Annotated in this window: 43 protein-coding genes and 1 tRNA gene (2 of these 44 cut by a window edge); 32 read left to right on the top strand and 12 right to left on the bottom strand. The window is 61.2% G+C overall.

The annotated features are described in order from the left end of the window. The 4 genes from secD to queA form a co-directional block, all read right to left on the bottom strand. A protein-coding gene (gene secD / locus AAEZ08_RS13960; RefSeq protein ID WP_102820212.1) for a protein translocase subunit SecD crosses the window boundary here: on the bottom strand, positions 1–986 show its 5' portion. It extends 883 nt beyond the left edge of the window; 986 of the gene's 1,869 nt are visible here — the first part of the coding sequence; its start codon is at positions 984–986; its stop codon lies off the left edge, out of view. 64 nt (positions 987–1,050) lie between these two features. Further along, positions 1,051–1,380: a preprotein translocase subunit YajC gene (gene yajC / locus AAEZ08_RS13955; RefSeq protein WP_003284677.1), complete on the bottom strand. Its 330-nt coding sequence runs from the start codon at positions 1,378–1,380 to the stop codon at positions 1,051–1,053. 42 nt (positions 1,381–1,422) lie between these two features. Beyond that, entirely contained in the window at positions 1,423–2,538 is a 1,116-nt protein-coding gene (tgt, locus tag AAEZ08_RS13950) for a tRNA guanosine(34) transglycosylase Tgt (RefSeq protein ID WP_500124593.1), read from the bottom strand. A gap of 14 nt (positions 2,539–2,552) precedes the next feature. Continuing rightward, the gene (queA, locus tag AAEZ08_RS13945; protein WP_102820213.1) at positions 2,553–3,602 is read right to left on the bottom strand and encodes a tRNA preQ1(34) S-adenosylmethionine ribosyltransferase-isomerase QueA; all 1,050 of its coding nucleotides are present in this window, start codon (positions 3,600–3,602) and stop codon (positions 2,553–2,555) included. A 113-nt stretch (positions 3,603–3,715) separates the two neighbouring features. Here queA and AAEZ08_RS13940 point away from each other — a divergent pair. The 3 genes from AAEZ08_RS13940 to AAEZ08_RS13930 all read left to right on the top strand — a co-directional run bounded on the left by AAEZ08_RS13940 (position 3,716) and on the right by AAEZ08_RS13930 (position 5,093). Continuing rightward, positions 3,716–3,802, top strand: a tRNA-Leu gene (locus AAEZ08_RS13940). A gap of 483 nt (positions 3,803–4,285) precedes the next feature. Then, positions 4,286–4,498 carry a cold-shock protein gene (locus AAEZ08_RS13935; RefSeq protein WP_003284681.1) on the top strand — a complete coding sequence of 71 codons (213 nt, stop codon included), beginning with the start codon at positions 4,286–4,288 and terminating at the stop codon, positions 4,496–4,498. Between the two features lie 97 nt (positions 4,499–4,595). Continuing rightward, a complete protein-coding gene (locus AAEZ08_RS13930; protein WP_102820214.1) occupies positions 4,596–5,093 on the top strand; it encodes an RDD family protein in 498 nt (165 codons plus the stop codon). A gap of 71 nt (positions 5,094–5,164) precedes the next feature. On the opposite strand, the gene lptG is transcribed toward AAEZ08_RS13930, so the two are convergent. Together lptG and lptF are read right to left on the bottom strand one after the other, a co-directional pair. Then, positions 5,165–6,226, bottom strand: a complete 1,062-nt coding sequence (lptG, locus tag AAEZ08_RS13925) for an LPS export ABC transporter permease LptG (protein ID WP_500124565.1) — start codon at positions 6,224–6,226, stop codon at positions 5,165–5,167. Next, positions 6,219–7,340: an LPS export ABC transporter permease LptF gene (gene lptF, locus AAEZ08_RS13920; protein ID WP_181067159.1), complete on the bottom strand. Its 1,122-nt coding sequence runs from the start codon at positions 7,338–7,340 to the stop codon at positions 6,219–6,221. Before lptF ends, lptG begins: the two co-directional genes overlap by 8 nt. 268 nt (positions 7,341–7,608) lie before the next feature. On the opposite strand from lptF, the gene AAEZ08_RS13915 reads away from it, so the two are divergent. The 19 genes from AAEZ08_RS13915 to rlmF all read left to right on the top strand — a co-directional run bounded on the left by AAEZ08_RS13915 (position 7,609) and on the right by rlmF (position 39,263). Then, positions 7,609–9,096 (top strand): leucyl aminopeptidase, encoded by a 1,488-nt coding sequence (locus AAEZ08_RS13915; protein WP_500124564.1) that lies wholly within the window; start codon positions 7,609–7,611, stop codon positions 9,094–9,096. Between the two features lie 75 nt (positions 9,097–9,171). Then, the gene (locus AAEZ08_RS13910; RefSeq protein ID WP_058065250.1) at positions 9,172–9,591 is read left to right on the top strand and encodes a DNA polymerase III subunit chi; all 420 of its coding nucleotides are present in this window, start codon (positions 9,172–9,174) and stop codon (positions 9,589–9,591) included. A gap of 72 nt (positions 9,592–9,663) precedes the next feature. Further along, positions 9,664–10,044, top strand: a complete 381-nt coding sequence (locus AAEZ08_RS13905; RefSeq protein WP_058065249.1) for a hypothetical protein — start codon at positions 9,664–9,666, stop codon at positions 10,042–10,044. Positions 10,045–10,160: 116 nt separating this feature from the next. Continuing rightward, positions 10,161–12,995, top strand: coding sequence for a valine--tRNA ligase (locus AAEZ08_RS13900; RefSeq protein ID WP_500124563.1), 2,835 nt, complete (start codon positions 10,161–10,163; stop codon positions 12,993–12,995). Between the two features lie 53 nt (positions 12,996–13,048). Beyond that, a complete protein-coding gene (locus AAEZ08_RS13895) occupies positions 13,049–14,485 on the top strand; it encodes a DUF3375 domain-containing protein (RefSeq protein ID WP_500124562.1) in 1,437 nt (478 codons plus the stop codon). 7 nt (positions 14,486–14,492) lie between these two features. Continuing rightward, complete coding sequence (locus AAEZ08_RS13890) at positions 14,493–15,098, top strand: DUF4194 domain-containing protein (RefSeq protein WP_500124561.1); 606 nt, start codon at positions 14,493–14,495, stop codon at positions 15,096–15,098. Beyond that, positions 15,095–18,478, top strand: a complete 3,384-nt coding sequence (locus tag AAEZ08_RS13885) for an ATP-binding protein (protein ID WP_500124560.1) — start codon at positions 15,095–15,097, stop codon at positions 18,476–18,478. Before AAEZ08_RS13890 ends, AAEZ08_RS13885 begins: the two co-directional genes overlap by 4 nt. 105 nt (positions 18,479–18,583) lie before the next feature. Beyond that, positions 18,584–21,454, top strand: a complete 2,871-nt coding sequence (locus tag AAEZ08_RS13880; protein ID WP_500124559.1) for an SNF2-related protein — start codon at positions 18,584–18,586, stop codon at positions 21,452–21,454. A 106-nt stretch (positions 21,455–21,560) separates the two neighbouring features. After that, complete coding sequence (locus AAEZ08_RS13875; RefSeq protein WP_500124558.1) at positions 21,561–23,324, top strand: AIPR family protein; 1,764 nt, start codon at positions 21,561–21,563, stop codon at positions 23,322–23,324. After that, a complete protein-coding gene (locus AAEZ08_RS13870) occupies positions 23,321–25,024 on the top strand; it encodes a site-specific DNA-methyltransferase (RefSeq protein WP_500124557.1) in 1,704 nt (567 codons plus the stop codon). The genes AAEZ08_RS13875 and AAEZ08_RS13870 overlap by 4 nt, the downstream gene beginning before the upstream one ends. Then, a complete protein-coding gene (locus AAEZ08_RS13865; protein ID WP_500124556.1) occupies positions 25,021–27,825 on the top strand; it encodes a TrlF family AAA-like ATPase in 2,805 nt (934 codons plus the stop codon). Before AAEZ08_RS13870 ends, AAEZ08_RS13865 begins: the two co-directional genes overlap by 4 nt. Next, on the top strand, positions 27,822–29,072 hold the full coding sequence (locus AAEZ08_RS13860) for an ATP-binding protein (protein ID WP_500124555.1): 1,251 nt from the start codon (positions 27,822–27,824) through the stop codon (positions 29,070–29,072). Before AAEZ08_RS13865 ends, AAEZ08_RS13860 begins: the two co-directional genes overlap by 4 nt. Beyond that, a complete protein-coding gene (locus AAEZ08_RS13855; protein ID WP_500124554.1) occupies positions 29,069–31,792 on the top strand; it encodes a DEAD/DEAH box helicase family protein in 2,724 nt (907 codons plus the stop codon). Before AAEZ08_RS13860 ends, AAEZ08_RS13855 begins: the two co-directional genes overlap by 4 nt. Positions 31,793–31,797: 5 nt before the next feature. Beyond that, complete coding sequence (locus AAEZ08_RS13850; RefSeq protein WP_500124553.1) at positions 31,798–32,994, top strand: DUF3322 domain-containing protein; 1,197 nt, start codon at positions 31,798–31,800, stop codon at positions 32,992–32,994. 345 nt (positions 32,995–33,339) lie between these two features. Next, entirely contained in the window at positions 33,340–34,722 is a 1,383-nt protein-coding gene (gene nhaD, locus AAEZ08_RS13845; RefSeq protein WP_500124552.1) for a sodium:proton antiporter NhaD, read from the top strand. Positions 34,723–34,785: 63 nt separating this feature from the next. After that, positions 34,786–35,082: a winged helix-turn-helix domain-containing protein gene (locus tag AAEZ08_RS13840; protein ID WP_483031792.1), complete on the top strand. Its 297-nt coding sequence runs from the start codon at positions 34,786–34,788 to the stop codon at positions 35,080–35,082. A gap of 6 nt (positions 35,083–35,088) precedes the next feature. Further along, positions 35,089–36,915 carry an SLC13 family permease gene (locus AAEZ08_RS13835; RefSeq protein ID WP_483031791.1) on the top strand — a complete coding sequence of 609 codons (1,827 nt, stop codon included), beginning with the start codon at positions 35,089–35,091 and terminating at the stop codon, positions 36,913–36,915. A 111-nt stretch (positions 36,916–37,026) separates the two neighbouring features. Further along, positions 37,027–38,196, top strand: coding sequence for a YbfB/YjiJ family MFS transporter (locus AAEZ08_RS13830; protein ID WP_058065244.1), 1,170 nt, complete (start codon positions 37,027–37,029; stop codon positions 38,194–38,196). Between the two features lie 71 nt (positions 38,197–38,267). Further along, positions 38,268–39,263, top strand: a complete 996-nt coding sequence (gene rlmF / locus AAEZ08_RS13825) for a 23S rRNA (adenine(1618)-N(6))-methyltransferase RlmF (protein WP_058065243.1) — start codon at positions 38,268–38,270, stop codon at positions 39,261–39,263. 33 nt (positions 39,264–39,296) lie between these two features. Here rlmF and AAEZ08_RS13820 read toward each other — a convergent pair whose 3' ends face one another. From AAEZ08_RS13820 to AAEZ08_RS13810, 3 genes are all read right to left on the bottom strand, one after another. Then, positions 39,297–39,488 (bottom strand): hypothetical protein, encoded by a 192-nt coding sequence (locus tag AAEZ08_RS13820; protein ID WP_003284698.1) that lies wholly within the window; start codon positions 39,486–39,488, stop codon positions 39,297–39,299. Positions 39,489–39,919: 431 nt separating this feature from the next. Next, positions 39,920–41,131 carry an MFS transporter gene (locus tag AAEZ08_RS13815; RefSeq protein ID WP_181067151.1) on the bottom strand — a complete coding sequence of 404 codons (1,212 nt, stop codon included), beginning with the start codon at positions 41,129–41,131 and terminating at the stop codon, positions 39,920–39,922. A 114-nt stretch (positions 41,132–41,245) separates the two neighbouring features. Beyond that, a complete protein-coding gene (locus AAEZ08_RS13810) occupies positions 41,246–42,142 on the bottom strand; it encodes a UbiA family prenyltransferase (RefSeq protein ID WP_500124551.1) in 897 nt (298 codons plus the stop codon). A gap of 205 nt (positions 42,143–42,347) precedes the next feature. On the opposite strand from AAEZ08_RS13810, the gene yejK reads away from it, so the two are divergent. From yejK to AAEZ08_RS13795, 3 genes are read left to right on the top strand one after another with little or no spacing between them, the layout of a single operon-like run. Beyond that, positions 42,348–43,355, top strand: a complete 1,008-nt coding sequence (gene yejK / locus AAEZ08_RS13805) for a nucleoid-associated protein YejK (protein WP_003284701.1) — start codon at positions 42,348–42,350, stop codon at positions 43,353–43,355. A gap of 7 nt (positions 43,356–43,362) precedes the next feature. Beyond that, the gene (locus tag AAEZ08_RS13800) at positions 43,363–44,181 is read left to right on the top strand and encodes a polyphosphate kinase 2 family protein (protein WP_003284702.1); all 819 of its coding nucleotides are present in this window, start codon (positions 43,363–43,365) and stop codon (positions 44,179–44,181) included. Further along, positions 44,178–45,023, top strand: coding sequence for a DUF4344 domain-containing metallopeptidase (locus tag AAEZ08_RS13795; RefSeq protein WP_003284704.1), 846 nt, complete (start codon positions 44,178–44,180; stop codon positions 45,021–45,023). The genes AAEZ08_RS13800 and AAEZ08_RS13795 overlap by 4 nt, the downstream gene beginning before the upstream one ends. 9 nt (positions 45,024–45,032) lie before the next feature. On the opposite strand, the gene AAEZ08_RS13790 is transcribed toward AAEZ08_RS13795, so the two are convergent. Continuing rightward, positions 45,033–45,971, bottom strand: coding sequence for a glutathione S-transferase family protein (locus AAEZ08_RS13790; RefSeq protein ID WP_500124550.1), 939 nt, complete (start codon positions 45,969–45,971; stop codon positions 45,033–45,035). A gap of 105 nt (positions 45,972–46,076) precedes the next feature. Then, complete coding sequence (locus tag AAEZ08_RS13785) at positions 46,077–46,352, bottom strand: GIY-YIG nuclease family protein (RefSeq protein WP_058065238.1); 276 nt, start codon at positions 46,350–46,352, stop codon at positions 46,077–46,079. A gap of 161 nt (positions 46,353–46,513) precedes the next feature. Between AAEZ08_RS13785 and mltF the strand changes: the two genes are divergently transcribed. Continuing rightward, positions 46,514–47,974 (top strand): membrane-bound lytic murein transglycosylase MltF, encoded by a 1,461-nt coding sequence (mltF, locus tag AAEZ08_RS13780; RefSeq protein ID WP_058065237.1) that lies wholly within the window; start codon positions 46,514–46,516, stop codon positions 47,972–47,974. Between the two features lie 30 nt (positions 47,975–48,004). Here the strand turns inward: mltF and AAEZ08_RS13775 are convergent, their stop codons facing one another. Continuing rightward, entirely contained in the window at positions 48,005–50,722 is a 2,718-nt protein-coding gene (locus tag AAEZ08_RS13775) for an HAD-IC family P-type ATPase (protein WP_500124549.1), read from the bottom strand. Between the two features lie 206 nt (positions 50,723–50,928). On the opposite strand from AAEZ08_RS13775, the gene AAEZ08_RS13770 reads away from it, so the two are divergent. The 6 genes from AAEZ08_RS13770 to xdhB form a co-directional block, all read left to right on the top strand. Further along, positions 50,929–51,609 carry an SDR family oxidoreductase gene (locus AAEZ08_RS13770; protein ID WP_437417982.1) on the top strand — a complete coding sequence of 227 codons (681 nt, stop codon included), beginning with the start codon at positions 50,929–50,931 and terminating at the stop codon, positions 51,607–51,609. 198 nt (positions 51,610–51,807) lie between these two features. Further along, positions 51,808–53,163 carry an 8-oxoguanine deaminase gene (locus AAEZ08_RS13765; protein WP_500124548.1) on the top strand — a complete coding sequence of 452 codons (1,356 nt, stop codon included), beginning with the start codon at positions 51,808–51,810 and terminating at the stop codon, positions 53,161–53,163. A 203-nt stretch (positions 53,164–53,366) separates the two neighbouring features. Next, the gene (locus AAEZ08_RS13760; protein WP_104096998.1) at positions 53,367–54,458 is read left to right on the top strand and encodes a BMP family ABC transporter substrate-binding protein; all 1,092 of its coding nucleotides are present in this window, start codon (positions 53,367–53,369) and stop codon (positions 54,456–54,458) included. 138 nt (positions 54,459–54,596) lie between these two features. Beyond that, the gene (locus tag AAEZ08_RS13755; protein WP_461701147.1) at positions 54,597–55,571 is read left to right on the top strand and encodes a 2-oxoglutarate and iron-dependent oxygenase domain-containing protein; all 975 of its coding nucleotides are present in this window, start codon (positions 54,597–54,599) and stop codon (positions 55,569–55,571) included. A 161-nt stretch (positions 55,572–55,732) separates the two neighbouring features. Beyond that, entirely contained in the window at positions 55,733–57,184 is a 1,452-nt protein-coding gene (gene xdhA, locus AAEZ08_RS13750; RefSeq protein WP_500124547.1) for a xanthine dehydrogenase small subunit, read from the top strand. Then, positions 57,177–57,671 carry the start of a xanthine dehydrogenase molybdopterin binding subunit gene (gene xdhB / locus AAEZ08_RS13745; RefSeq protein WP_500124546.1) on the top strand. Its footprint extends 1,902 nt past the window's final position, so the window shows 495 of its 2,397 coding nt (coding positions 1–495); its start codon is at positions 57,177–57,179; its stop codon lies beyond the right edge, outside the window. Before xdhA ends, xdhB begins: the two co-directional genes overlap by 8 nt.

Genomic DNA, 57,671 nt, shown 5'->3' with positions numbered 1-57,671 from the left:
TGCGCGTCGGTCACCTGATCGCCGGTGATGATCAGCGTACGCTCCAGCTGGACCGGCGGCCGCCCTTCCTCACGGAAACCGAAGGTTTCTGTTGAAGCACGCGAGGCATCGGACTCTGCCGCGAGACGGAACTCCAAGTTGGCGGTCTTGCCAAGAATGCGCTTGGCTTCGGCAGTATCCTGCACGCCGGGCAGCTCCACCACGATCCGGTTGGCACCCTGACGCTGCACCAGCGGTTCAGCTACACCCAACTCATTGACGCGATTACGCACCGTCGTCAGGTTCTGCTTGATCGAGTATTCGCGAATTTCAGCCAATTTAGCTTCGGTCAGCGTCAGGCGCAGCACGAACTGACCGTTACGCTCGCTGGTGGTCAATTCGAAATCGGTGAAGTTTTTGCGAATGACCGACTGAGCAGTGCTTAGGGTTTCCTGATCGGCAAAGCCCAGCTGCACGGCATCCTTCAGGTTCGGCAGGCTGCGGTAGCGCACGCGCTCCTTGCGCAGCAGGCTCTTGACCTCGCCTTCGGAGACATTCAAACGTGTTTCGATTGCCTTCTCCATGTCGACTTCCAACAGGAAGTGGACGCCACCGGAGAGGTCCAGACCAAGCTTCATGGGGCTGGCGCCGAGATTACGCAACCAGTCGGGAGTAGTCGGAGCCAGATTGAGCGCTACGACATACGCGTCGCCAAGCGCACGCCGGACGATATCTTTTGCCGGCAACTGATCATCCTGACGCTCGAGACGCACCAGGCCACCGCGGCCCTGCTCGTCCAGAGAAGCAGACTTGACCGCGATACCGCCATCCACCAGCGCTTTGCTGATGCGTTCGAGGTCCGCAGCACCGATTTCCTGGGCCGTGCTAGCGCCGGTCACCTGGATCGCCGGATCGTCCGGATAGAGGTTGGGAGCCGAATAAACAAAGGCAATCGCAAGCACTGCCAGAATCAGCAGGTATTTCCAGAGAGGGAATCTATTGAGCATGACGCAGCCCGTTTAATGAACGCGGGGCGCCTTGCGCGCCCCGTCGGTGTTGAATGAAGTCAGCTCAGATGGCTTTCAGTGTGCCCTTGGGCAACGTAGCGGCAATTGCCACTTTCTGAAACTTCAGCTCAACGTTGTCGGAAACTTCGATAACAACGAAGTCATCAGCGACTTTGGTGACCTTGCCAGCGATGCCGCCTGAGGTAACGACTTCATCGCCCTTCTGCAGGCCGCCGATCAGGTTCTTGTGCTCTTTCGCACGCTTGGACTGGGGGCGCCAGATCATCAGATAGAAAATGACCAGAAAACCGACCAGAAAGACCCACTCAAAACCAGTACCGGCAGGACCAGCAGCAGCCTCCTGGGCATAGGCGGCGGGAATCAGAAAGCTCATGTAGCACTCCTGTTGCAGAAAGGATTGTTTTGCTCTGGCACGTCACGCAAGCGGCGGGGTTGGCAGACCGCGCTTGGCATAAAAGGCGTCGACAAAGGACGCCAATGTACCTTGTTGGATGGCGTCGCGTAAACCAGCCATCACCCGCTGGTAATGCCGCAGGTTATGTATGGTATTCAACATGCTACCCAGCATTTCGCCGCATTTATCCAGATGGTGGAGATAGGCGCGAGAGAAGTGTTTGCAGGTGTAACAGTCACAACTAGGATCAAGCGGAGAGTCGTCATGCTTGTGCACTGCATTGCGAATCTTCACCACTCCAGTATCGGTAAACAGGTGCCCATTGCGCGCATTTCGCGTTGGCATCACGCAGTCGAACATATCGACGCCACGCCGCACGCCCTCGACCAGATCCTCCGGCTTGCCGACCCCCATCAGATACCGAGGCTTCTCAGCAGGCATTTGCTGCGGCAGAAAATCCAGCACGCGGATCATTTCCTCTTTGGGCTCACCTACCGACAAACCGCCGATCGCCAACCCGTCAAAACCGATCTCACAGAGGCCCTCGAGCGAACGCATGCGCAGCGATTCGTGCATGCCCCCCTGAACAATTCCGAATAACGCTGCCGGGCTGTCGCCATGGGCGGCTTTCGAGCGTTTCGCCCAGTGCAGCGACAGCTCCATCGAGCGCCGCGCCACCTCTTCATCGGCAGGATAAGGCGTGCACTCATCGAAGATCATCACAATGTCGGAACCTAGGTCGCGCTGGACCTGCATCGACTCTTCCGGCCCCATGAATACCTTGGCACCATCTACCGGAGAGGCGAAGTAGACGCCCTCCTCCTTGATCTTGCGCATCGCGCCCAGGCTAAACACCTGGAAGCCACCCGAATCCGTGAGAATTGGCCCCTGCCACTGCATGAAGTCATGCAAATCGCCGTGGCGCTTGATCACCTCTGTTCCTGGGCGCAACCACAGATGAAAGGTGTTGCCGAGAATGATCTGCGCACCAATGGCCTCCACATCGCGCGGCAACATGCCCTTGACGGTACCGTAGGTACCCACCGGCATGAACGCTGGGGTCTCGACAGTGCCACGCGGAAAGGTCAGACGCCCGCGGCGGGCCTTGCCATCAGTGGCAAGCAGCTCGAAAGACATATGGCAGGAGCGAGTCATTGTTTTTCCTCGGGGCCGCGCGGCGCGGGGTTGCGGGTGATGAACATGGCATCGCCGTAACTAAAAAAGCGATAGCGCTGCGATACGGCCTCGGCGTAAGCCGCCATGGTTTCTGGGTAACCGGCAAAGGCCGACACCAGCATCAGCAGCGTGGATTCAGGCAGATGGAAATTAGTGACCAGAGCGTCCACCACATGAAAGGTCTTGCCCGGGTATATAAAAATGTCGGTATCGCCACTGAACGGCTTGAGCTGACCATCACGCGCCGCCGTCTCCAGTGAGCGCACGCTGGTGGTGCCTACGGCAATAACGCGGCCACCACGTGCGCGACAAGCAGTCACCGCGTCGACAACACCCTGATCCACCTCCAGCCACTCACGATGCATGTGATGCTCTTCGATACGCTCGACGCGTACTGGCTGGAAAGTACCGGCGCCGACATGAAGAGTGACGTAAGCCGTTTCCACCCTCGCTTCGCGCAGCGCCTCCAGCATAGCCTTATCGAAGTGCAGTCCCGCCGTAGGTGCCGCCACGGCGCCCGCGCGCTGAGCATATACGGTCTGGTAACGCTCACGATCGGCAGCATCGTCAGGTCTGTCTATATAAGGAGGCAATGGCATATGCCCGATACGCTCGAGCAGCGGAAGTACATCCTCATCGAACTCGAGCTCGAACAGCGCATCATGTCGAGCGACCATTTCGGCCTCACCACCGCCATCCAGCAGAATCTTCGAGCCGCTCCTGGGCGACTTGCTCGAGCGGATATGCGCCAGAACACTGCGAGACCCAAGCACGCGCTCGACAAGAATTTCCAGCTTGCCACCGGTTGCCTTCTGGCCAAATAGCCGGGCTGGAATGACGCGAGTATTGTTGAAGACCATTAGATCGCCAGGGCGAACGTACTCCAACAGATTGGCAAAGTTGCGGTGCGCGAGCCTGCCGGTTTCGCCATCAAGCACCAGCAAACGGCTTGCGCGCCGCTCCTCAAGGGGATGTCGTGCGATCAAAGCGTCGGGAAGCTGGAAGGAAAAGTCGGCGACTTGCATGGATCCGAAATCAGGGCGCGGAAAGGGCGCAAATCTTATCCGAAAGACGTCGATCTGGCCACGCCAAACGATTGACCGCCGAGCATTGCATCCCTATACTGCGCCGCCACTGTGCCTCGATGGCGGAATCGGTAGACGCAGCGGATTCAAAATCCGCCGTTGGTAACAACGTGAGAGTTCGAGTCTCTCTCGAGGCACCATCAGTGAATCGCTATAACGCAGCTGGCCTGCGCGCTCAGAGTCCAGAGCTGGACCAGCAGCAAAGTAGCGAAGCTTCAAACAGCGTAACGCTGTGCGCACCCACCGAAAAACGTGGAGCTGCAGCACAGACAGCAAGACATCTGCTTTCACCGCTCCCCCGCTGACTGCCATCCGATATGTGCAGCTGCGTTGTGGCATTGACGGCTCCGCGCTGCGGACTAAAGCCAGTCAGACCACTTCAAAAATCGCCGAAACGGCGTCGCCTGGACAGGCAAATTCTATGGCTCCGAGGGGTTGGCATTCCCTGGCGAGTTATCGTAGAGTGTGCCCACTGTGTTTGCATGGGTCGCTGTTGAATCGTGACCTGGTGCAGTAGATCTTCAGATCCGCTACTCCGCTCGACTCTCTTACTCCTTGCAACCAGTTACAGCTTCCTGCAATGCAGGGGCAATTCTACTTTTGAGTTTCAAGGATACAAAGACATGTCGAATCGTCAGAACGGTACCGTCAAGTGGTTTAACGACGAAAAAGGTTTTGGTTTCATCACTCCTGAGAGCGGTCCGGATCTGTTCGTGCACTTCCGCGCGATCGAAGGTAACGGCTTCAAGAGCCTGAAAGAAGGCCAGAAAGTTAGCTTCGTTGCAGTGCAAGGTCAAAAGGGCATGCAGGCTGACCAGGTTCAAATCCAGGAATAAGCCCCGCTCCGAGAAGCCCCTGATGGCAACATCAGGGGCTTTTTTATGCGCGTAATTCCGTAGAATGCGCCACCCCGCACAACGATCGAGACATGCAATGCGCAGACACCTGCTGAGCCCGCAGGGCCAATTTCCCGCCGCCGGGCTGATTCGCCGACTTGCGGCCATGTTCTACGACAGCCTGCTATGCATCGCCCTGATGATGGTGGTGACACTGCTCTACCAACAGGTGCTGCTGCGCCTGCTATACGGCAGCGGCCAGCTGCAATTACTCGCCGAAGCAGGCCGCCTGGACATCGACCCGCTGCTCTCGACCTTGCTGCTGTTCAGCGTTTTCGGCTTTTTCGCGAAATTCTGGACCCACACCGGCCAGACACTAGGAATGCAGGTATGGGGCATTCGCATCCAGAATGCCGATGGGACAGCCATCGACCTATGGCAAGCGCTGCTGCGCTTCCTGATCGCACTCGTATCCTTGATCTGCCTTGGCCTGGGCTATTGGTGGATCCTAGTGGACAAGCAAAAACGCACATGGCACGACATCTATTCTGAAAGCCAAGCCATCCAGCTACCGAAAAACATCCACAAGAAATAACGCAGAAATCGCCAGCGCCGAGCAACTGCCAGCGCCGCCGCTCATTACGCCCGCAACCAAGGCCCGCTGCGTCACCCCGCTCGACGCAGCAGCCAGACACCGATCAACGCACATACCGCAGCCGGCAGCACTACAGCCAACAACGGCGAGAAACCAAATACCTGGCTTGCCGGACCCAGCAGGTCCTGGATGATGCGGAACACGAAGCCAACTACCACTCCAGTGAAGATGCGCTGCCCAAGCGTGACCGAACGCAGCGGCCCGAAGATGAATGAGATTGCCAGCAGAACCAGCGCTACAGTAACCGCCGGCTGCAGAACCTTGTTCCAGAATGCCAGCCAATAGCGCCCGTTATTCAACCCCTGCTCGTCCAGATAATGGATATAACGCCATAGACCGGTGATCGATAGCGACTCCGGCTCCATTACTACCGTTCCAAGCAGCTGCGGCGTCAATTGAACATCCCAGCGCTCCTCCGCAGCACGCAGTACCTCGGTGTGGTCGCCACGAAAATGCGTGGTCGATATGTTCTGCAGTTGCCAGTAATCACCCTGGTAGCTGGCGCGACGGGCAAAGCTGGAGGAGAGCAAGCGCCGCTCTTCATCGAAGCGATAACGCGTCACACCGACCAACACCCCTCCCGGCTGTACCGCATTGACGTGCACGAACTCGTTTTCCTGCCGGTGCCACAGACCGCGCTTGCTGCTTTGCGCCTCGCCCGCACCCTGTGCCAATGAACGTCGGGCCTGAGCGAGATCTTCGCTCCAAGGCGCCACGTATTCGCCGATCAGAATGCCCGCGACAAGCAGCACCAACATGGGCTTCATCACGGCCAGCACGATTCGGCCCAGGGAGACCCCAGCTGCGCGCATGATGGTCAACTCGCTGCTGCTGGCCAGCGTACCAAGGCCGATCAGACAACCTATCAACGCAGCCATGGGGAGCATTTCGTACAGCCGGCGCGGCGATGTCAGCAGGACATATTGCAGGACGTCGCCCAGACCATAACTGCCCTCGACATCACCCAGCTCGTCGATGAAAGCAAACAGCAGGGCCAACCCGACAATAATGCCGAGCACGCTGAGGATGGCGAGAAAGACCTGAACGCCAATGTATCGATCGAGCTTAACCACGAGCCACCTCCGGCTGCGAGCGAGGCTTCTTCATTCGCAACCTGATCGGCTCCCAGAAGAGCATCAGCAAGCCGATACAGAGGAATAGCCCGTGCACCCACCAAAGCCCTAAGGTCAACGGAATGCGTCCCTTGTCCATGGCACCACGAACCGCGATCAGCATGGCGAGGTACGTCATATAAAGCAGAATTGCCGGCAGCAGCTTGAGAAAGCGCCCCTGCCGCGGATTCACCTTCGCTAGCGGCACAGCAAGCACCGTAACGACGAAAACCAGCAGCGGTAACGAGAGCCGCCACTGCAGCTCGGTCTGGTGGCGAACATTATCGCTACCCATCAACTCTCGGGTTGGCAGCGCCTCACGCTCGCTCAGCTCCATGCTGACTTCCGGCTTGGGAAGCAACACCCCATAGGTGTCGTATTGAATCGCCCGGTAATCCGCCTGGCCAGGATTGCCATCGTAGCGATAGCCATTTTCCAGTATCAGGTAACGGCTGCCGTCAGGCTGAATCTCCTGACGACCACTTTCAGCTACCAATACCGACAAGCCACTCTCCTTGCCAGTCTGACGCGAGACGTTGGTTTCGGAAATGAATACACCGCCCAGCTCGCTGCGATCTCCCGACAGTTCACGGGTGTAAGTCACCCGTGAGCCCCCACGCAGAGTCTGGAAACGGCCCGGCACCAGGGTATCGAATTCGGTCAGTGAGTCTTGCTGATTGAGGATGCGGTCCACCTCGGCGATTCCCTGTGGGGCGAGCCCGAGGCTCAGCCAGCCAACGACGGCTGCGACCAGTGCTGCAGGCGCCAAACTGTATACCAGCAGACGACGCTGGCTCATGCCGGTCGCCGACAGCACGGTCATCTCGCTTTCCAGATAGAGGCGCCCGTAGGCCAACAGAATGCCGAGAAACAAGCCGAGCGGCAGGATCAACTGTAGGAAACCTGGCAGACGGAAACCCATGATCAGCAGCAGCACACCTGGGTCGAGCACACCCTGCGCGGCCTGGGCCAGATATTTGATGAAACGGCCGCTCATGATGATCACCAACAGTACGGCGCTGACGGCGCTCATGGTGACAAGCAGCTCTCGGGACAGGTAACGAAAGACGATCAAACCAGACACTCCAGGGTTGTCAGGCTCTGGCGGCAACGCTCAAACTAGCCGCCAGTTGCCGGCCCGCCGTAGCAGACCGTTGGAAATAGGTAATGACGCACCGGCCGGACGCGAATGTTCGCGCCGGAGCAATCGATGGAAAGCACAGTCGATTGCAACGTTTCTAGCCTAGCGCAGTCGTTAGCAACGACCGAGCAGGCCTCGCACCGGAAAAATAAGCCCGGCATTATCCTGCAAACCCGACTCTTTGTCTTGGGGACACCACGTCATGGAATTTGTTGTCAAAAGCGCCAAAGCCTCCACCCAGAAGACCGCCACCCTGATTCTTCCACTGGCTGAGGGCTGCATCCTCGGCAGCGTTGCCGAGAGCGTCGACGCCGCCAGCGGCGGCGCGCTCAGTACCGTGCTTAAGCGTGGTGACATTCAAGGCAAGTCGGGACAGACACTGCTACTGCACAGCCTGCCCGGGCTCAAGGCCGAACGCGTACTACTGGTCGGCATCGGCAAGGCGGACGACCTAGACAGTCGTCAATGGCGCAAGGTGGTCAATGCCGCACTGGCTGTGATCAAGAACCTCGGCGGCGGCGACGCGTCTTTTGCCATGCAGGACGTGCAGGTCAAGGGCCGCGACAGCTACGCACGCACTCGCCTGCTGGTGGAGATCGTCGCCGACGGCCAGTACGTGTTCGACAGCTTCAAGAGCAAGAAAGCCGAACCGCGTGCGCTGCAGAAGATCATCCTGCTCTGCGACAAGGCCGAACAGCCAGGCATCGAGCGGGCTGCACGCGAAGCCTCAGCGATCGCCACGGGCATGGCCTTCACTCGCGACCTTGGCAATCTGCCACCGAACGTTTGCCACCCAAACTATCTGGCCGACCAGGCCAAGCAGCTGGGCAAGGCCTACAAGGGCCTGAAGGTCGAGGTGCTCGACGAGAAGAAACTGCGTGATCTGGGCGCTGGCGCTTTTCTCGCTGTATCTCAGGGCAGCGATCAGCCGGGCTGCATCATCGTCATGCAATACAACGGCGGCAAGAAGGGTGAAAAGCCGTATGCCCTGGTAGGCAAAGGCATCACCTTCGACACCGGGGGCATCAGCCTAAAGCCCGGCCAGGGCATGGACGAGATGAAGTACGACATGGGCGGTGCCGCCAGCGTGTTCGGCACTCTCAAGGCCGTCCTCGAGCTGCAGCTGCCGATCAATCTGATCTGCCTGCTGGCTTGCGCCGAAAACATGCCTAGCGGAGGCGCTACCCGCCCAGGGGACATCGTCACCACAATGAGCGGTCAGACCGTGGAAATCCTCAACACCGACGCCGAAGGCCGTCTCGTGCTGTGCGACACGCTGACCTATGCCGAACGCTTCGAGCCCCGCGCAGTGATCGACGTGGCAACTCTGACCGGGGCCTGCATAGTCGCCTTGGGCAGCAATACCTCGGGGCTGCTGGGCAACAACGACGAGCTCATCCAGCAGCTGCTGCAGGCCGGCGAGAGCGCTGCCGACCGCGCTTGGCAACTACCGTTGTTCGACGAATATCAGGAGCAGCTGGACAGCCCCTTCGCGGATATTGCCAACATCGGTGGGCCCAAAGCCGGCACCATCACCGCGGCCTGCTTCCTCTCGCGCTTCACCAAGAAGTACGCCTGGGCGCATCTGGATATCGCTGGTACCGCCTGGACCAGTGGCGGCAAGGAGAAAGGCGCTACCGGCCGCCCAGTGCCGCTCCTGACCCAATACCTGCTGGACCGGACCAACTGAGATGCGTGCGGTCGCCTCGCATGCACCCCGCGACCGGAGCAGCGTAAGGCTGCGCGGCCGTCGTGAGGCGCGCCTATGAAGCGCATCGAGTTCTACGTACTTCCGGATGCCAACCCGCTCGGCCGTCTACGGGCGGCCTGCCAGCTGGCCGCCAAAGGCTGGCAGCACGGCATGCAGGTATTCATCCGCTGCGTCGATGAAACGCAATCGAACCAGCTCGACGAACTGCTCTGGAGTTTTCGCGCCGAGCGTTTCGTTCCCCATGAGCAGCACGCCGACAACCCGCAGGCACCGGTGGTTATAGGACTTGAGCAGCCCCCCCAGACCACGCAGGGCCTGTTGATCAACCTGGCGCCGACGCTTTGCGCTCACATCGACCAGTTCAGTCGGGTCATCGAGATCGTCAATCAGGAGCCGCAACTATTAACCGCCTGCCGGGAGAATTTCCGCCTGTATCGACGCCAAGGCTATGATCCGCAAAGGGTCGAGCTCTAGGACCTTTTTCTTTTCGATAGCTAGGGACAAACCCTGCGGCCGCCTGGATGCGCAAGCCCCCGGAATTCTGAGATGACACCGAAAGCCCCGAACAAACCCACCGAGCTGCTGAGCGACCTCGAGTCCATTCGCGCACTGCTCGGCGACGACTTTCCCGACACTCCGCCAGCCAGCAACGCGCTTGACCCGGACAGCATTCCATTGCTCTCCGACATCGTAGAACAGCAGCCTGTCGAGAAGCTCGACACCGACAACGATGATGGACCGCGCGAACCCGCCGTACGTGCAGCCTTTCGCACTCTGGCCGAACGACATATGGATCACGAGCTGCGCACCGCAGCCAACTTGATCCTGCAGGAAGTAATCGACGATTTCGTGCCGCAAATTGAAGCGGAGCTAAAGCGACGTCTGGAAAGCCGGATCGAACGCCTGGTTCGCACGCCGCGGCCCTGACCAGATACTCCTGCCGGCGCTTATCCGCAGTTAATCCACACAGCCGCAAAACCTTGCGGCTGTTTGCCTTTATACTTGCCCGTTTTTCCGACCAGCCGTTTTAAGGGTCCCGCCGCATGGACAAGACCTACCAGCCGCACGCCATCGAGACTTCCTGGTACCAGACCTGGGAATCGAACAACTATTTCGCCCCGCAAGGTTCCGGCGAGCCCTACACCATCATGATTCCGCCGCCGAACGTTACCGGCAGCCTGCACATGGGTCACGGCTTCAACAACGCCATCATGGATGCGCTGATTCGCTGGCGCCGCATGCAGGGCCGCAACACCCTATGGCAACCAGGCACCGACCATGCGGGTATCGCCACGCAGATGGTGGTTGAGCGCCAACTGGCCGCTCAGGGCGCCAGCCGTCACGATCTGGGGCGTGAGAAGTTTCTCGACAAGGTCTGGCAGTGGAAGGAAGAATCCGGCGGCACCATCACCCGGCAGATCCGTCGCCTGGGCTCCTCGGTGGACTGGTCGCGCGAACGCTTCACCATGGACGACGGCCTGTCCGAAGCGGTCAAGGAAGCCTTCGTACGGTTGCATGAAGACGGCCTGATCTACCGCGGCAAGCGTCTGGTCAACTGGGATACCAAATTGCACACCGCCATTTCCGACCTGGAAGTGGAGAACCACGACGAAAAGGGTCACCTCTGGCACCTGCGCTACCCGCTGGCCGATGGATGCAAGACCGCAGATGGCCTGGATTACCTGGTCGTCGCCACTACCCGCCCGGAAACCATGCTCGGTGACGCCGCTATCGCGGTGCACCCGGAAGACGAGCGCTACAAGAGCCTGATCGGCCGCCACGTCATGCTGCCGCTGGTCAACCGCCTGATCCCCATCGTTGCCGACGACTACGTCGACCTCGAGTTCGGCACCGGCTGCGTGAAGATCACCCCGGCGCACGACTTCAACGACTATGAAGTCGGCAAGCGTCATCACCTGCCGCTGATCAACATCTTCGACCAGAACGCCTGCATCCTGGCCCGTGCCCAGGTGTTCAACATCGATGGTTCGGTTAACGACAAAATCGACGCCAGCCTGCCGGACGGCTACGCGCATATGGACCGCTTCGATGCGCGCAAAGCCATCGTTGCCGAATTCGAAGCCATGAGCCTGCTCGAAAAGATCGACGACCATGCATTGAAGGTTCCGCGCGGCGATCGCTCCGGCACCATCATCGAGCCGTGGCTGACGGATCAGTGGTACGTCTCTACCAAGCCGCTGGCCGAGAAGGCCATCGCCGCCGTCGAAAGTGGCGAGATCCAGTTCGTTCCCAAGCAGTACGAGAACATGTACTTCAGCTGGATGCGCGACATTCAGGACTGGTGCATCAGCCGCCAGCTCTGGTGGGGGCATCGCATCCCAGCCTGGTACGACGAAGCCGGCAATGTCTATGTTGGCCGCGATGAGGTAGAGGTGCGCAGCAAGTACAACCTCTGCAACAACGTCGAACTGCGTCAGGACGAAGACGTGCTGGACACCTGGTTCAGCTCTGGACTGTGGACCTTCTCCACCCTTGGCTGGCCGCAGCAGACCGAGTTCCTCAAGACCTTCCACCCCACCGACGTGCTGGTTACCGGCTTCGACATCATCTTCTTCTGGGTTGCCCGGATGATCATGCTGTCCACCCACCTGACTGGGCAGATTCCGTTCAAGACCGTGTATGTGCACGGCTTGGTACGCGATGGCCAGGGGCAGAAGATGTCCAAGTCCAAGGGCAACGTGCTCGACCCGCTGGACATCGTCGATGGCATCACCCTCGATGAGCTACTGACCAAGCGCACCAGCGGCATGATGCAACCCAAGCTCGCCGAGAAGATCGCCAAGCAGACCCGCGCCGAATTCCCCGAAGGTATCGCCAGCTACGGTACCGACGCCCTGCGCTTCACCTTCTGCTCGCTGGCCTCCACCGGTCGTGACATCAAGTTCGACATGGGTCGCGTCGAGGGATATCGCAACTTCTGCAACAAGCTGTGGAACGCCGCCAACTTCGTCTTCGAGAACACCGAGGGCAAGGACACGGGCATCGATGACGCGCCCGTCGAATTGTCCTCCGTGGACCGCTGGATCATCTCCGCGCTGCAACGCACCGAAGCCGAAGTGACCCGCCAGCTGGAAAACTTCCGTTTCGATCTGGCAGCGCAAGCCTTGTACGAGTTTGTCTGGGACGAGTACTGCGCCTGGTACCTGGAGCTGGTCAAGCCACTGCTGTGGGACGAGACTGCATCCGCCGAACGCCAGCGCGGCACCCGCCGCACCCTGGTACGCGTACTGGAGACTGCGCTGCGCCTGGCGCACCCGTTCATGCCGTTCATCACCGAAGAAATCTGGCAACGCGTTGCGCCGCTGGCCGGCAAGTCCGGCCCTACGCTGATGCTGCAACCCTGGCCGGAATTCGATCCGTCGCGTTTCGATGAAGCGGCCGAAGGCGACATCGAGTGGGTCAAGGCCTTCATGCTCGGCATCCGCCAGATTCGCGGCGAAATGAACATTTCCATGGCCAAGCGCATCGACGTAGTGCTGGGCAATGCCTCGGCATCCGACCTGCGCCGCCTTGCGGAAAACGAGCCGCTACTGAAGAAACTGGCCAAGCTGGATAACGTTCGCAGCCTCACCGCTGGCGAAGAAGCGCCGCTGTCGGCCATTGCCCTGGTCGGTGACATGCAGGTACTGGTACCCATGGCCGGACTGATCGACAAGGATGCCGAACTGGCGCGTCTGGACAAGGAGATCGCCCGCCTCGATGGCGAAGTCAAACGCATTGGCGGCAAACTCGGCAACGCTGGTTTCGTCGACAAGGCGCCTGCCGACGTCATCGACAAGGAGCGTGCGAAACTGGCCGAAGCCGAACAAGCGAAAGTCAACTTGGTAGCGCAGCGCGAGCGCATCGCCGGGTTGTAACCAAAGCCGACCGCAACGACTACCCATCGTTGCGGTCTCGCTCAGGGAACAAAATGGACTATCAGCAGCTCACCGCCCTGCGCCAGCACCATCCTGCCTGGCGACTGCTGCGCGCCGATCATGCGCCATTAATCGTCAGCTTTCTCGAACGTGTCTTCGTCACGCCCAACCGGCGCAATCTGGATGAGCACACACTGGCATCCCTGCTCGATGACCAGCTCTATGCGTTGCACCAGCAGCTCGGTGAAGAAGCCTTTCCACGCAGCGCTGCCACCTACCTCGACGACTGGGCCGGCAATGCCAATGGCTGGTTGCGCAAATACTATCCAGACGACAGCGATGAAGCACACTACGAGCTGACCGCGGCCACGGAAAAAGTCATCGAATGGCTGGCCAGCTTGGGCAAGCGCCAGTTCGTCGGCACCGAATCACGCCTGCTGGCGATTTTCGATCTACTCCGGCAAGTGGTCGAAGGTAGCGAAAGCGACCCCCAGGCGCGCATCGCCGAACTGGAAAAGCGCAAGGCCGAGCTGGACGCCGAGATCGCTCGCATCAAGGCCGGCCAACTGGAATTGATGGACGAGACACGGGTACGCGAGCGCTTTCTCGAAGTCAGCGCCAGCGCCCGCAGCCTGCTTGCCGACTTCCGCGAGGTGGAGCAGAACTTCCGTGACCTGGACCGTGGGGTGCGGGAACGCATCGCTACCTGGGAAGGCGGCAAGGGCGAATTGCTGGGGGAGATCTTCGGCAAGCGTGACGCCATCGGCGACTCCGATCAGGGCCGCAGCTTTCGCGCCTTCTGGGAGTTCCTGATGTCGCCGTCACGCCAGGAAGAGCTGTCTAGCCTGCTGCACAAGGTATTCGACCTGGCGCCGGTACAGAGCCTGGAGCCGGATCGCCGCCTGCTGCGCATGCACTATGATTGGCTGGAAGCCGGTGAAACAGCCCAGCGCACCGTGGCACGCTTGTCCGAGCAGTTGCGCCGCTACCTGGACGACCAGGCCTGGCTGGAAAACAAGCGCATCATGCAGTTGCTGCGCGGCATCGAAAGCCAGGCTCTGAGCCTGCGTGCCCAACCGCCGAGCACCGAGCTGATCGGGGTGGATGACACCCGGGTCGACCTCAACCTGCCGCTGGACCGCCCCTTGTACAGCCCGCCGTTGAAACCACACATCGATACGCAGATCCTGCTCGAAGGCCAAACCGATAGTGATACCGATGCGCTGTTCAACCAGACTCATATCGACAAGGCTCGCCTGCTCGCCAACCTGCGCCTGATGTTGCGCCAGCAGCCGCGCATCAGCCTCGGTGAACTGTTGCAGCACCACCCATTGGAACAGGGCCTGGCTGAACTGATCGTCTGGCTGGAGCTGGCCAGCACCGACCGGCGCAGCGCCTTCGATGAGCAGCAGACGCAACTGATAAGCTGGCTTGACGCCGCAAGCCAGCAACGCCGCGCCAGCATCCCCCTGATCGTTTTCAGCCAGTGAGTCCGCCATGACCGACACCGCCGCGCCCGATCTGTCCCTGCTGCTGATCACCCTGTTCAAGGGTGTGCTCTACCACGAGGACGACGCCCAGGCCTGGCAGAACCTGATCGACCAGCAGGCCGCGGTGCGTGACTACCTGCTCCTGCTGGGCCTGGAGCTGATCCTTGACGAGGCCGAAGGCTATGCCTATCTGCGCCAGCAGCAGAATGTAGGCACCGATGACGACAAGGCCGCCATACCCCGGCTGATTTCCCGCCGCCAATTGAGTTATCCAGTCAGCCTGCTGCTGGCACTGCTGCGCAAACGCCTGGCCGAGTTCGATGCGACCAGCGGCGATGCGCGGCTGATATTGTCACGAGCGCAACTGGTCGACCTGCTGCGCCTGTTCCTGCCCGACGGCAGCAACGAAGCCCGACTGATCGATCGTATCGACAGCCATATCGGCAAGGTGGTCGAACTCGGCTTCCTGCGCAAACTGCGCAGTCAGCAGGAGGCACTGTACGAGGTGCGGCGCATCCTCAAGGCCTTTATCGACGCACAGTGGCTCAATGAGTTCGATCAGCGGCTGGGGGAATATGCCGCGCAACGCCAGGATGAGAGAGAAGAATCATGAACGAACCCCAGCTCGACTTCGCCGCCAGTGACGAACGCGCTGGCTTTCGCCTGCATGACATAGGGGTATACAACTGGGGCACCTTCAACCAGCGTGTATGGCGCTTTCCCATCGGTGGCGACAACGCCTTGCTGACCGGCGATATCGGCTCCGGCAAATCCACACTGGTCGATGCCATCACCACCCTGCTGGTGCCGGCACAGAAGATCGCCTACAACAAGGCCGCTGGCGCCGAGGCGCGGGAACGTACCCTTCGCTCCTATGTGCTCGGCTACTACAAGTCCGAACGCAGTGAAGCCGGCGTCAACGCCAAACCGGTGGCCCTGCGCGACCACAATAGCTACTCGGTGATCCTCGGCCACTTCTACAACGAGGGCTACGACCAGCACGTCACCCTAGCCCAGGTGTTCTACATCACCGAAAGCCGTGGCCAGCCGGACCGTTTCTATGTCGTCGCCGACCGCGCCTTGACCATCACCGAGCACTTCGCCCACTTCGGCAGCGACCTCAACGCCCTGCGCAAGCGTCTCCGGGAGTTGCCGGGAGTGACCCTGGAAACCAGTTTCCCGGCCTACAGCGCTGCCTTTCGCCGACGCTTCGGCATCGACAACGACCAGGCCCTGGAGCTGTTCAGCCAGACCGTGTCGATGAAGTCGGTGGGCAACCTCACCGACTTCGTCCGTGAACACATGCTCGAAGAGTTCCCGGTGGAGGAGCGCATCCAGGCGCTGATCCGCCACTTCGACGACCTCAACCGCGCCCACGAGGCGGTACTCACCGCCAAACGGCAGATCGCCCTGCTGCAACCGCTGGTGGAAAACTGCGAGCGCCACGCCCTGGAGTCCGCCGAGGAGAGCGCTCTGGTCGCCTGCCGCGAAGCGCTGACGCCATGGTTCGCCGGGCTCAAGGTCGAGTTGCTGGACAGGCGCCTGGGCAACCTCGCCCAGGATATCGCCCGCCAGCAGGAACAGCAGCGCAGCCTGCAGGAACGCCAGCAACAGGGCCAGTCGCGGCGCGACGAACTCAACCGCGCGATTGCCCAGAACGGCGGCGACCGCCTGGCCGCCATCAAGGAGGACATCGCCCGCCTGGAGGCCGACCAGCAACGCCGCCGACATGCCGCCGAGCGCTATGACGCCCTGGCCGAAAAACTGGAGCTGCCGCTGGCCAGCGGCGCCGAGCCGTTCCTGGCCAATCGACGGGCGCTGGCGGAATTGCAAGAATCGTGCGACGAACAACGTGCCCAGGCGAAGAACGACGAACGCGAACAGGACTTCGCCTTTCGCGGCCTGAACGAGCAATACCGCGACATCGACACCGAACTCGCCTCCCTGCGTAACCGCCGCTCCAACCTGCCGGAGCGCGTGCTGAAAATCCGCCAGAACCTCTGCCAGGCGCTGGAACTGGAGGAAAGCGAGCTGCCCTTCGTCGGTGAACTGCTTCAGGTACGCGAGGACGAACGCGACTGGGAAGGCGTGGCCGAGCGCCTGCTGCACAACTTCGGCCTGTCGCTACTGGTGCCGGATGCACTCTACGGTCAGGTCGCGCAATGGGTCGAGCAGACCCATCTGGGTGATCGCCTGGTGTACTTCAGGGTCCGCGAACGCCGCGCCCAGCCCCCCGGAGATACCCACGTCGATTCACTGGTTCGCAAACTGCTGATCAAGCCCGACACACCCTTCTACGACTGGCTGGAAAGCGAGCTGGCGCGGCGTTTCGACTACGCCTGCTGCGCCTCGCTGGAGCAGTTCCGCCGCGAGGAGAAGGCCGTCACCCGTGCCGGGCAAGTCAAGTCCGGTCAGGAGCGTCACGAGAAGGATGACCGCCGCCGACTGAACGACCGCACCCAGTACATCCTCGGCTGGAGCAACGAGCAGAAGATCACCGCCCTGGAAAAACAGGCCAAAGACCTGCAAGTGCGCATCCAGCAGTACGCCGTCCAGTTGGCCGAGCTGCAACAGCGACAGCGTACCCTCGACGAACGCCTCGGTCTGCTCGCGCAACTATCGGTATTCGACAGCTTCCAGGAACTGGACTGGAAACCTCTGCAAGGGCAGATCCACGCCCTGGAACAGGAACGCCGGCAACTGGAGGCCGAATCCGACACCCTGCGCACCCTGCAGGAACAACTGCGGCAACTGGAAAGCGATCTGCGCAGCCTGCGCGACGCGCTGGACGAGAAGAACCGCGAACAGGCGAGGACCGAGCAGAAACAGGAAGACGCCCAACTGGCCGCCGACGATGCCCGCGCCCAGTACCAGGCCGCCACGCCCGAGCAGCAGGCGCGCTTCGCCGACCTGCTAGCGCTGCGCGAGCAGGCCTTGGGCGAACATACGCTGACGGTGGAATCCTGCATCAATCGCGAATCGGAAATGCGCAGCTGGCTGCAGGCGAAGATCAATGCGGTGATCAAGCGCCTGGAACGCCTGAGCCAGAACATCGTCCAGGCAATGAGCGACTACCGCAACGCCTACCCCCTGGAAACCCGGGACGTGGACGCCAGCGTCAAAGCCGCCGGCGACTACCGAGCCATGCTCGCCAGCCTGGAGCAGGATGGCCTGCCGCAGTTCGAGCAGCGCTTCAAGGCCATGCTCAACGAGAACATCATCAACGAGATCGCCAATTTCCAGAGCCACCTGCGCCGCGAGGAGCTGGACATCCGTGAGCGCATCGAACAGATCAACCAGTCGCTGCACGAGATCGACTACAACCCCGGTCGGCTGATCCAGCTCGAAGCCCAGGGCAGCGGCGACGGCGATATCGGCGAATTCCGCAACCAGCTCAAGGCCTGCACCGAGGGCAGCCTGTCCGGCAGCCAGGACGAGCAGTACGCCGAAAGCAAGTTTCTCGAAGTGCGCAAGATCATCGAAAAATTCCGTGGACGCGAGGGCAGCAGCGACGCCGACCGGCGCTGGACGCGCAAGGTCTGCGACGTGCGCAACTGGTTCGCCTTCTCCGCCTCGGAACGCTGGCGCGAGGACGGCAGCGAACACGAACATTACAGCGATTCCGGCGGCAAGTCCGGCGGGCAAAAGGAAAAACTCGCCTACACCGTGCTAGCCGCCAGCCTGGCCTACCGCTTCGGCCTGGAATGGGGCGCCACCCGCTCGCGCTCGTTCCGCTTCGTGGTGATCGACGAGGCCTTCGGTCGCGGCTCCGACGAATCGGCGCGCTATGGTCTGGAACTGTTCAAGAAGCTCAACCTGCAACTGCTGATCGTCACCCCGTTGCAGAAGATCCATATCATCGAACCCTATGTCGCCAGTGTCGGTTTCGTGCACAACGATCAGGGCCGCGAGTCGATGCTGCGCTGCCTGAGCATCGAGGAATACCGCGAGCAGAAACAGGCACTGGCGGTGGAATCTGGAAAGCAGCCATGAAGAAGCGTATAGGCAAATCCAGGATCAGGCACCACGGCTGGAGATAGGGTGGCCCGATAGGCTCTGATAGAATCTCTGCCTTTGACGGGGCAAGGACGATAATCGATGCCGAATAGCCATTTGCTGACGCCTCACCAAAGCCAATACTACGCCTGGCAACTAACCCGCCAAGCCGCCAGCGGCAGCCTGGAATCACTGACTTCCTCTTTGGCTGGCTCGCAAATCCACCTGAACCCACACCAGATCGAAGCGGCACTCTTCGCTCGTAAGAATCCGCTGGCCAAAGGCGTGATCCTTGCAGACGAGGTCGGGCTGGGGAAAACCATCGAAGCCGGACTGGTCATCGCCCAATCCTGGGCGGAGCGCCGTCGGCGTATTCTAATCATTGCTCCAGCGAACCTACGCAAACAATGGCACCAGGAATTGCAGGACAAGTTCGGTATGCAGGGGCTGGTGCTCGAAGCCAAGAACTACAAGGCCTTGCGCCAGCAAGGCTTGAGCCCATTCGAAGTTACCGGCCCCATCATCTGCTCCTACCAGTTCGCCAAGAGCAAAGCCGACGACATCCACCAGATCAACTGGGATCTAGTAGTACTGGACGAAGCCCATCGCCTGCGCAATGTCTACAAGAAAGGCAACGTCATCGCCAGCGTCATTCGCGACTCACTCAAGCATGTCAAGGCCAAAGTCCTGCTCACCGCCACGCCTCTGCAGAACTCCCTGCTGGAACTGTACGGGCTGGTCAGCGTGATCGACGAGCATGTATTCGGTGACCTGGACAGTTTTCGCGTGCAATTCGGCCAAGGCAACCGTGAACAGGCCCTCGCCTCGCTACGGACTCGCCTCACCCCTGTTTGCAAACGCACATTACGACGCCAAGTGCAGCCTTACGTTTCCTACACCCAACGTATAGCCATCGTCGAAGAATTCACCCCATCGGCAGAAGAGCAGAAACTCTCCAAACTAGTTGCTGACTACCTGCAACGCCCCAATCTCAAGGCATTGCCGGACGGACAACGGCAACTGATCTCCTTGGTGTTGTGGAAACTGCTCGCCTCCTCCAGCAGGGCCATCGGTGGAGCCTTGGAAACCATGGCCAATCGCCTGCAAAAACTGCTCGACAATGCCCCAGAGATTCCGGAGCTAGTCGAAGAGCTGGATGAAGATTTCGAGGTACTCGACGAAACCGCCGAGGAATGGGGCGAAGAAGACTCGAACGATGCCCCAGAAAGCAGAACCGAGCGTGAAGCCCTGAGCAATGAAATCGCCGAGCTCCGACACTTCAAGGAGCTGGCCAGCAACATTCGCGATGACTCCAAGGGCCAAGCGCTGCTGACTGCCCTAGGCAAGGCCTTCGTCGAACTGGATCGGCTCCAGGCCCCCAAAAAAGCACTGATCTTCACCGAGTCGAAGCGCACCCAGGACTATCTGCTCGGCCTACTGGAAAGCACGCCCTATGGCGATGGTATCGTCCTGTTCAACGGCACCAACAACGATGCCCGCGCTCAAGCCATCTACAAGGCTTGGCTGAAAAAACACGAAGGCAGCGACAAGATAACCGGCTCCAAGACCGCTGACACTCGCGCCGCCCTGGTCGAACACTTCAAAGACAGCGGCACCGTGATGATCGCTACCGAAGCCGGAGCAGAAGGCATCAACCTGCAGTTCTGTTCCTTGGTGGTCAACTACGACTTGCCCTGGAACCCCCAGCGCATCGAACAGCGCATCGGTCGCTGCCATCGTTATGGTCAGAAACATGACGTGGTGGTGGTCAATTTCATCGACCAGAACAACCCGGCGGACAAGCGTGTCTACGAACTGCTGAGCGAAAAATTTCACCTTTTCGAAGGCGTCTTTGGTGCCAGCGACGAGGTGCTTGGCGCCATCGGCTCAGGCGTGGACTTCGAGCGGCGCATCGCCGATATCTACCGTAACTGTCGCAAGCCCGAAGACATCAAGGCCAGCTTCGAACAGTTGCAACTCGACCTGGCCGGTGAAATCAACGACGCCATGGTCAAGACCCGGCAAATGCTGCTGGAGAACTTCGATGAGGAGGTCCAGGCCAGACTGCGTACACAGGCAGATAACAGCAAAGAAGCTCTGGATCGCTTCGAGCAAATGTTGCTGTCCTTGAGCGAAACGGAACTCCAGCAACATGCCGACTTCGACGGTGACAATGGCTTCGACCTGCATAGCCTCCCCGGAGGCTCACAGGAAGAAATAGACCTGGGACGTTACGAACTGCCTCGCCATAGCGGCGACGCCCATCTCTACCGTCTGGGGCACCCACTGGCCGAATGGGTGATCCAGCAGGCCAAGGAGCGTGTACTCCCCGTCGCGCACCTGCGCTTCGACTACAACGCCCATGGCATGCCCGTCACCACCCTGCTGCCCTATCGCGGCCAGGGCGGCACTCTCAACGTCAAGCTGCTCAGCGTCGATGCACTGGGCCATCAACAACAGGAGTTGATCGTCTCCGCCGTTACCCATGACGGCCAGGCACTGCTCGAAGACGATCCGCAAAAACTCCTGCGCCTACCGGCTGAAATTCTGACTCATGCCGCCCACCCGGTGGATACAGGAGCCTGCGACGCAGACCTGACACAGCGCCAGCAAAAAGCCCTCGGCCTGATCGACCAACGCAACCTTGGTTTTTTTGAAGAGGAAGTCGCCAAGCTGGATGCCTGGGCCGACGACCTCAAGCTCGGCCTGGAGCAGGAAATCAAGGAAACCGATCGGGAAATCAAGGAAGTCCGGCGCACCGCCGCCACCGCACAGACCTTGGACGAGAAATTGCACTGGCAGAAACGCCAGCGCGAACTGGAAGGCACGCGCAACAAATTGCGCCGCGATCTGTTCAATCGCCAGGATGAAGTGGAGGAGCAGCGCAACGAGCTGATCGAACAACTGGAAACCCAGCTCAAACAGCAGGTTCAGGAACGCCCCCTATTCACCATCGGCTGGGAACTGGTATGAATAAGCCGTTCAGCAACTGTCCTCCCAATATTCTGGGGCTCGGGCATCTCAGCATAACGAGCAGCCTGCTCAAGCTCGGCAAAGTGCCAGTGTGGGGAGGCGAATAATGCCTCCTCAGTATCGTCCGCTGGAGCTGGAGCAACTCTGTCAGAAGTTCGATCAGGACTTCGCACATCTCATCACGGGTATCGGCCACAACGATACGGCTCGCCGCAGCAACTTCTGCTCGAAAGCCATCGCAGCATTCGTTCTCTGCGCGGAGGCGGGAGCAACCCCCGAACAGGCGGCAGCGGCCAGCATCGACGGTGGCCAGGATCATGGCATTGATTCGGTGTTCGTATCCGCCGACCAGACTCTATGGCTGGTTCAATCCAAATACCACACCAGCGGCCACGGCGAACCCATACTGGGCGACGTGTCGAAATTCCGCGACGGCGTGACCGACCTACTGCGCGGCAGACTGGAACGCTTCAATGCCGCATTACGCAGCAAGGAAATCCCGATCAAGCAGGCACTGGATATGGATCGCAGCCGAGTCCGGGTCATCCTCGCCCACTCTGGGAGTGCCGTATCGGATGATCGCCGCCAGATATTCGGCGACCTGGAGCGTGCCTTCAACGGCACCCATTCCGGCTTCCTGCAGTGTTCCACCTATGGCCTGAGCTCTCTGCACGGCCTATTGCTGGCCAACCATGCCCCGCAGCCCATTGAGGAAGAGGTCGTTCTGCAGGACTACGGCTGCATTACCGCCCCTTACCGCGCGTTCTACGGCAGACTGTCGGCGAACCAGTTGGCAGCGCTATCGCGGCGCCACGGCGCGAACCTGGTGGAGCGTAATATTCGTCGTTTCAAGGGCTCGACCAGCGTCAACGACGGCCTGGCCGAAACGCTCAAGCAGAGCGCCGAACACTTCTTCTACTTCAATAACGGCGTGACTTTTCTCTGCGAGTCAATCCGCGAGGGCTATCCACGCGATCCACATCGGCAGGAAGGGTGCTTCCGCGTATCCGGCCTGTCGATCATCAACGGCGCGCAAACCGTCGGCGTCATCGCCCGGGAAGAACCGGGGCACTATGTCACCCATCCGGTCGAAGTGTTGGCGACCTTTATCTGCCTGGAAAACGCACCGTACGGTTTCGGCGATCAGGTAACCCAATCGCGCAACCGCCAGAATGCGGTCGAACTGGAAGACTTCGCCGCCCTGGACGAGCGTCAGGCACTCTGGCAACGAACACTGAAGCTGCAGGGCATCGACTACCTCATCAAGCAGGGCGACGAGGACCCTCTACCCTCCGCCACGGTGTTCAGCATCCAGGAAGCCGCTCCGGCACTGGCCTGCACTCTGCCCGACAGGGATTGGGTGGACTTCGTGGTGATGGCCAAGTCAGAACGGAGAAAACTGTTCACCCGTAGCAGCCTGGTTTCCAACCAAAGCGGAGTTCAGTTTCCAGCCTATGAGCGGCTGTTCATCGACTCGCTTACCGCCCGCAGCATCTGGCGCGCGGTACAGGTCAGCCGTTTTGTCAAAAGCCACATGAGCGAACGCGCCAGAACCGAATCCGATCCGGTAACGCTCCCTCCTGACACGCTACCCGTGCAGGAAATACTGCGCCACGGCAGTTGGTTGCTGCTGCATGTACTGTTCGTGCGCACCGAATTGCATAATGGCGTCGATCTGACGCTAAGCGAAGAAGACCTGCAGCGTCTATCACTCGAACTCGACAATGCCGCCCTTAAACTGGCCGAGGTCGTCCAGGCCCGGCAGTGGGGTAAACAGGCGCGCAGCCTGTTCGTAAACAAGAGCGATTGTCAAACCATCAAGCGTCTATTGATGGCCGCGCTCAATCAGCCGGCCCGGGAATACCCATGAGCAAGCAGAAACTCGAACTTACCTGGATCGGCAAGGACAAGCGCCCCAAGCTGGAGCCGCGCATCCTGCTGGAAGACCCGAGCAAGTCTTATCACGCCGGGCACCGGGTAACGGATAACGACCAGTTCGATAACCGCCTGATCTTTGGTGACAACCTGCTTGCGCTGAAGGCGCTGGAGCAGGAGTTTACCGGCAAGGTTAAGTGCGTATTTATTGATCCGCCGTATAACACGGGTAGCGCCTTTACCCATTACGACGATGGATTGGAGCACTCGATCTGGCTGGGACTGATGCGGGATCGGCTGGAGGTCATTTGGCACTTACTCTCCGAGGAAGGCTCGTTATGGATCACGATTGATGATAACGAAGCGCACTATCTAAAAATTTTGTGTGATGAAATTTTTGGGAGAAGAAATTTCGTCTCATCAATTGCCTGGGAAAAAGATCAAGCGCGTCATAACGATGCAGTTATCTCTGGCGCTCATGACCATATCCTTTTATACGCAAAGAATTTTGATATTTGGAGAAAAAACAGAAACCTTCTACCTCGCGAAGAAGCAAACAATGATCGTTACAAGAATAACGACGACGACCCAAGAGGACCATGGCTGCAAGGAGCATGCAGCACAGCCAAGAGTGGTTCTGAGAAAAATCGGTTTCCCGTTCTTCTTCCATCTGGCCGCTGGACTACCCCCCCGCCGGGAAATTACTGGAGATTTTCCGAGAGTACATTGAAGCAAGCACAGGCTGAGGGACGTGTTTATTATGGAAAAGATGGCGACCGCTTACCGATAATTAAAAGCTATCTTTCTGAAGTGCAATCTGGCTTTGTTCCTAAAACCTGGTGGCCTGCATCTGAAGTTGGATCAAATCAATCCGCAAAAAGAGACCACTTACGAAAATTACTGCTTGGAATTGAACCCTTTTCTACTCCAAAGCCAGAAGAACTAGTACATAGAGCCTTCACAATTTCGACCAACCCCGGCGACTTAGTCCTCGACTCCTTCGGAGGCTCCGGCACCACTGGCGCTGTCGCCCATAAAATGGGTCGTCGCTGGATCATGGTCGAGCTGGGCGAACACTGTCATACCCATATTATTCCGCGCCTGAAAAAAGTCATCGATGGTGAAGACTCAGGTGGCATCACTAAGGCAGCAAATTGGCAAGGCGGTGGCGGTTTCCGCTATTACAGCCTGGCACCTTCCCTGCTGGAAAAAGATCGCTGGGGCAACTGGATTATCAACCGCGAGTACAACGCCGCGCAGCTTGCCGAGGCCCTGTGCAAGCTGGAGGGCTTTACCTATGCGCCCTCGGAAACCCTCTGGTGGCAGCATGGTCATTCCAGCGAACGGGATTTTATCTGCGTCACCACGCAAAATTTGTCCGCCGAACGCCTTCAGGGGCTGGCCGATGAAGTCGGCAGCGAACGTTCGCTACTGGTCTGCTGTGCGGCCTTCCATGGCATCGGCAGCGAACAGGCCGCCGAGCGCTGGCCGAACCTGACCTTGAAGAAAATCCCGAAAATGGTCCTGGCCCGCTGCGAATGGGGCCACGACGATTACAGTCTGAACGTGGCCGCCCTACCCATGTTCGATAAACCGACAGCCGAACCCGCACCCCAGCCGCAGGCAGTCGATAGAAAGAAAAAGGCCCAAGTAGCGCCAGGCCAAGGTGGGCTGTTCGCGGAGGATGAGGCATGAGCGAGCACAACTACCCCGGCTCTCGCTGGTGGAAGTTCGACTTTCATAACCACACGCCAGCCTCCCTGGACTACCGGGGCGACAAGGGCATCAGTCCGCGCCAATGGTTGCAGGACTATCGGGATGCCGGCATTCAGTGCGTCGCGGTGACCGACCACAACACCGGGGAATGGATCGACCGCCTGAAGGCAACCCTGACCGAGTTGCGCCAGGAAGATCCCACTTGGGAGGAGTTTTTCCTGTTCCCAGGCATGGAGCTGTCCTGCCATGGCGGCGTGCATCTAAAGGTCATCCTTGGCCCAGAAAAGAGCGCAGCGGACATCGAGGCCATCCGCGGCGGCGTCAAGTTCCTGGGCACTCCCGGTGACAGCGATGGCGTGACCCGGCTCAGCGTGGCGGATGTAATCGGCGAAATTCACCAGGCTGGCGGCATTGCCTGCGCCGCCCATATCGATCAGTCTAAGGGACTGCTGACTGCTGTTACCGACCACTATACCCTGCAACAACTGCTGCCCTTGCTTGATGCGGTAGAGGTCATTGACCCGAATGCAGCCAGCGTCCAGCAATACAAAAGTGCCTTGGAGCACCTGGCCTGGGTACTCGGCTCCGATAGCCACAAGCCCAAGGAAATCGGTCGCGGTTACACCTGGGTCAAGATGTCCACCCCCAACCTGGAAGGCCTGCGCCTGGCTCTGCTCGACCCGGAATCTGCCATCTGCCGAAGCGACCAAGAGCCCAGCGAGCCCAGCGAGCCTCAGCCTCTTCCTGCTCAGTGGATCATTTCAGTCACGCTGGAAAATATGCATCTACGGCGCAATGGTCAGGGGCCGCTGCACCTGCCGTTCAACCCCGCCTACAACGCCATCATCGGTGGCCGTGGCAGCGGTAAATCGACAGCGTTGGAATGTCTGCGCCTGGCCATGGCCCGAGATAACGAACTCAGAAAACTGGGCGAAGACTCCGAAATCTGGAAAACCTTCGACGGCTTCCAACGCCAGTACAGTCAGCGCGACAAGCCGGGCATGATGCTGCCGGACACCTGCATCAGCGCCGAGGTGATCAAGGGGCAGGGGGAGTCCAGCGAACGGCTGAAATACGTTTGGAGCCGACAAGCCGACGGTCGCTTCACCACCCACGTCTGGCGTTGGGACGAAGGTAGCTGGCAGGAAACCGGGCTGGACGAAAATCAGGCCCGTGCCGCCTTCCCCATCAAGATTTTCAGCCAGAAACAGGTATTGGCCCTGGCCAATAACCCGCAGGCATTGCTGGAAACCATCGACGACTCCATCCGTGAGCAGAAAGCTGCCTGGCAGGAGCAGTTCGACGAGAAGAAATCCACCCTGCTCGCCGCCCGCCTGCGCGTGCGTACACTGAAGAAGGAGCTGGAGAAGAAACCCGCGCTGGAGCTGGAATACAAAGACGCCAGCCGTAAGGCCCGAGTGTTTGCCAACGCCAACTTCGGCCACCTGCTCAAAGCCTACCAGCGTGCCAGCCAGCAGCAACGGGCCATGGAAGACTTCCACCTGTTGCTGGCGGACGATGTAGCACGGTTGCAAACAGGACTGGATCAGGCTGCCAACCTGGCCGGTACCGAACTGGCGCAGTTCCTCGCCGAAACCCCAGCCGAGATCGCCGCCCGTGACAGCGCTCTGACCTTGAAGAGCGAACTGGTCAAACGCTACGAGCAGGTCGCAGTGATAGTAGCGCAGATGCGCAGTCTGCTGACCGATGCCCAAGCCACCCAGGCTGCAAGCGCCTGGCAACAGGAAAACCACACGCATATTCAGGCTTATCAGCTAGAAACCGAGCGCCTGAAAGCCGAAGGCATCAATAGCGCCCGTGAAGCCGCGGCCGCCGTGGCCACAGAAGAGCGTTTGCGCAAACAACTGGAACAGATCAAGGCGTTTGAAGTCGAGTTGATGCAAGCGGAACAAACAGCCATGGATGCCGCTCAGGCATTGGCACACTGTCGCGAAGACCTTACACAGCTACGCGAAACCTTTACCCAGCAATTATTCGCCCAGAACGACATGCTCAAGGTCATCCTTCGCGGTATGGCCAGCAGCAGAAGCGAAGTTGGCCGCTTCCGGGAAATACTGCGGCTGGGCAACGGTGAAAACTTTGCCGCTGCGATCTGGCAAGAGGGTGAGGACGACAGCAAGAGTGGCGTGCTCTGGGATGTGATCGACGTCGATGACCCGCAACTGATCTCAGGCCGACTGGCCGAACTCAAACAGACGCTGGAGGAGATGAGCGAAAAACGCCATGACGCCACGGTCCTCAACAGCCGCTTCCGCGCCGAATTGGTTCGCCGTATCGAGGCGCTGCCCAACGAAGTCTTCGACGAGTTGACCTGCTGGTTTCCGGAGGACGAGGTGACCCTGGAATATCGGCCTAGAAAGGGCTCCGCCTATAAGAATATTCACTTGGCATCCGCCGGTCAGAAAACCGCCGCAATGCTGTCCTTCTTGCTTGTTCATGGCGACGAGCCACTGCTGCTCGACCAGCCGGAAGACGATCTGGACAATGCCCTGGTATCAGACCTGGTGGTGGAACAACTGCGCAGGAACAAGCAGCACCGGCAACTGGTGGTGGTCACCCATAACGCCAATATCGTGGTGAATGCCGATGCCGAACTGGTTATGACCATGGACTTCAACGGACAGATCAACCTGGCCTCAGCGGGTGGTTTGCAGGAACGCAGCGTGCGTCAGGATATTTGCCGCGTCATGGAGGGCGGGGAAGAAGCCTTCCGCCAGCGCTACAAGCGCATTCTGCAAGACCTGGAGGGGCAGCCATGACCGTCGATGATTGGCTGAACAGAATTCGCCTCGGCGAGGACTCCACCCTAGAGCTCAAGCGCGTGGTCCTGCGCAGCACAACAAAAATAGAAGGTCCACACCCCGATAGCCTGGCCGATGAATTGGCCGCCATGGGCAATGCTCAGGGTGGCACCCTGATCCTGGGCGTGGACGACAAAACCCGGCAGGTGCTGGGTATTGCCTATGCAGCGCTGAACACCGTGGAGCAGTGGTTGGCCGAGATTTGCCAAACCCGCATTCAACCACCTCTGGATATTGCTACCCAACACATTGAGCTGCCCGATGACACCGGACAATTGCAACCGGTCATCATCGTCACTGTGCCACGCAGCCTGATGGTGCATAAAAGCCCGAATGGTTATTTCAAACGAGTGGCGCATGCCAAGCGCGAGATGATGCCCGATGTGCTTGCCCGACTGTTCCAGCAGCGCAGCCAAGCACGGCTGATTCGCTTCGACGAGCAAGTGGTCTCCGGCACCACCCTGGAACAGGCCGACCCCCTGCTGATTCAGGCCTTCCTCCGGGATGGCGAAGGAGATGCGGGCCGGCAGCTGCAACGTCTGCATCTGACAGCTGATGATGAGGGCGTGCAGCGCCTGAGTGTCGCCGGTGCGTTGCTGTGCACCATCAAGCCAAGCAAATGGTTGCCTTCGGCCTATATCCAGGCCGTAGCCTACAGCGGCATCCACAACGACCCCCACGAACAAGTAGACGCCAAGGACTTCGACGGCCCTCTGAATCAACAGATCTGGGATGCCTTCGATTTTGTCCGGCTGCATATGCGCGTACCTGCCCGCAAGGAGATGGGTCGTGTGGACTATCCGCAATACAGCTTGCGCGCGGTCTTCGAGGCCGTGGTCAATGCAGTTGCCCATCGCGACTACTCGATCTGGGGCGGACGCATTCGCTTGCATCTGTTCGCGGATCGTCTGGAACTTTACTCGCCAGGTGCCCTGCTCAACTCGATGACGGTCGAAGCGATGCGGGCGATGTCCATGCCGCGCAACGAGGTGATTTCCAGCCTGTTCGCCCGCTACTACCCGGTTCGGGAGCAAGGCTTGGGACGTGAATATTTAATGGATCGACGAGGCTCAGGGGTGGATGTGATCCTGCATGAAAGCGAGCAACTATCTGGCATCAGGCCGGTATTCGAGAACATTGCCGATATGGAACTGCGCTTGACCATCTACGCCGCCTCAGTGCCGGACAAGGAGATACCAGCATGAGCCTGCTTGCCCGGACTCTGCATCATGTCAGCGGTCGCCTGTCACTACGACCACCGCAGTCGGAGTCGCTTTCCCGCCTGGCTCTGGCGCTCGAAACCGCACCGGAAATGTTGGGACACGAACGAGATCTTTCCGCGGTTTTGTCCAGTTTGCAGGCGGCCTTCGCCGACAAGGCCCCTGGCTTTGAAGATTTCGAGCGGGAGTTCCCTTCCCTTTGCTTCGCCCTGGCCACAGGCGTGGGCAAAACGCGGCTGATGGGGGCTTTTATCGCCTACTTGCACCTGGCGCATGGCATCAATAATTTCTTCGTGCTGGCACCGAATCTGACGATTTATAACAAGCTGATTACGGATTTCACGCCGAACACGGCAAAGTATGTTTTCAAAGGCATTGGCGAGTTTTCAATCAATGCCCCACGGGTCATCACCGGTGATAACTACGAGCAGCAGAACATCACTGCTGGCGAGCTATTTGGTGAGGTTCGCGTCAATATCTTCAACATCTCGAAGATCAATTCCGAGGTACGCGGCGGCAAGGAACCCCGGATCAAGCGCATGCGCGAGGTCTTGGGCGACAGCTACTTCAACCATCTCGCCGGGCTGGATGATCTGGTTCTATTGATGGACGAGTCTCACCGCTACCGGGCCAGCGCCGGGGTGCGTTCGATCAACGAGCTAAAGCCTTTGTTTGGTTTGGAAGTCACGGCAACGCCGTTCGTGGAATCAACACGCGGTCCGGTGCCGTTCAAGAACGTGGTGATGGACTATTCACTGGCGCGGGCGATGGAAGACGGCTTCGTCAAGGAACCCGCCGTGGTGACCCAACGTGGCTTCGATGCGCGTGACCATAGCCTGGACGAAATCGAACGCATCAAGCTCGAAGATGGTATCCGCCTGCATGAAACCACCAAGGTGGAACTACTCACCTACGCCCGGGAAAATGCAGTCAAGCTGGTCAAGCCCTTCATGCTGGTCATCGCCCGGGACACCAGCCATGCCTCGCAACTGCTGAACCGCCTGGAGAACGAGCTATTCGACGGGCGCTATGCCGGCAAGGTAATCCAGGTGGACTCCAGCAAGACCGGCAAGGACGAAGAGGAAATGATCAGCCGCCTGCTGAGCGTGGAAAGCGTGGAGGAACCGACCGAGATCGTCATCCACGTCAACATGCTCAAGGAAGGCTGGGACGTGACCAACCTCTACACCATAGTCCCTCTGCGTGCCGCCAATGCCCGCACCTTGGTAGAGCAATCCATTGGCCGAGGTTTGCGCTTGCCCTACGGTAAACGTACCGGTGTGGCGGCAGTTGACCGGCTCAACATCATTGCCCATGACCGCTTCCAGGAAATCATCGACGATACCAACCGGGCAGACTCTCCGATCCGCCTGCAAAGAATCATCCTCGACGCCCCCGGAAGCGAGGAGAGAAAAGTCAGCGTACAAGTCGAGTCTGGGCTGATGGCTCAACTAGGACTGGCGGATGCGCCTGTGGTTTCACTCCCCGAGCGCGATATTGAGGACGCTTCCGCTATCTTTACGCCACCTCCGGTATTTACCTCGGAGGCGGAACGCCAAGCCGCACAGAAAGTTCTGGAAGTGATCGGTCGATATGAAATCAGGCGAGAACAAGTACCCACCACCGCAGCCTTGCTCAGGCCAGAGATACGCCAGGAAATCCTAGCCGAGGTGCAAGAGCTACTGAAACCCACTCAAGGGACGCTGCTGACCGATGAACCCACCATCGACCTAGCCGCTGTTATCGCCACAACCACGGAAATCGTGGTGAACCAGAGCATCGATATACCGCGTATCGCGGTAGTGCCCAAAGGTGAAGTTTCTACCGGCTTTCATCCATTCAAGCTGGATGTAACAGGGCTGCACTTGCAACCGAGCGCGCGAGAAATCGTGGGCCAGATGCTGCGCACCAATGAGCAGTTCACCTTGGCGGCCAAGGCTGGCCTCAAGGAGGCACGCCTGGAGGATTACATCGTCCATGCCTTGGTCGATTTCGATGATATCGATTACTTCAGCCATGCCGAGCTGCTCTACGACCTGGCAGGTCAGATGGTCGCTCATCTCATGGGTTACCTGAGCGAAGAAGAAGCCCGTGATGTCCTGGATCGTGAGCGCAAGCTAATTGCGCGAGAAATACACGCACAGATGGTGGCGCACTTCTGGGAACATGCTACTGAGTACGAAGTGCAGGTCAGCCGAGGCTTCACCGGGCTGAAGCCTTGCAACTACACCGCCACCGTTGGCCAAACAGCGCACAACTATCGGGAAACCGTGGCAGATCGCAGCCGCATCAAACAAATGCTGTTTGGTGGTTTTTCCCGCTGCCTATACACCTTGCAAAAGTTCGATTCGGATACCGAACGCCGCTTCTCGGTGATCCTTGAACGCGATGCAGATAAATGGTTCAAACCGGCCAAAGGCCAATTCCAGATCTACTACAAGCTCGGTAGCGAACAACCTGAATACATTCCCGACTTCATCGCAGAGACTGACTCGGTCATTCTGATGGTGGAAACCAAAGCGCGTGACGATATCGACACCGCAGAAGTGCAAGCCAAAGCCGCTGCGGCCATACGCTGGTGCCAACATGCCTCGGACTATGCCATGACGGTCGGAAGCAAGCCGTGGAAATATCTGCTCGTTCCCCATGACGAAGTCATGGAGGCACGCAGGCTGGCAGACTTCCTACGGTTCGAGCACAAATAGAACAGATGGCCTGGACCAGCTCCGCCAACCTCCGCGCCCAAGTGCAACGCCTGTGGGATCAAGGCGTGCTGCTGCGTGCCAAGCTCGGCGAGGAGCCGGTCTTTCCAATGGCGCTGAAGCTGAAAAGGCCCGGCAGTATCGAGCTGACCGAGCATTACACCCTGGTTTGCCAGTGGATTCGCCAGTTGCAGAACGACGCCCACTACTACCGGCTGGAATGGAAGAACATCAATCACCGCCAGTTGGGCCGCAATCAGGTACCCGTCCTGGCCTGGATAAATGACCTCGACGACGCGCTGGCCTGGCTCGGCAAACGTCGTGATAGCGAGCGTTTCAACAGCCTGGTACAGATCAGTCTTGAGCACTTTCCCGAGCTGCAACTCTGGCTGTCGCGCTACCCGTTGCGCGCCCTGGAGCAGGCCGAACACTGGTCCAAAGTGCTGGCGGTGCTGACCTGGTTCCAGAACCATCCCAACTGCGGCCTGTACCTGCGCCAACTGGACATTCCCGGTGTGGACACCAAATTCATCGAGCAACACCGCGGGCTGCTCGGCGAGCTGCTCGACCTAATCCTGCCCGAAGCCAGCCTAAACCTGGAGGCCCGTGGTACACGCTTCTTCGAGCGTCGTTACGGCCTGCGCGAAAAGCCCATTCGTGCCCGCATGCGCCTGCTCGATCCGACCTTGTATATAGACGAGCTGAACGACCTGGAGCTTCCAGTCAAACAACTGAGCGCTCTGCATCTGCCGTTGCGACGGGTATTCGTCACCGAGAACGAGATCAATTTCCTCTCCTTCCCAATGCACCCTGGCAGCGCCATCCTGTTTGGCCAAGGCTATGCGCTGGACCGACTCGCCGACATCCACTGGCTGCGCGATCAACCACTTCATTACTGGGGCGACATCGACACCCATGGTTTCGCCATCCTCGCTCGCCTTCGCGCGCACCTGCCGCATACCCAGTCGTTACTGATGGATCGCGACACCCTGCTACAGCATCGTTCGTTATGGGGATGCGAACAAGCGGACAAGCGCTGCCTACATGACCTGCCGCATCTACACGAATCCGAACACGCCCTTTATGACGATCTGCGCCATGACAGACTGGAAACCGATGGCCAGCCAAACCACTGTGTACGCCTAGAACAGGAGCACGTCCGCTTTGCCTGGCTGCAGGCGCAACTGTCACAGCTCACGTCCTGAAATGCCTTCCGGCTAGCCAAAGCCCCAAGTCTGTTTGAATCGCTCTTGATTAGTGACAAGTTATTACCGACACCTGACGTACAATATGCCGCCTACAAAATCCTGATAGCAATTGGCAGGCCGAGCCAATGCAGAAGCTGTACGACATGAAGCAAGCCCCGCACCACAGCGCCCTCTACCGGGCAGCCGTATGCACAGCCGTTACGCGCAAGTAGTCATCTCTCCGTATACGGCTTCTGACTTGTTTCACTCGCAAAGCCCACCGCCATTTTGAGCCTGCCAACTACCGAGCCTGTTTCGACAGTCCGAAGGGCCGGTCCGGTTTCTCAAAATGGAGTCCCTCCGATGTATGCACTCATGGCTGTAGTGTTCGTCTTGGGCTATCTATGCATAGCCTTTGAACATCCCCTGAAAATAGACAAGGCCGCAGCAGCGATTCTGACTGCGGTGCTGACCTGGACCATTCTGGTGCTGGGCGCCGACCAGATTCTTCCGCTGCTGCAACCCGGCACGCATGACCCGGCAGATTCCTCCGCCGTAGTGGTCGAAGCACTGCGCCATCACCTGGGCGAAGTGTCGGAGATCCTCTTCTTCCTGCTCGGTGCGATGACCATCGTCGAGCTGATCGACTCCCACGAAGGCTTCAAGGTCATCACCGACCGCATCCAGACACGCAAGCGTGTCCATCTGTTGTGGATCATCGGCTTCCTGACCTTCTTCCTCTCCGCCGCGCTGGACAACCTGACCACCACCATCGTCATGGTTTCTCTGCTGCGCAAGCTGATCCGCGGTCGTCCCGAGCGCTGGCTGTATGTCGGCGTGGTGGTCATCGCGGCCAACGCCGGTGGCGCCTGGTCGCCGATCGGAGACGTGACCACCACCATGCTCTGGATCGGCGGTCAGATCACCGCATCCGGCGTTATCACCGGCTTGTTCCTGCCGAGCCTGGTCTGCCTGCTGGTGCCGCTGACCATCCTCAGCTTCACCCTGCGCGGTGAAGCTCCGCGTCCGCGCGCTCGGGCTCACCTGGCCGAGAAGCACCCACCGGCCACCAGCAACTTCGAGCGCAATCTGGTTCTGAGCCTCGGTCTGGGCGCCCTGTTGTTCGTCCCGGTGTTCAAGACGGTGACTCACCTACCTCCATACATGGGCATCCTCTTCGGCCTTGGTGTTCTTTGGGTAACGACCGAGTTCATCCATCGCAACAAGAATGACGAGGACAAGCACCCACTTTCGGTGGTCGGCGTACTGCGCAAGGTCGACACACCCAGCGTACTGTTCTTCCTCGGCATCCTGCTGGCGGTTTCTGCACTGGCCACCGCTGGCCATCTGACCCAGGTCGCCACCGCACTGCGCGAGTCGCTTGGCCATATCTATGCGATCAACTACGCCATCGGCCTGTTGTCCGCGGTGGTCGATAACGTGCCGCTGGTGGCCGGTGCGATGAAGATGTATCCGCTGGTCAGCGAGAAGATGCTTGCTGGAACTGCCGTAGAGGAGCTCGGCTGGATGTCCCAGTTCGTCGTCGACGGCAATTTCTGGGAAATGCTCGCTTATTGCGCGGGTACCGGCGGTAGCACGCTGATCATCGGCTCGGCTGCCGGCGTTGCAGCCATGGGCATGGAAAAGATCAGTTTCACCTGGTACATCAAGCGCGTCAGCCTGCTGGCGTTCCTCGGTTACACTGCTGGCGCAGCGACCTACGTCGGCATGCTCGCCCTGCGTTGAGCCTACTGCCCGGTCAGGTCGTTGTTGCCCAAAGGCATCAGACGACCTGACCAGGGACCCCGCATGACCGTCAGCAAGACCAAAACCAGCTTTTACCGCCGACTCTACGTCGCCTGGCTGATCGACAGCGGCACTGCCAGCAGCGTTCCGGCGCTGATGGCAGCGACCGGTATGCCAAGGCGCACCGCCCAGGACACCCTGGCCGCCCTTGCGGATCTGGACATCGAATGCTCCTTCGAGCAAGACGACGGTGAGCGGCACAACGCAGGCCACTATGCCATCCGCGACTGGGGCGCCATCGACAAGAGCTGGATCGAGCGCAATCTGCCCCGTATCAAATCCATTCTTGAATACCCCTGATCAGCCATGAGCAGTGAACTGCTGCTGGTACTGGCCCTGCTGGCGGGCTGCGTCTGCTTGTTCGTGCTGAACAAGCCGCGCATGGACGTCGTGGCAGTGCTTGCCATGATCGCCCTGCCGCTCACCGGTGTGCTCAGCGTGCAGGAGGCGTTAGCCGGCTTCAGCGACCCCAGCGTGGTATTGATCGCCGCCCTCTTCGTCATCGGCGATGGCCTGGTGCGCACCGGCATCGCCTATCGCCTGGGTGACTGGCTGATGCGTGCTGCCGGCAGCAGTGAAACCCGCCTGTTGATTCTGCTGATGCTGGCCGTCGCGGGGCTCGGCTCGGTGATGAGCTCAACGGGCGTAGTGGCGATCTTCATTCCTGTGGTGCTCGGCATCGCCAATCGCATGAAAGTATCGCCACGGCGCCTGATGATGCCATTGGCATTCGCCGGCCTGATCAGCGGCATGCTGACATTGGTCGCAACGCCGCCGAATCTGGTGGTCAACAGCGAACTGCGGCGCTCAGGCCTGGACGGTTTCGCCTTCTTCGATTTCACACCGATCGGCCTGGCCATTCTGCTGCTCGGTGTCGGCTACATGCTGCTCGCAAGGCGCTGGCTGGGAAACGACAAACGCAGCGAGACCGTGGAGCATCGCCACACCCTCGCGGATCTGGCCCGAAAGTACCGGCTGGACGAGCGCGAGCGGCGACTGCGGGTATTGCCGGGATCGGTACTCGCCAACCAGGCGCTGGACGAGCTGCAACTGCGCACCCAGTACGGCATCAACGTGATTGCTGTTGAGCGCCATGACCGCTTTCGCAACCTCCTGCTGATCGCCACCGGGAATACTGAACTGTTCGTCGGCGATGTGCTGCTGGTGGACCTGGCCAGCCCCGCCATCGGGCTGCTCGGGGCCTATCAGGAGCTGGGCCTCGAGCCCCTGCACCTGAACACCTCCTACTACGCGGTCCACGGGCGCGAGCTGGGTCTGGCCGAAGTGGCGCTGCCGCCGGATTCGCGCTTACCTGGAAAGACCATCCAGCAACTGGGTTTTCGCAGCCGACACAAGCTCAATGTCGTTGGGCTGCGACGTAACCGCGAAGCGCTGCAGGGCTTGCTGGTGGACGAAAAGCTCAAGCCAGCCGACACCATGCTGGTCGCCGGCAGCTGGAAGCACATCCACCGCCTGCAGGGCATGAACCGCGACTTCCTGGTCCTCAGCCTGCCGGCAGAAGTAGACGACGTCGCGCCCGCCGCCAGCCAGGCACCCTTTGCCCTGCTCGGGTTGGCGGTGATGGTCGGGCTAATGGTCAGCGGTCTGGTGCCCAACGTCCTTGCCGCGCTGATCGGTTGCCTGGTCATGGGCCTATTTCGCTGCATCGACATGGACAGTGCTTACAAGGCGATCCACTGGCAAAGCCTGGTTCTGATCGTCGGCATGCTGCCCTTCGCCTTGGCCCTGCAGAAAACCGGCGGCATCGCCCTGGCCACCTCGGGGCTGGTCGGCCTGCTCGGAGACGCCGGACCGCATGCGCTGCTTGCCTGTCTGTTCCTGCTGACCGCGCTGATCGGGCTGTTCATCTCCAATACCGCAACGGCCGTCTTGATGGCGCCAGTCGCGCTTTCCACCGCAGAACAATTGGGCGCATCGCCCTACCCGTTCGCCATGATCGTCGCGCTGGCTGCCTCTGCGGCATTCATGACGCCTATCTCCTCGCCGGTGAATACCCTGGTGCTTGGCCCTGGGCAATACCGCTTCGCTGACTTCCTGCGTGTTGGCGTGCCGTTCACCGCGCTGGTCATGGTCGTCTCCGTGCTGCTGGTGCCGCTGCTGTTTCCGCTTTGAGTGCACGCGACAAGTGAAGCGTCTGAGCGCTGACGGCGGTCGAAAAGTGGCATGGCGGCAGAAAGGTCCAGCCGTTAAGCTCCAGCTCTCATTCTAAAAAGAACAGACTCCATGCCTCAGCGTGTCGCCCTGTTTCCGGTCCTGCTGGCCGGTGCCGTTCTATTGTTGGTCGTTCATGGCCTCGGCCGCTTCGTCTATACCCCGCTGCTGCCCTGGCTGGTGGAAGACGGCCTGCTCAGCGTGCAGCAAGGCGCCAGCATCGCCAGCTGGAACTACCTCGGCTACCTGATCGGCGCACTGCTGGCGGTACGCTGGCATCACGTTGCGCAGATCCGCCGTTGTCTGCCCTGGGCGCTGGCACTACACGTGCTGAGCGCCCTGCTGCAGACCCAGGCCGAATCGGCAGACACCCTCGCCGCGCTGCGACTGGCCAACGGCATCAGCAACGGCTTGGTGTTCGTTCAGGCGCCTTCGCTGATCCTTGAGTGGCTGGCACGTCAGCAGCGGGCTTCCTCCAGCGGCCTGGTCTATCTCGGTGTCTGCGTCGGCCTGATCATCTCCAGCCTGCTGGTCAGCCTGAGCGATGGCTTCCTTCAGGGCGCCGAACGCTGGTGGCCGGCGGCGCTGCTATCAATACCGCTGGCCTGGTGGGGCTGGCGACAGCTGTCACGGCTGGACATGCCTGACGAGGAAAAGAGCCATCCTGCGCAGGAGCCACCCAGCGGCAAGCTGCTCGATCGCTCCAGCACACCGCTGTTTCTCTCGTACGCCGGTGCCGGAATGGGCTACATCCTGCCAATGACTTTCCTGCCGATGGTTGCGCGCCTGCAGGTGGAACCCGGCGACTTCCTGATCGGTGGCAGCTGGCTGGTGGTGGCGCTGGCGACGCTGCCGTCGCCCTGGCTGTGGAATCGGCTGGGCGTACGCATGGGCGATGACATCGCCCTGCGCCTGAGCTATCTGACCCAGCTGCTAGGGGTGCTGGCCGCGCTGCTGCTGCCCGGTGCCGTCGGTATCCTGCTCTGCGCAGTGCTGGTAGGCGGCACCTTCCTCGGCACCGTGCTGCTGACCCAGCGTCTGGCGCGCACGCTACACCCGCACCAGGGCCCGCGGCTGTCGGCAGCGTTGATCGCACTCTACGGACTGACCCAGCTCGCCGCGCCGTGGCTGACGAGCATCTGGATGGGGATGGGCGGCAGCCTGCACAGCGCATTCTGGCTTGGCGCCGGGGCCCTGCTGTGGGGGCTGCTATGGATGCTGATGGTGCCGCGCCGCCGTTAGCATCGCGACCTATCCACGGGCAGCGGATGTGGGACAATGCGCACCCCAGCCGCCAACGTCCCGCTGATCAAATGCCGCGCAAACCCTCGCCCTCCTCCCCGCAGCCAGGCCGCGCTGAACCCGGCAAAGCTGTGCTACACCCGCGCAACCGCCACACCGGCCGCTACGATTTCCCGGCGCTAATCGCCGGCTGCCCGGAGCTGGCCGAGCACGTCATCGTCAATCCCTACGGCAAACAGAGCATCGATTTTGCCAACCCGGAGGCGGTGAGAGTTTTTAATCGCGCGCTGCTCCGGCAGTTCTATGGCATCAAGCACTGGGATATTCCACCGGGCTATCTGTGTCCGCCGGTGCCAGGGCGGGCCGACTACATGCACGGCCTGGCCGACCTCCTCGGCCAGGACGAAGATCGCTCGATACCCCGCGGCAGCGCCATCCGCGCGCTCGACATCGGCACCGGCGCCAACTGCATATACCCGCTGATCGGCAACCGGGAATATGGCTGGCACTTCACCGGGAGCGACATCGATGCCACTGCGCTGGCCTCGGCGCGCACCATCATTTCGGCCAACGGCCTCGCCAAGGCCATCGACCTGCGGCAACAGACAGTGCCGAAGCAGATCTTCAAGGGCCTGGTGCTGCCGGAGGATCACTTCGACCTGACGCTATGCAACCCGCCTTTCCATGCGTCGCAGGCCGAGGCCAGCAGTGGCAGCCAGCGCAAGTGGCGTAATCTCGGCAAGCTCGACCCAAGCCGCAAGCTGCCCGCGCTCAATTTCGGCGGGCAGGCGGCAGAACTTTGGTGCGAGGGTGGTGAGGCGGCCTTCATCGCCCGCATGGCAGAGGAAAGCGTCCTGTTCGCCGGACAGGTGTACTGGTTCAGCACACTCGTGTCGAAGGGCGCCAACGTGGCGCCGCTGGTGACGCGGCTCAAGCGCTTGGGTGCTCGACAGATACGCACCCTGGACATGGCCCAGGGGCAGAAGAAAAGTCGCTTCGTCGCCTGGTCCTACCTTAGCGAAACCGAACAGGCGAACTGGCGGACTGAGCGCTGGCCGCGCATGTGACGCACGGCGCTACACAGGGCCGCCACGCGTCGCTCAGATCGCGACATCCCAAAGTTGCTTGTTCTTTAGCGCCATGGTCTGGATGTAGCGCGGCTCGCCATTGATCTCTTCCAGTTCGGTCATACCGGCCAGCTCGCCTACCACGCGATAACGCTTGCCTACGCGCTTGTCCTTCAACGGATAGAGCTGGGCGATTTGCTGGGCGAGTTCGGTGAGGGTGGACATTGCTTCTTGCTCCATTAACTGCGTGCCGCAGGTATTTACCAACTGTTGATGACGGTTATGCGACAGCCCTGCCTTCGGACATCAGTCCCAGGCCGCCGCCTGTTCGCGGGCGTGCACGCAAAAATACCGTTAGGTTGCCGTTAAGAACCAGCGATTTGCTCTTAACTTCTTCTACGCCGCTTCGCTGTTGGAGCAACGAATTCCGAATTGATTCCCTCACGTTCGTCGTCACTAATGCCGCACCGCCAACCCGAACTGGCACCGGCAGAAGCACCGCTGACGAAGGCAGATCTGCCTTGGAAAAGGCAGCAATCAGCAGGTACCTAGCCCCATCTGCAACAGCGCCAGGCCCCCGCGTTGCCAGCCCCACCAGGCAAGAGCCAGCAAGCCCAGCAGCAATGCACCTGCGATAGCGAGCCAGAGTGGTTTCATCAATTGGCCTGCGCCTCGCGCAAGCGATCGACCGGCTGTTCACGAATCGGCCAGTTGAGCACCGCCGCCATCAAACTCAGTGCGATTGCGATCTGCCAGACCAGGTCGTAGCTGCCGGTACGGTCGTACAGCCAGCCGCCCAGCCAGCCGCCAAAGAACGAACCCAGCTGATGGAAGAGAAAAGCGATGCCGCCGAGCATCGACAGATTGCGCACGCCGAACATGGTCGCCACGGTACCGTTGGTCAGCGGTACCGTGGACAGCCACAGCAGCCCCATGGCGATGCCGAACGCGTAGGCACTCCAGACGCTCAACGGCGCCAGTAGGAAGATACTGATCACCACCCCGCGGATCAGATACAGCCCGGCGAGCAGCTTCGGTTTCGAATAGCAGCCGCCCAGCCAACCGGCGGTATAAGTGCCGACGACGTTGAACAGCCCGACCAGCGCCAGCACCGTGGTACCGACCTGAGCCGGCAGGTGCTGATCGACCAGGTAGGCCGGCAGATGCAGACCGATGAACACCACCTGAAAGCCGCAGACGAAAAAGCCAAGCGCCAGCAGGCGGAATCCGGAATGCCCGGCGGCCTCGCGCAACGCCTCGCCGAGCGACTGGTGCGTACCAGGCGCCGCGGGAGCCTGCGCGGGGCTGCGCATCATCCTGGCGAGCGGCACGATCAGCGCGACCAGCAAGCCCAGCGCCAGCAACGCCGAAGACCAGCCCAACCACTCGATGAGGCCGAGGCTGCCCGGCAGCATGATGAACTGACCAAAGGAGCCCGCGGCGCTGGCGATGCCCATCGCCATGCTGCGTTTTTCCGGTGGCACGGCGCGCCCGACCGCACCGAGGATGACCGAGAACGAGGTACCTGACAGCCCCAGCCCGATCAGCAGCCCGGCACTCAGCGTCAGCGTCGTCGGCGAATCGGACACCGCCATCAGCGCCAGGCCCACGGCGTAGAGAATGCCGCCGATCAGCACCGCACGAGCCACGCCGAAGCGATCGGCCAGCGCGCCAGTGACCGGTTGTACCAGCCCCCAGATCAGGTTCTGTATGGCTATGGCGAACGCGAAAACCTCACGGCCCCAGCCAAATTCGGCGCTCATGAGCGGCAGGAACAAACCAAAACCGTGGCGCACACCCAACGAGATCGCGAGGATCAGCGAGCCACCGGCGAGAATCCAGGCAGAGTTGCGCCATACAGCGGTCATGGGTGTCGTTCCTCGAAGAAAGGCGACCAGTTTACTCAGTTAAGCCTTTCTTTCGTCACCCCATGTTTCCGCTCCGAGCTACCTATAGAGGCGAAGCGGCGCTCTGGCGGAACGCTATAGCGCCAGCAGCCCTACAGCCATCAGCAAGGGCGTCGCTACGCTGATCGCGGCGTTCAGCCCCAGCGCCGGCAGCAGCCGTTGCGCCTGCAGCGGTTCGCGACGCAGCAACCACGCCGCCCACAGGGCAAACGGCAGGCTCAACAGTCCTAGAGCGGCGCCGGCCAGACCGGACTGCGGCAGTACAGCCAACAGCACCCCGTACGCCAGTAGCCACTGCGCAAGCGCCACGCGCAAGGCCTTTGTGACTCCGATGTGCATGGGCAGGGTGTGCCGGCCGACGGCGCGATCGGCCTCGATGTCGGGAAACTGACCGAGCAACAGCAGGTTATTGCACAGCAGCAGTGGCGGCAGGATCAGCACCAGATCACCCAGGGACGGCGGGCCGCCGAGAACGATGCGCGTACCCAACACCATAAGCGCGAAGCCCAGGCCCGGTGCAAACAGGCACAGCCAGGGATGATGGGTCAGCCAGGGCGTGTACAGCAGCACCAGCAGCAAGCCCGTCAGTCCAACGGGCGCCAGACTGAACAACAGCTGCGGTTGGCGCAGCAGAAAAAACAGGCCGATCAGCGCGCAGGACAGCAGGCTGCCGAGACCGAGAAGGAGCGTGCGGCCAAGCAAGTGCGGATGCGCCAGCAAGGTGCCACTACCGCCGCTGAACGCGGTGCGACGGGTCTGCAGGTCGAGGCCGCTGCGGTAATCGCTCCATTCGTTCAGCGCGTTGACCGCGGCATGGGCAGCCAGCGCGCCGAGCAGTACCAGCAACGCGTCCATGATGGAAATCGCGACCGATTGCCGGGCGGCCAAGGCCAGGCCGAGCGCCACGCAGCTCAGCGTAAGCAGCAAAAAACGTCCACGTACCACCCCCAACCAATCCCAGGCTCCGCTCATCTTGCCGCTCCCATGATGCACCTTGCGTACGGCAGGCTAACGCCAACGCCGCCAGCGGTCCTTGATACACATCGATTCCGCCAGACGAACGGTTGCAGCAGCTTCGCCATTGCCCGGCGTCCCGCTGCCGCCTCGAGTCACAGGCACGCGCTGCCCGCTCTCGGGTAAACTGCCCAACCTGTTGCATTCCAGCCGTGAGACCGCCATGCCCATCCGCCACTGCATCGTCCATCTGATCGAGAAAAAGCCGGACGGCACCCCCGCCGTGCTCCATGCCCGTGACTCGGAGCTGGGCAATTCCCAGGCCATCGAGAACCTGCTGGCCGATCTCAACGAGAGCTACAACGCCAAGCAGGGCAAGGCCTGGGGCTTCTTCCACGAGGAGTCCGGCGCCTATCCGTTCAGCGGCTGGCTCGCGCAGTACATGGAAGGCAATCAGGACTTCACCGTGTTCAGCCGTCAGGCGGTCGAGCATCTGCAGAAGCTGATGGAGGAATCCAACCTGTCCACCGGCGGCCACGTGCTGTTCGCCCACTACCAGCAGGGCATGACCGATTACCTGGCCATCGCCCTGCTGCACCACAGCAACGGCGTCACCGTTACCGACTCGCTGGACGTCACCGAAGCCCGGCACCTCGACCTCGGCCAGCTGCACCTGGCGACGCGAATCAATATCTCCGAGTGGCAGAACAACAAGCAGTCCAAGCAGTACATCTCCTTCATCAAGGGCAAGAACGGCAAGAAGGTGTCCGAGTACTTCCGCGACTTCATCGGCTGCCAGGAAGGCGTCGATGGCCCGGGCGAGACGCGCACGCTGCTCAAGGCCTTCAGCGACTACGTCGAAAGCGAGGACCTGCCCGAAGAAAAAGCGCGGGAGAAGACCAGCGCGCTGGTCGGCTACGCCAGCAGCCAGGCGAAGATCGGCGAACCGATGTCGCTGGAGGAGCTCTCCGGAGTCATCGACGAAGAACGTCCGCGCGCCTTCTACGAGCATATCCGCAACAAGGATTACGGCCTGTCGCCGGAAATTCCTGCCGACAAGCGCACGCTCAACCAGTTTCAGCGCTTCACCGGACGCGCCGAAGGGCTGTCGATCAGCTTCGAGTCACATCTGCTGGGCTCGAAGGTCGAGTACGACGAGGCGCGTGACATGCTGATCATCCGCCAGCTGCCGACCCAACTGAAGGACCAGCTCAAGCGGCGCAAGGACTGACCGCGCCATGCGCCTGGCAGACGCCATTCTCGATGACTGCCTGTGCGACCCGGCGGCGCCGCTGGCGCGCGATCCGGCACGCTGCTACGGCCTGGAAAAAGCACAGGCCCAAGCGCAGCTGGCAAGCCTGAAGGAATGGCTGCGGGTGCAGCAGACCATGTTCTGGGCCAACCGCCACGACGCCTTGTTGCTCGTGCTGCAGGGGCCGGACTGCTCCGGCAAGAACGGCGTGATCCGCCGCGTGCTGGGCGGCCTGGACCCGCTGGGGCTGTCGCCGCACAGCTTCCAGGCGCCCAGCGAGAATGAACGCCGTCACGACTTCCTCTGGCGCTACCGGGAGCGGCTGCCGGCGCCCGGCATGCTCGGGGTATTCAATCGCAGCTACTACGAAGCGTTGGTTAGCGATCTGCGCGACGGTCTGTGCTCGCCTGCCGACATTCCGCACCGCGAGGCAGCAATCCAGGCTTTTGAACGCGGGCTGCCGGTCGCTGGCATCCACCCGCTCAAGTGTTATCTGCAGCTCTCCGCCGGTGAGCAAAAACAGCGCCTGCACCGTCGCCTGGAGCAGCCCGAAAAACGCTGGAAGCTGACCCTTGGTGATCTGCGGGACCACCGCAATTTCGCTCAGCAACAGGCGCTGTGGGCTGATGTTCTGAGTAAAAGTCACAGCCGCGAAGCGCCCTGGCACGTGATACCGGCCGACCGTCGCTGGCTGCGCGACCTGCTCGTGGCCAGCCTGCTCGCCCGGGAGTTCGAGCGTCTGGCACTCGACTGGCCGACGCGGCCGGCGCCATTCACCCATGCCGATCTGGACAGCACGCCATGAAGCGCTTCGCTCTGTTGCCGCTGCTGCTTCTGCCGCTGCTGGCGCAAGCGCAGCAAGGCGAAACAGCGCCGGAACTGTCAGTGGACGAGGTCCGCTTCACGGTCGCCAACGCCGAATTCACCCTGATGCACGAGATGGGGCATCTGCTGATCAGCGAGTTGCAGCTGCCGGTGCTCGGGCGCGAAGAGGATGCCGCCGACCACCTCGGTTTCATGGGCCTGTTTCTACTGCAAGAGGAACAACACCGCGACGATTTCTACGCCAAGCTGATGGACGTCGCTGATTACTGGCGCCTGGAATGGCAAAACGCGGAACGCAGTGGTGCACAAGTGCCTGTCTGGGACAGCCACGCGCTGGATGCCCAGCGCTTCTACAACATTGCCTGCCTGGCCTACGGTAGCGATCCGGACCGGTTGGACTGGGTGCTGGAGGTCAGTGGCCTGCCGGTAGAGCGGGCGTTGTACTGTCCCGAGGAGTACGAACAGGTAGCCCACGCCGTGCAATGGTTTCGCGAGCACTTCGGGCGCACGAGCGAACAGCCTGTGCAACACCGCATTCAAGTCATCTACGATACGCCGCCCGGCCACCTCCCTGGTGGCGCCGAGCTGCTCGAAAAGATCCGCGCCAGCGGTGAGCTCGAAGCAGTCGCGGCCAAGGCCAGTGCCGCCTTCGACCTACCCCGCGACCTGGTTTTGCGCATGAGTACCTGCGGCGCCCCCGATGCCTGGTTCAATCGAGTCAGCGGTGAACTCACCTTATGCTATGAGCGCATCGCCTATTTTCGCGACCTTGCCGCAGAGCAACCCAAGCTACGCAGCCCAGCGTTACCGGCGCCGCACTGACAGCGGTACCTAGCGCGACTCGATGCGATAGCCGATGCGCGGAAAATGCACCTGCACGACGCCAGCACGATCATCGGTGCGGCGCAGGATCAGTTCTTCGGCGCCGGCAAATACCAGCTCACCCTCGACCGGATCAGCGCCGTAGTCCACTGCGGCGATAGCCACCTGCTGTCCTTCCTGAAAACCGTTGGGGTCGGTAAAAATCTCGTCCGGCACAGGGGCTGGCTCAGCCTCACGCGCAATGCGCAGCGCGTCTTCCGAGGAGAGCTCGCTGCTCGAGCCATGCCCAACGCCGAGCACCTTGCCCAGCCAGACATGGACCTCGGGATAGTCGTCCACCAGCGGCGCGGTAACCGGCGTCGCACGCAGAAACCACAGGCAATGCGCAACGGCAAAATCGGCCACCGAGGGTGCTGCGCCAAACAGGAATTCGCCGTCCTCACGCGCTAGCTGCTGTTGCAGTCGCGCCATCAGGGCCGGCCACTCGTTCTTCGCCTGCTCCAGCGATATGCGGCTCACCGAGCCATTGGCAAATAGCTGAGCGCGATCCTTGCTGAAGGCCTGGACGAATTCCTTGGGCACCTGAGCGAAGCGCAACGCCATGGATTCAGGCTGAAATACCAGACTTACGGCATTCAGGAAGAGCACCGAATCAGCCCATTGGGCAAGTGTCGCTGCATTGAACTCCTGCCCTTCGGGGAACAGTGCCGGCGTGGCCTTCTCCGCGTCCAGGCGACGCGCGATCAAGGCAGTGTCGCAATAGATGTCGGCGCCGACCTGTAGTACCGGCGTGCGTCGATAGCCGCCGGTCAGGGCCGTCAGATCGGGCTTTGGCATGACCGGGGGAATCATCACCGAACGCCAGGAAAGCTGCTTGAACCCCAACATCAGGCGCGCCTTTTCGGCAAAGGGCGAGGTGGGATAGTGGTGCAGAATCAGCTCGTGCATGACAGGCTCCGCCAGATGGTGTCGAGATCGAGGCTTGGCCCCGTTGGAAGAGCACCAGCTTAGACGCTCCGCTCGATCGAGCCTACCGGCTGATTAGGTCGTCATTCACACGACGGGGCCAGCCAGGCTCACCAGTCGCTCCTTGGCCGGCTTGTTCAGCCGCTTGATGGCGATTTCCCGACGCAGCGCGTCGCCCTTGCTGGCACAGGCCTCGACATAGACCAGCGCCTGCGCCGGACTGGAGTGAAAGAACCGAGCGCCCCGCCCACGCTGATGCTCGGCAAAACGCCGCTGCGCGTCGTCGCTGATGCCACAATAGAGGGCTCCATTGGCAGCGCGCACCAGATAAACGAACCAGGGCTTGGGCTGAACCTCGGTCATGGTATGAACAAGCCTCGACGGGCAACGGAAAATCGGGCCGGCATTATGCCGAACTCGCGTGGCACATCCAGCTGCCAGGCGGCTATTCGCAGCTTCGCTTAGCAGAGAGCCAGTTAGCTGTCCAGATATGGTGGCGGTTCGCCTTTGCGTATACTGCGCCGATGTTTGCCCATACCGTGTTCCGCAAGCGCTGCGCCATCTGGCTGTTGGCGATCGGAATCTTCCTGATGCTCGGCAGCTGCGCTGAAAAGCCCAGCGAACTCGAGCGCATACAGGAGGAAGGCGTACTGCGCGTGATCACCCGCAACAGCCCGTCCACCTATTTCCAGGATCGCAACGGCGAAGCGGGCTTTGAGTACGAACTGGTCAAACGTTTCGCCAGCAATCTCGGCGTCGAACTGCAAATCGAAACCGCCGACAACATCGACGATATCTTTACTCGGCTCAACCGCCCTGGCGGTCCGGCGCTGGCCGCCGCCGGCCTCGTGGCCAGCGAAGGCCGGCAGGAACTGGCCCGCTTTACCCGCTCCTATCTGGACGTCACCACTCAGGTCGTCTATCGCAGCGGTCAGCGGCGCCCGACGGGCCCTAAGGACCTGATCGGCAAACGCATTCTCGTGCTCAAGGGCAGCAGCCAGGCAGAGAAGCTCGCCTCGCTACAAGCCGAGGTGCCCGAACTGCGCTACGAAGAATCCGACGCGGTGGAAGTGGTCGACTTGCTGCGCATGGTCGACGAAGGCCAAATCGACCTGACACTGGTGGAATCAAACGAGATGTCCATGAATCAGGTGTATTTCACCAACATCCGAGCGGGCTTCGATGTCGGCGAGCAAAACAGCCTGGCCTGGGTGGTCGCCAAAGGCGAGGACGACAGCCTGCTCAAGGCCGCCGACTCCTTCCTCGAACAGGCCCAGCAAAACGGCACCTTGCAACGCTTGCGCGAGCGCTATTACGGCCACGTCGATGTACTCGGCTACGTCGGCGCGTACGCCTTCGCCAAACACCTGCAGCAGCGCCTGCCGCGTTACGAAAAGGCCTTCCGTGAAACAGCCAAGGAACATGGCATCGATTGGCGGCTGCTGGCTGCGATCGGCTATCAGGAGTCCCACTGGCAACCCGAGGCCACCTCCAAGACCGGAGTACGCGGCCTGATGATGCTGACCCTGCGCACCGCCAACGCCATGGGGGTGACTAACCGATTGGACCCGGTGCAGAGCATTCAGGGTGGCGGCAAATACGTGGTCAAGGTGCACGCAAGCCTGCCTGACAGCATTCTCGAACCCGACCGGACCTGGTTTGCCCTCGCCGCCTACAACGTTGGCGGCGGCCATTTGGAGGACGCCCGCAAGTTGGCCGAGGCTGAAGGCCTGGACCCCAACAAGTGGCTGGACGTAAAGCAGATACTGCCGCGCCTGTCGCAAAAACAGTGGTACAGCAAGACGCGTTACGGCTATGCCCGCGGCGGCGAACCGGTGCACTTCGTGGCGAACATCCGCCGCTACTACGACATTCTTACCTGGGTGACTCAACCACAGATGGAAGGTCAGCAGCTGGCCAAGAGCGAGCTGCATATCCCCGGCATCTATGCCACCGACCTGATGGAAGAGCTGCCGCCGCTCTGAGGCGTGCTCGCCTAAAGCGGCGGCTAATCATCAGGACGGACCTGCCCCCATACGGCGCAACAGCGCCTTCTCGATCTCCAGGATCACCAGCACTGCCACGCCTACCAGCACCACCACCACGCCGGTTTCCAGCGCCACCGCCTCTGTCGCGAACAGCGACTGCATGAACGGCGCATAGGTAAACAGGAGTTGTAGAAGGAACACCCCAAACACCGCCGCCAAAACCCGGGGAGTGCCTTTCACGCCCTGCAGGGTAAAGGATGGCGCCTTCAGGTAACGCACGCTGAACAGGTAGAACACTTCCATGCAAACCAGCGTATTGACGGCGACCGTGCGTGCGGCCTCTACCGTAGCGCCTTGGGATAGCATCCACTGGTACATGCCGAAGATACCCGCAAGGAACAAGCCGGAGACAAAGAAGATCCGCCAGATCACAAAACGCGACAACATCGCCTCACCCGGCCTCCGGGGCGGTCGCTGCATGACATCGGCCTCGGTCGGCTCGAACGCCAGCACCATCACCAACGCCACCGAGCTGACCATATTGACCCACAGCACCTGCGCCGGGGTGATCGGCAACGCTACTCCGAGCAGCACCGCCAGCAGCAGCGACAACGACTCGCCGCCATTGATGGGCAGCAGAAAAGTCACGCTCTTGCGCAGGTTGTCGTAGACAGTACGTCCCTCTTCTACTGCGTGAGCGATGGAAGCAAAGTTATCATCCGCCAGCACGATAGCGCCGGCCTGCTTGGCCGCCTCGGTGCCCTTCATGCCCATCGCCACACCGACATCGGCCTGCTTCAGCGCCGGGGCGTCATTGACCCCATCGCCGGTCATGGCAACAACGTCGCCATTGGCCTGCAGCGCCCGCACCAGCCGCAGCTTGTGCTCAGGGCTGGCACGGGCGAACACCCGTGCCTCGGCAACAGCCTGCCTCATGGCCGCTTCGTCCATCTGCTCCAGCTCCGGCCCGGTGATCGCCTTGATGTCATCCGCCATGCCCAGCTGCCTGGCAATGGCACTGGCGGTCACGCCGTGGTCGCCGGTGATCATCACCACGCGAATGCCAGCTGCACGGCACTGCGCCACCGCACGGATCGCCTCGTCACGCGGCGGATCGATAATGCCGACCAGCCCGAGCAGTGTCAGCTCGCTGGCAACGTCGGCATGCTCGATCGCCTCCTTGCCGGCCGGCAGCCTGCGCCGCGCCAGGGCCAGCACGCGACGACCGGCCCGCGCCTGCGCCTCGACCTGTTCATGCCAGTGCGACTGATCCAGCAGCCGCTCCTGGCCGTCGGCCTCAAGCTGCCGCGCGCACATGGCCAGGACCCGTTCCGGCGCGCCCTTGACCAGCACTTCGCTGCCGCCTTCGCAGGCGTGCAGAGTCGCCATGAAGCGGTGTTCCGACTCGAAGGGAATCACGTCCAGCCGCGGACGGTCGACGTGGAGGTTGGCCGGCGGCAGTCCTGCCTTCATCGCCAGGGTCAGCAACGCGCCCTCGGTGGGGTCGCCGGCAAGGGCCCACAGTCCGTCCTTCTCGTGCAGGCTGGCGTCGTTGCACAGCGCCGCGGCTTCGGCAAGCGCGCTGGCTGCCAGCGTGCGCTCTGCCAGCGCCGCCGGTTCGACTGGCACGCCCTCGAACAGCAACGCACCTTGCGGTGCATAGCCCGCGCCTTCGACCTCCAGTGCCTGCCCGGCGCAGATCACTTCCTGCACCGTCATCTCGTTGCGCGTCAGGGTTCCGGTCTTGTCCGAGCAGATCACCGTCACCGAGCCCAGCGTCTCCACCGCCGGCAGGCGCCGGATCACTGCATTGCGACTGGCCATACGCTGCACGCCGATGGCCAGGGTGATGGTCATGATCGCCGGCAGCCCCTCGGGGATCGCCGCGACCGAAAGCCCCACCGCCGCCATGAACATCTCACCGGCGCCCATGCCCCGCACCAGCGTGCCGAACAGGAACAGCAGTGCGCTCGCGGCCAGGATCACGGCTGTCAGCGCCCGGCCGACATCGGACATCTTGCGCAGCAGCGGCGTGGTGCCCTGTTCGACCGATTCCAGCATCGTCCCGATACGCCCGATCTCGGTCGCCGCGCCCGTGGCGACCACCACCGCACGCGCCTGGCCCTGGGTCACCAGCGTGCCGGCATAGCCCATGCAAAGCCGATCACCGATGGAAGCATCGGCGGCCACCGCCTCGACCTGCTTGTCGACTGGCACCGATTCGCCGGTCAACGCCGCCTCGTCGATACGCAGGTTGCGCGCCTGCAGCAGCCGCACGTCCGCCGGCAGGCTGTCGCCGGAAGCCAGCAGTACCACATCCCCGGGCACCAGCTCGGCGGCATCGAGGTCCTGCTGGCGGCCATCGCGCAACACCACCGCGTGCGGCGCCAGCAGATGCCGAATCGCCTGCAGCGCTTTTTCCGCCTTGCCCTCCTGAACGAAGCCGATCACCACGTTGACCACCACCACCGCCAGGATCACGAAGGTGTCGACCAAATGCCCCATCAGGCCGGTTACCAGCGCCGCGGCGATCAGCACATAAAGCAGAAGATTATTGAGATGACGCAGCAGGCGCTGCCAGACACTCGCTGGCTTGGCCTCATCGAGCCGATTGGGACCGTATTGCAGCAGGCGCTGCCGGGCCTGTTCGTGGCTGAGGCCGGCGCTCGAGGACTTCAGTTCGAGCAACGCCTCATCGCTCTGCCGAGCATGCCAGCGGTTCGACTGTGTTTGCGGGTCGGGCATTGGATCCCCCTGATTTTGATTCGATGATGCCGGAAAAACCGGCAACGCTGGCCCATCAGAGCCGAAACAGCGCCCCTATGACCACCGTCGCGAAACCGCTTGCAACACTCGCACGACGACCATGTGTCGCACCCCAGCATTGCTGCACGCGCGCGTCACAGCCGCGCTATTCTTGCCGGTCAGTCATGACCTACCGAGGACGCAGCATGCAAAAAACAGCACTCATCATCGGCGCTTCCCGCGGTCTGGGTCTCGGCCTGGCGAAACAGTTCTGCGCTGCAGGCTGGCAGGTGATCGCCACGGTGCGCAACCCGCAGCACGCCGAAGCCCTCAGCCAGATGCCGCAGGTGCGCGTCGAAACGCTGGATATGGACGATGCAGGCAGCGTAGACCAGCTGGCCGCCCGCCTGGCCGGTACCAGACTCGACGTGCTATTCGTCAACGCCGGCGTGGCCGGCCCGCAGGGCAAACCGGCCACGCAAGCCACTCAAACGGAAGTCGGCCAGCTGTTCTTCACCAATGCCGTCGCACCGGTGCGCCTGGCCGAGCGGTTGCTGCCGCTGGTCGATCCTGCGCAGGGCGTGATCGTCTTTATGAGTTCCATCCTCGGCAGCGTCGAAACCGGTCCGGGCATGGGCATGGACCTGTACGGCGCGAGCAAGGCCGCGCTGAATCACATGACCCGTACCTTCGTCGCCGGACTGGGCGAGACTCGGCTGACCGTGTTGTCGATGCATCCCGGCTGGGTCAAGACCGACATGGGCGGCGACCAGGCGCCACTGGATGTCGAGACCAGCACGCGCGGTATGCTCGAGCAGGTTACCCAGGCCATTGGACAGGGTGGGCATCGGTACCTGGATTACCAGGGCAATCCGCTGCCCTGGTAATGACGGCAACAAGGGTTATCTCGGGAGTCGGATTGGCCGCTCCCACTACCCAACCCTTGGCAGCCCTGTGACAAACCCACCCCAAACCCTTTATCTTCCTCTCCCGGCGAGGCATCCACCGCTCCGCCTCCTGGATCAGCAGACAGGGCATAACTGAGCTGGCTACTCTGAACTCAACCATTCAGGAGAAAGCCGGCCATGGCTGCTCATCGAATCTGGATCAAGAACCCCCTCGCCCTCTTCACTGCCAACGACCAGAAAGCCCAAGGCGGACTGGTGATCGAAGACGGTGTCATCACCGAACTGCTTGCCGCCGGCGCCACGCCCACGCTGCCGGTGGATGAAACCTTCGACGCCCGTGAACACGTGGTATTGCCGGGGCTGATCAACACCCACCACCACTTCTACCAGACCCTCACCCGCGCCTGGGGGCCGGTGGTCAACGAGCCGCTGTTCAACTGGCTGCTGACCCTCTACCCGGTCTGGGCGCGGCTCACGCCGCAGGCGCTGCAGCTGGCGAGCAAGGTGGCGCTGGCCGAGCTGCTGCTGTCCGGCTGCACCACGGCAGCGGATCACCACTACCTGTTTCCGGGCGGGCTCGAGGACGCCATCGATATCCAGGTCGAGGCCGTCCGCGAGCTGGGCATGCGCGCCATGCTCACCCGCGGTTCGATGAACCTGTCCAAGGAGAACGGCGGCCTGCCCTGCAAGAGCGTGGTGCAGGGCGCCGAGACGATTCTTGCCGACAGCGAGCGGCTGATCGATCGCTACCACGAGCGCGGCGACGGCGCGCAGATCCAGATCGCCCTGGCGCCCTGCTCGCCCTTCTCGGTCACCACCGACATCATGCGTGCCTGCGCCGAGCTGGCCGAAGCGCGCGACGTACGTCTGCATACCCATCTGGCCGAAACGCTCGACGAGCAGGAGTTCTGCGCGCAGCGCTTCGGCATGCGCACCGTGGACTATCTGCAGAGCGTCGGCTGGCTCGGGCCGCGGACCTGGCTGGCGCACGGCATTCACTTCAATCAGGTGGAGATTCACCGCCTGGGCGCGGCCGGGGTCGGCATCTGTCATTGCCCAAGCTCCAACATGCGCCTGGCCTCCGGTATCTGCCACACGCTGGAGCTTGAAGACAAGGGCGCCATCATCGGCCTGGGCGTCGACGGCTCGGCCTCCAACGATGCCTCCAACATGATGCTCGAGGCGCGCCAGGCGCTGTTCATCCAGCGCTTGCGCTACGGCGCCGAGAAGATCACGCCAGAGAAGGTCCTCGGTTGGGCAACGCACGGTTCCGCGCGCCTGCTCGGGCGCAGCGACATCGGCGAACTGGCGGTCGGCAAGCAGGCCGACCTCGCCCTGTTCAGGCTCGACGAACTGCGCTTCTCCGGCAGCCACGATCCCGTCGCCGCGCTGCTGCTGTGCGCCGCCGACCGAGCCGACCGGGTGATGGTTGGCGGCAAGTGGCGCGTGATCGATGGCCAAGTCGAAGGCCTCGACGTACAGGGTCTGATCGCCGACCACCAGCAGGCGGCCCGGCAGCTGGTAAACGGCTAATCGGCAATGATCGAGGCTTGCACCAAAGCTGGGCGCCGTGGATTACTGGCGCACCAGCACAAGCCTCGACCAGGCATCAGCGTCGAGTCGAAGCGCCCGCAACCCGGCACAACGAAGGTATCTGTCCAGTTGGTCAGCTTTTTGCTAACCAGCTATCAGCCAACATAGGCTCTGTAGCTAGACAAACAGGAGCGTCATCCGCCATGCAGAACAACACTCGGAAAACCCTGCTGCGTGCACTCGCCGCAGCGATCGGCTTCAGCGCCGCACTGACGACCGCCGCAGCGTCGGCCGCCGATCCGTTGAAGGTCGGCTTCGTCTACATCGGCCCGATCGGCGACCACGGCTGGACCTACCAGCACGAGCAGGGCCGCAAGTACATGGAAGAAAAACTGGGCGACAAGGTGAAGACCAGCTTCGTCGAGAACGTGCCGGAAGGCGCCGATGCCGAGCGGGTCATCCGCAACATGGCCAAGAGCGACTACGACCTGATCTTCACCACCTCCTTCGGCTACATGAACCCCACACTGAAGGTCGCCAAGCAGTTCCCCAAGGTCACCTTCGAGCACGCCACCGGTTACAAGCAGGCGAAGAACGTCGGCACCTACCTGACCCGTTCCTATGAGGGCCGCTATGTAGGCGGCTTCCTCGCCGCGAAGATGACCAAGACCAAGAAGGTCGGCTACATCGCCTCCTTCCCGATTCCGGAAGTGATCCGCGACATCAACGCCATCCAGCTGGCGCTGGACAAGTACAACCCCGGCACCGAGATCAAGGTGGTGTGGGTCAACACCTGGTTCGATCCGGGCAAGGAAGCCGATGCCGCCAACGCGCTGATCGACCAGGGCGTCGACGTGATCTTCCAGCACACCGACAGCCCGGCGCCGATCCAGGCCGCCGAGCGTCGTGGCGTCTACTCCGTCGGTTACGCCTCGGACATGCAGCACTTCGGGCCCAAAGCCGTGCTGACCTCCATCGTCAACGACTGGGGCCCGCACTACACCAAGTCCGCCGAAGCGGTAATGGCCGGTACCTGGAAGTCCGAGGACTTCTGGGGCGGGCTGGCCCAGGACAGCATCAGCCTGCCGATCAGCGATCTGGTGCCGGCCGATGTGAAGACCGAAGCCGAAGCGATCATCGCCAGCATCAAGAGCGGTGAATTCCACCCGTTCACCGGCCCGATCAAGGACCAGGCTGGCGAAGTGCGCATCGCCGAGGGCGAGACCGCCAGCATCAAGGACCTCGCCTCGATGAATTACTACGTCGAAGGCGTCAAGGCCGAAATGCCGAAGTAAACGTTACCCGCGCCGGCCCCGCCCGGCGCACTGCGGAATCTGCATGCCGTCCCGCCATCTGGCGAACCGCACGCAGGGGGCATTGCCCTCGAAAGCCGCCGGTACGAGAAGACCGGCGGCGCCGTACCGGAGTCAGCCATGAATTCACTGCCCATCATCGATATTTCCCCGCTCTATAACGCCGACGAGGCCGGCCATCTGGCCGTCGCCGAGGCCATCGACCGCGCCTGCCGCGAGTGGGGCTTCTTCTATATCAAGGGTCATCCGATCAGCGCCGAGCGCATCGCCACCCTCACCGACCATGCCCAGCGGTTCTTTGCGCTGCCCGCCGAAGATAAGCTGAAGATCGATATCACCAAGAGCCGTCACCACCGCGGCTACGGTGCCGTTGCCACCGAGCAGCTGGACCCGAGCCAACCATGCGACCTCAAGGAAACCTTCGACATGGGTTTCCATATGAGCGCCGATCACCCGGAAGTGCTGGCCGAAAAACCACTGCGCGGGCCCAACCTCCATCCGCTGCAGCTGGAAGGCTGGACCGAGCTGATGGAGGGCCATTACCGCGACATGCAGGATCTTGCCTGCACCCTGCTGCGTGCCATCGCGCTGGCCCTGGGTATCGAGCGGGACTTCTTCGACAAGCGCTTCGTCGAGCCCATCAGTGTGTTTCGCATGATCCACTACCCGCCCCGGCAGACCGCCACTAGCGCCGATCAGCAAGGCGCCGGCGCGCATACCGACTACGGCTGCGTCACCCTGCTCTATCAGGACCAGGCCGGCGGCCTGCAGGTGCAGAACGTCAAGGGCGAATGGATCGGCGCGCCGCCCATCGAAGGCACCTACGTGGTCAACATCGGCGACATGATGGCGCGCTGGAGCAATGATCGTTACAAGTCGACGCCACATCGCGTGGTCAGCCCGCTGGGCGTGGATCGCTATTCCATGCCGTTCTTCGCCGAGCCGCATCCGGACACCGAAATCGCCTGCCTGCCCGGTTGCTACGACGAAACCAACCCGCCGAAATACCCGAGCACCACCTGCAGCCGATACATGCTCTCGCGCTTCGCCGAGACCTATGCCTACCGACGGCAGGGCGAGGCCGAATCGGCCTGAGCGGGCTTTACTTGCAGTAGGAAGAACCGGGCGATGGCCACCCAGCCCTCGCCCGACCTGCGCGCGCATGCCGCATTGACTTTTGAGTCAGGAATAAGTTGACCGAAAAGTCAGTTAGCGATAATTTGCGCGTCAGAACAACAACAGTCGGAGGCACCGCCTTGATCCAGTTTCTCCTCAATCGTGAGCTGCGCAGCGAGCAGGCTCTCGACCCCAACACCACGGTGCTGCAGTACCTGCGCGAACACCGCGGCAAGACGGGCACCAAGGAAGGCTGTGCCTCCGGCGACTGTGGCGCCTGTACCGTCGTGGTCGGCGAACTGGTCGGCGATCGGCTGCGCTACCGCACCCTGAACTCCTGCCTGACCTTCGTCTGCGCCCTGCACGGCAAGCAGCTGATCACCGTCGAAGACCTCAAGCATCAGGGTCAGCTGCACAGCGTCCAGCAGGCGATGGTCGATTGCCACGGCTCGCAGTGCGGCTTCTGTACTCCCGGCTTCGTCATGAGCCTATTCGCCTTGCAGAAGAATCGCGGCGACAGCGTGCAGACCTACGATCCACATCAGACCCACGAAGCCCTGGCAGGCAACCTCTGCCGCTGCACCGGCTACCGGCCGATCCTCGCCGCTGCCGAACAGGCTTGCGAGCAGACCGCACCGGACCAGTTCGACGCCCGCGAGGCTGAAACCATTGCCCAGCTGCAGCGCATCGCGCCGCGTGAAACGGCCGAACTGAGCGACGGCAGCAAGCGCAGCCTGTCGCCGCTGACCATCGCTGAGCTGGCCGAGCTGTATGCCGCCAACCCGGAAGCCCGACTGCTTGCCGGCGGCACCGACCTGGCGCTGGAGGTGACCCAGTTCCATCGCGAGCTGCCGGTGATGATTCATGTCGGGCAGATCACCGAGATGAAGCAGGTCCAGATCGCCGACCGCCATATCGAGATCGGTGCCGCCGCCCCGCTTACCGACTGTTACGCAGCGCTGGCCGCCGAGTACCCGGATTTCGGCGAGCTGCTGCAGCGCTTCGCCTCGCTGCAGATCCGCAACCAGGGCACGCTCGGTGGCAACATCGGCAACGCCTCGCCGATCGGCGACTCGCCGCCGCTGCTGATCGCCCTGGGTGCCGAAGTTGTCCTGCGCAAGGGCGCCAGCAGCCGCACCCTGCCGCTCGAGGATTACTTCATCGACTCCAAGGTCACCGCGCGCCAGCCCGGAGAATTCATCGAGAAGGTACGAGTGCCACGCGCCACACCGGATCGCCTGTTCCGCGCCTACAAGGTTTCCAAGCGACTGGACGACGACATCTCCGCTGTCTGCGCCGCGTTCGACCTGCAGATCACTGACGGCGTGATTACCGATGCCCGCGTTGCCTTCGGCGGCATGGCGGCGATCCCCAAACGTGCCGCGGCCTGCGAGGCGACCCTGAACGGCGCGCCGTGGAACCAGCAGACCGTGGAAGCGGCCTGCGATGCGCTGGCCGAAGACTTCACGCCGCTGACCGACTTCCGCGCCAGCCGCGAGTATCGCCTGCTGGTCGCACAGAACCTGCTGCGCAAATGCTTCCTCGAACAACACGCACCGAAGACCGAGACGAGGGTGACCGCTTATGTCTAACCACGTAACCACCCGCACTCAGGAAGAAATCGCGGCGCTGTTCACCCAGGATCTGGTCACCGGCGTCGGTCGCAGCGTCAAGCACGACAGCGCGCCCAAGCACGTCTCGGGCGAGGCGGTGTACGTCGACGACCGCCTGGAGTTTCCCAATCAGCTGCACGTCTATGCCCGCATGAGCGACCGCGCCCACGCCCGCATCGTCCGCATCGACACGGCGCCGTGCTATGAGGTGCCGGGCGTGGCCATCGCCATCACCGCTCAGGATGTACCTGGGCAGCTGGATATCGGCGCAGTATTGCCCGGCGACCCGCTGCTGGCCGACGGCAAGGTCGAGTTCATCGGCCAGCCGGTGATCGCCGTGGCTGCCGACAGCCTGGAAACCGCACGCAAGGCGGCCATGGCCGCGATCATCGAATACGAGGATCTGGAGCCGGTGCTCGACGTGGTCGAGGCGCTGCACAAGAAACACTTCGTGCTCGACAGCCAC

Origin of the sequence: Pseudomonas sp. E45-MNA-CIBAN-0222 (assembly GCF_040310405.1) — a bacterium.
Lineage (GTDB): Bacteria > Pseudomonadota > Gammaproteobacteria > Pseudomonadales > Pseudomonadaceae > Stutzerimonas > Stutzerimonas stutzeri_AC.
The sequence above is the reverse complement of the archived record's forward strand: the minus strand, read 5'-3'. Positions and strand labels throughout refer to the sequence as shown.

Coding starts and splice junctions, on each gene's coding strand:
- yajC (WP_003284677.1), bottom strand. CDS start 1,380: ATGAGCTTTCTGATTCCCGCCGCCTATGCCCAGGAGGCTGCTGCTGGT.
- tgt (WP_500124593.1), bottom strand. CDS start 2,538: ATGTCTTTCGAGCTGCTTGCCACTGATGGCAAGGCCCGCCGCGGGCGT.
- queA (WP_102820213.1), bottom strand. CDS start 3,602: ATGCAAGTCGCCGACTTTTCCTTCCAGCTTCCCGACGCTTTGATCGCA.
- AAEZ08_RS13935 (WP_003284681.1), top strand. CDS start 4,286: ATGTCGAATCGTCAGAACGGTACCGTCAAGTGGTTTAACGACGAAAAA.
- AAEZ08_RS13930 (WP_102820214.1), top strand. CDS start 4,596: ATGCGCAGACACCTGCTGAGCCCGCAGGGCCAATTTCCCGCCGCCGGG.
- AAEZ08_RS13915 (WP_500124564.1), top strand. CDS start 7,609: ATGGAATTTGTTGTCAAAAGCGCCAAAGCCTCCACCCAGAAGACCGCC.
- AAEZ08_RS13910 (WP_058065250.1), top strand. CDS start 9,172: ATGAAGCGCATCGAGTTCTACGTACTTCCGGATGCCAACCCGCTCGGC.
- AAEZ08_RS13905 (WP_058065249.1), top strand. CDS start 9,664: ATGACACCGAAAGCCCCGAACAAACCCACCGAGCTGCTGAGCGACCTC.
- AAEZ08_RS13900 (WP_500124563.1), top strand. CDS start 10,161: ATGGACAAGACCTACCAGCCGCACGCCATCGAGACTTCCTGGTACCAG.
- AAEZ08_RS13895 (WP_500124562.1), top strand. CDS start 13,049: ATGGACTATCAGCAGCTCACCGCCCTGCGCCAGCACCATCCTGCCTGG.
- AAEZ08_RS13890 (WP_500124561.1), top strand. CDS start 14,493: ATGACCGACACCGCCGCGCCCGATCTGTCCCTGCTGCTGATCACCCTG.
- AAEZ08_RS13885 (WP_500124560.1), top strand. CDS start 15,095: ATGAACGAACCCCAGCTCGACTTCGCCGCCAGTGACGAACGCGCTGGC.
- AAEZ08_RS13880 (WP_500124559.1), top strand. CDS start 18,584: ATGCCGAATAGCCATTTGCTGACGCCTCACCAAAGCCAATACTACGCC.
- AAEZ08_RS13875 (WP_500124558.1), top strand. CDS start 21,561: ATGCCTCCTCAGTATCGTCCGCTGGAGCTGGAGCAACTCTGTCAGAAG.
- AAEZ08_RS13870 (WP_500124557.1), top strand. CDS start 23,321: ATGAGCAAGCAGAAACTCGAACTTACCTGGATCGGCAAGGACAAGCGC.
- AAEZ08_RS13865 (WP_500124556.1), top strand. CDS start 25,021: ATGAGCGAGCACAACTACCCCGGCTCTCGCTGGTGGAAGTTCGACTTT.
- AAEZ08_RS13860 (WP_500124555.1), top strand. CDS start 27,822: ATGACCGTCGATGATTGGCTGAACAGAATTCGCCTCGGCGAGGACTCC.
- AAEZ08_RS13855 (WP_500124554.1), top strand. CDS start 29,069: ATGAGCCTGCTTGCCCGGACTCTGCATCATGTCAGCGGTCGCCTGTCA.
- AAEZ08_RS13850 (WP_500124553.1), top strand. CDS start 31,798: ATGGCCTGGACCAGCTCCGCCAACCTCCGCGCCCAAGTGCAACGCCTG.
- nhaD (WP_500124552.1), top strand. CDS start 33,340: ATGTATGCACTCATGGCTGTAGTGTTCGTCTTGGGCTATCTATGCATA.
- AAEZ08_RS13840 (WP_483031792.1), top strand. CDS start 34,786: ATGACCGTCAGCAAGACCAAAACCAGCTTTTACCGCCGACTCTACGTC.
- AAEZ08_RS13835 (WP_483031791.1), top strand. CDS start 35,089: ATGAGCAGTGAACTGCTGCTGGTACTGGCCCTGCTGGCGGGCTGCGTC.
- AAEZ08_RS13830 (WP_058065244.1), top strand. CDS start 37,027: ATGCCTCAGCGTGTCGCCCTGTTTCCGGTCCTGCTGGCCGGTGCCGTT.
- rlmF (WP_058065243.1), top strand. CDS start 38,268: ATGCCGCGCAAACCCTCGCCCTCCTCCCCGCAGCCAGGCCGCGCTGAA.
- AAEZ08_RS13820 (WP_003284698.1), bottom strand. CDS start 39,488: ATGTCCACCCTCACCGAACTCGCCCAGCAAATCGCCCAGCTCTATCCG.
- AAEZ08_RS13815 (WP_181067151.1), bottom strand. CDS start 41,131: ATGACCGCTGTATGGCGCAACTCTGCCTGGATTCTCGCCGGTGGCTCG.
- AAEZ08_RS13810 (WP_500124551.1), bottom strand. CDS start 42,142: ATGAGCGGAGCCTGGGATTGGTTGGGGGTGGTACGTGGACGTTTTTTG.
- yejK (WP_003284701.1), top strand. CDS start 42,348: ATGCCCATCCGCCACTGCATCGTCCATCTGATCGAGAAAAAGCCGGAC.
- AAEZ08_RS13800 (WP_003284702.1), top strand. CDS start 43,363: ATGCGCCTGGCAGACGCCATTCTCGATGACTGCCTGTGCGACCCGGCG.
- AAEZ08_RS13795 (WP_003284704.1), top strand. CDS start 44,178: ATGAAGCGCTTCGCTCTGTTGCCGCTGCTGCTTCTGCCGCTGCTGGCG.
- AAEZ08_RS13790 (WP_500124550.1), bottom strand. CDS start 45,971: ATGCACGAGCTGATTCTGCACCACTATCCCACCTCGCCCTTTGCCGAA.
- AAEZ08_RS13785 (WP_058065238.1), bottom strand. CDS start 46,352: ATGACCGAGGTTCAGCCCAAGCCCTGGTTCGTTTATCTGGTGCGCGCT.
- mltF (WP_058065237.1), top strand. CDS start 46,514: ATGTTTGCCCATACCGTGTTCCGCAAGCGCTGCGCCATCTGGCTGTTG.
- AAEZ08_RS13775 (WP_500124549.1), bottom strand. CDS start 50,722: ATGCCCGACCCGCAAACACAGTCGAACCGCTGGCATGCTCGGCAGAGC.
- AAEZ08_RS13770 (WP_437417982.1), top strand. CDS start 50,929: ATGCAAAAAACAGCACTCATCATCGGCGCTTCCCGCGGTCTGGGTCTC.
- AAEZ08_RS13765 (WP_500124548.1), top strand. CDS start 51,808: ATGGCTGCTCATCGAATCTGGATCAAGAACCCCCTCGCCCTCTTCACT.
- AAEZ08_RS13760 (WP_104096998.1), top strand. CDS start 53,367: ATGCAGAACAACACTCGGAAAACCCTGCTGCGTGCACTCGCCGCAGCG.
- AAEZ08_RS13755 (WP_461701147.1), top strand. CDS start 54,597: ATGAATTCACTGCCCATCATCGATATTTCCCCGCTCTATAACGCCGAC.